The 55557-nt window shown below is 62.1% G+C and carries 57 protein-coding genes (2 of these 57 cut by a window edge); 26 read left to right on the forward strand and 31 right to left on the reverse strand.

Going from position 1 to position 55557, the window contains the following annotated elements:
* The 7 genes from mmsB to ATY29_RS13780 all read right to left on the reverse strand — a co-directional run.
* Positions 1–401, reverse strand: the beginning of a protein-coding gene (mmsB, locus tag ATY29_RS13750) for a 3-hydroxyisobutyrate dehydrogenase (protein ID WP_003563999.1). 481 nt of this gene lie to the left of the window's left edge; the window shows 401 of its 882 coding nt (coding positions 1–401); the start codon lies at positions 399–401; the stop codon falls past the left edge of the window.
* Between the two features lie 9 nt (positions 402–410).
* Entirely contained in the window at positions 411–2006 is a 1596-nt protein-coding gene (locus ATY29_RS13755; RefSeq protein ID WP_097536669.1) for a GMC family oxidoreductase, read from the reverse strand.
* A gap of 75 nt (positions 2007–2081) precedes the next feature.
* Positions 2082–3071, reverse strand: coding sequence for a branched-chain amino acid ABC transporter permease (locus tag ATY29_RS13760; RefSeq protein WP_097536670.1), 990 nt, complete (start codon positions 3069–3071; stop codon positions 2082–2084).
* Position 3072: 1 nt separating this feature from the next.
* Positions 3073–3960: a branched-chain amino acid ABC transporter permease gene (locus tag ATY29_RS13765; protein WP_097536671.1), complete on the reverse strand. Its 888-nt coding sequence runs from the start codon at positions 3958–3960 to the stop codon at positions 3073–3075.
* A 4-nt stretch (positions 3961–3964) separates the two neighbouring features.
* Positions 3965–4666 (reverse strand): ABC transporter ATP-binding protein, encoded by a 702-nt coding sequence (locus ATY29_RS13770; RefSeq protein ID WP_003564003.1) that lies wholly within the window; start codon positions 4664–4666, stop codon positions 3965–3967.
* A complete protein-coding gene (locus ATY29_RS13775; protein ID WP_003564004.1) occupies positions 4666–5448 on the reverse strand; it encodes an ABC transporter ATP-binding protein in 783 nt (260 codons plus the stop codon). Before ATY29_RS13775 ends, ATY29_RS13770 begins: the two co-directional genes overlap by 1 nt.
* 5 nt (positions 5449–5453) lie before the next feature.
* On the reverse strand, positions 5454–6659 hold the full coding sequence (locus ATY29_RS13780; protein ID WP_097536672.1) for an ABC transporter substrate-binding protein: 1206 nt from the start codon (positions 6657–6659) through the stop codon (positions 5454–5456).
* 174 nt (positions 6660–6833) lie between these two features.
* Here ATY29_RS13780 and ATY29_RS13785 point away from each other — a divergent pair, with 174 nt between their 5' ends.
* Positions 6834–7796, forward strand: coding sequence for a LysR family transcriptional regulator (locus tag ATY29_RS13785; protein WP_003564006.1), 963 nt, complete (start codon positions 6834–6836; stop codon positions 7794–7796).
* Here the strand turns inward: ATY29_RS13785 and ATY29_RS13790 are convergent.
* The gene (locus ATY29_RS13790) at positions 7789–8127 is read right to left on the reverse strand and encodes a cupin domain-containing protein (RefSeq protein WP_003564008.1); all 339 of its coding nucleotides are present in this window, start codon (positions 8125–8127) and stop codon (positions 7789–7791) included. The genes ATY29_RS13785 and ATY29_RS13790 overlap by 8 nt on opposite strands.
* Before the next feature lie 175 nt (positions 8128–8302).
* Between ATY29_RS13790 and ATY29_RS13795 the strand changes: the two genes are divergently transcribed.
* The 4 genes from ATY29_RS13795 to ATY29_RS13810 all read left to right on the forward strand — a co-directional run bounded on the left by ATY29_RS13795 (position 8303) and on the right by ATY29_RS13810 (position 12109).
* On the forward strand, positions 8303–9490 hold the full coding sequence (locus ATY29_RS13795; protein ID WP_097536673.1) for an acyl-CoA dehydrogenase: 1188 nt from the start codon (positions 8303–8305) through the stop codon (positions 9488–9490).
* A gap of 185 nt (positions 9491–9675) precedes the next feature.
* Positions 9676–10137, forward strand: coding sequence for a membrane protein (locus ATY29_RS13800; RefSeq protein WP_025418933.1), 462 nt, complete (start codon positions 9676–9678; stop codon positions 10135–10137).
* Positions 10134–11495 carry an FAD-containing oxidoreductase gene (locus ATY29_RS13805; RefSeq protein ID WP_097536674.1) on the forward strand — a complete coding sequence of 454 codons (1362 nt, stop codon included), beginning with the start codon at positions 10134–10136 and terminating at the stop codon, positions 11493–11495. The genes ATY29_RS13800 and ATY29_RS13805 overlap by 4 nt, the downstream gene beginning before the upstream one ends.
* A gap of 41 nt (positions 11496–11536) precedes the next feature.
* Positions 11537–12109 carry a DedA family protein gene (locus ATY29_RS13810; protein ID WP_097536675.1) on the forward strand — a complete coding sequence of 191 codons (573 nt, stop codon included), beginning with the start codon at positions 11537–11539 and terminating at the stop codon, positions 12107–12109.
* A gap of 15 nt (positions 12110–12124) precedes the next feature.
* On the opposite strand, the gene ATY29_RS13815 is transcribed toward ATY29_RS13810, so the two are convergent.
* Positions 12125–13168, reverse strand: a complete 1044-nt coding sequence (locus tag ATY29_RS13815; protein WP_003564018.1) for an NAD(P)-dependent alcohol dehydrogenase — start codon at positions 13166–13168, stop codon at positions 12125–12127.
* Positions 13169–13765: 597 nt separating this feature from the next.
* On the opposite strand from ATY29_RS13815, the gene ATY29_RS13825 reads away from it, so the two are divergent.
* The 8 genes from ATY29_RS13825 (at position 13766) to ATY29_RS13865 (ending at position 23112) form a co-directional block, all read left to right on the forward strand.
* Complete coding sequence (locus ATY29_RS13825) at positions 13766–14128, forward strand: copper resistance CopC family protein (protein WP_003564020.1); 363 nt, start codon at positions 13766–13768, stop codon at positions 14126–14128.
* 306 nt (positions 14129–14434) lie between these two features.
* On the forward strand, positions 14435–14524 hold the full coding sequence (locus tag ATY29_RS13835; RefSeq protein ID WP_003547774.1) for a K(+)-transporting ATPase subunit F: 90 nt from the start codon (positions 14435–14437) through the stop codon (positions 14522–14524).
* Between the two features lie 68 nt (positions 14525–14592).
* Positions 14593–16296 (forward strand): potassium-transporting ATPase subunit KdpA, encoded by a 1704-nt coding sequence (gene kdpA, locus ATY29_RS13840; RefSeq protein WP_025418936.1) that lies wholly within the window; start codon positions 14593–14595, stop codon positions 16294–16296.
* Between the two features lie 65 nt (positions 16297–16361).
* Complete coding sequence (gene kdpB / locus ATY29_RS13845) at positions 16362–18422, forward strand: potassium-transporting ATPase subunit KdpB (protein ID WP_097536676.1); 2061 nt, start codon at positions 16362–16364, stop codon at positions 18420–18422.
* Between the two features lie 20 nt (positions 18423–18442).
* On the forward strand, positions 18443–19012 hold the full coding sequence (kdpC, locus tag ATY29_RS13850) for a potassium-transporting ATPase subunit KdpC (RefSeq protein ID WP_097536677.1): 570 nt from the start codon (positions 18443–18445) through the stop codon (positions 19010–19012).
* Between the two features lie 176 nt (positions 19013–19188).
* The gene (locus tag ATY29_RS13855) at positions 19189–21891 is read left to right on the forward strand and encodes a DUF4118 domain-containing protein (protein WP_097536678.1); all 2703 of its coding nucleotides are present in this window, start codon (positions 19189–19191) and stop codon (positions 21889–21891) included.
* A gap of 1 nt (position 21892) precedes the next feature.
* Positions 21893–22585 carry a response regulator transcription factor gene (locus tag ATY29_RS13860; RefSeq protein WP_097536679.1) on the forward strand — a complete coding sequence of 231 codons (693 nt, stop codon included), beginning with the start codon at positions 21893–21895 and terminating at the stop codon, positions 22583–22585.
* Between the two features lie 71 nt (positions 22586–22656).
* Positions 22657–23112 carry a PTS sugar transporter subunit IIA gene (locus tag ATY29_RS13865; protein ID WP_003564034.1) on the forward strand — a complete coding sequence of 152 codons (456 nt, stop codon included), beginning with the start codon at positions 22657–22659 and terminating at the stop codon, positions 23110–23112.
* A gap of 59 nt (positions 23113–23171) precedes the next feature.
* Here ATY29_RS13865 and ATY29_RS13870 read toward each other — a convergent pair whose 3' ends face one another.
* Positions 23172–24188, reverse strand: a complete 1017-nt coding sequence (locus ATY29_RS13870) for a porin (RefSeq protein ID WP_025418942.1) — start codon at positions 24186–24188, stop codon at positions 23172–23174.
* A gap of 360 nt (positions 24189–24548) precedes the next feature.
* Between ATY29_RS13870 and ATY29_RS13875 the strand changes: the two genes are divergently transcribed.
* The 5 genes from ATY29_RS13875 (at position 24549) to ATY29_RS13895 (ending at position 29366) form a co-directional block, all read left to right on the forward strand.
* Positions 24549–25574 (forward strand): sulfate ABC transporter substrate-binding protein, encoded by a 1026-nt coding sequence (locus ATY29_RS13875; RefSeq protein ID WP_097536680.1) that lies wholly within the window; start codon positions 24549–24551, stop codon positions 25572–25574.
* Between the two features lie 8 nt (positions 25575–25582).
* Positions 25583–26440: a sulfate ABC transporter permease subunit CysT gene (gene cysT, locus ATY29_RS13880; protein ID WP_003564041.1), complete on the forward strand. Its 858-nt coding sequence runs from the start codon at positions 25583–25585 to the stop codon at positions 26438–26440.
* Positions 26430–27302 carry a sulfate ABC transporter permease subunit CysW gene (cysW, locus tag ATY29_RS13885; RefSeq protein WP_003564043.1) on the forward strand — a complete coding sequence of 291 codons (873 nt, stop codon included), beginning with the start codon at positions 26430–26432 and terminating at the stop codon, positions 27300–27302. The genes cysT and cysW overlap by 11 nt, the downstream gene beginning before the upstream one ends.
* Before the next feature lie 10 nt (positions 27303–27312).
* Positions 27313–28353 (forward strand): sulfate/molybdate ABC transporter ATP-binding protein, encoded by a 1041-nt coding sequence (locus tag ATY29_RS13890; RefSeq protein ID WP_003564044.1) that lies wholly within the window; start codon positions 27313–27315, stop codon positions 28351–28353.
* Positions 28354–28511: 158 nt separating this feature from the next.
* Positions 28512–29366 carry a cell wall hydrolase gene (locus ATY29_RS13895; protein WP_003564046.1) on the forward strand — a complete coding sequence of 285 codons (855 nt, stop codon included), beginning with the start codon at positions 28512–28514 and terminating at the stop codon, positions 29364–29366.
* Between the two features lie 33 nt (positions 29367–29399).
* On the opposite strand, the gene pepT is transcribed toward ATY29_RS13895, so the two are convergent.
* The 7 genes from pepT to ATY29_RS13930 form a co-directional block, all read right to left on the reverse strand.
* Positions 29400–30632, reverse strand: coding sequence for a peptidase T (gene pepT / locus ATY29_RS13900; RefSeq protein ID WP_025418944.1), 1233 nt, complete (start codon positions 30630–30632; stop codon positions 29400–29402).
* Between the two features lie 106 nt (positions 30633–30738).
* Positions 30739–31797 (reverse strand): ABC transporter ATP-binding protein, encoded by a 1059-nt coding sequence (locus tag ATY29_RS13905; RefSeq protein ID WP_097536681.1) that lies wholly within the window; start codon positions 31795–31797, stop codon positions 30739–30741.
* Positions 31798–31802: 5 nt separating this feature from the next.
* Positions 31803–32633: a carbohydrate ABC transporter permease gene (locus ATY29_RS13910; RefSeq protein ID WP_003564051.1), complete on the reverse strand. Its 831-nt coding sequence runs from the start codon at positions 32631–32633 to the stop codon at positions 31803–31805.
* Positions 32634–32637: 4 nt separating this feature from the next.
* Entirely contained in the window at positions 32638–33573 is a 936-nt protein-coding gene (locus ATY29_RS13915; RefSeq protein ID WP_003564053.1) for a carbohydrate ABC transporter permease, read from the reverse strand.
* Positions 33574–33805: 232 nt separating this feature from the next.
* Positions 33806–35065 (reverse strand): ABC transporter substrate-binding protein, encoded by a 1260-nt coding sequence (locus ATY29_RS13920; protein ID WP_003564055.1) that lies wholly within the window; start codon positions 35063–35065, stop codon positions 33806–33808.
* A 35-nt stretch (positions 35066–35100) separates the two neighbouring features.
* Positions 35101–36273 carry a PLP-dependent transferase gene (locus ATY29_RS13925; protein WP_097536682.1) on the reverse strand — a complete coding sequence of 391 codons (1173 nt, stop codon included), beginning with the start codon at positions 36271–36273 and terminating at the stop codon, positions 35101–35103.
* Entirely contained in the window at positions 36270–36992 is a 723-nt protein-coding gene (locus ATY29_RS13930) for a FadR/GntR family transcriptional regulator (protein ID WP_003564057.1), read from the reverse strand. Before ATY29_RS13930 ends, ATY29_RS13925 begins: the two co-directional genes overlap by 4 nt.
* A gap of 269 nt (positions 36993–37261) precedes the next feature.
* Here ATY29_RS13930 and ATY29_RS13935 point away from each other — a divergent pair, with 269 nt between their 5' ends.
* A complete protein-coding gene (locus ATY29_RS13935; RefSeq protein ID WP_097536683.1) occupies positions 37262–37837 on the forward strand; it encodes a hypothetical protein in 576 nt (191 codons plus the stop codon).
* A 4-nt stretch (positions 37838–37841) separates the two neighbouring features.
* Here ATY29_RS13935 and ATY29_RS13940 read toward each other — a convergent pair whose 3' ends face one another.
* Together ATY29_RS13940 and ATY29_RS13945 are read right to left on the reverse strand one after the other, a co-directional pair.
* Positions 37842–38657 (reverse strand): endonuclease/exonuclease/phosphatase family protein, encoded by an 816-nt coding sequence (locus ATY29_RS13940; protein WP_003564059.1) that lies wholly within the window; start codon positions 38655–38657, stop codon positions 37842–37844.
* A 96-nt stretch (positions 38658–38753) separates the two neighbouring features.
* The gene (locus ATY29_RS13945; RefSeq protein WP_025418947.1) at positions 38754–40217 is read right to left on the reverse strand and encodes a phospholipase D-like domain-containing protein; all 1464 of its coding nucleotides are present in this window, start codon (positions 40215–40217) and stop codon (positions 38754–38756) included.
* 155 nt (positions 40218–40372) lie between these two features.
* Between ATY29_RS13945 and ATY29_RS13950 the strand changes: the two genes are divergently transcribed.
* The 7 genes from ATY29_RS13950 (at position 40373) to ATY29_RS13980 (ending at position 43570) form a co-directional block, all read left to right on the forward strand.
* Complete coding sequence (locus tag ATY29_RS13950) at positions 40373–41014, forward strand: UdgX family uracil-DNA binding protein (protein WP_097536704.1); 642 nt, start codon at positions 40373–40375, stop codon at positions 41012–41014.
* 144 nt (positions 41015–41158) lie between these two features.
* Entirely contained in the window at positions 41159–41413 is a 255-nt protein-coding gene (locus ATY29_RS13955; RefSeq protein WP_003564062.1) for a DUF2934 domain-containing protein, read from the forward strand.
* A gap of 138 nt (positions 41414–41551) precedes the next feature.
* Entirely contained in the window at positions 41552–41734 is a 183-nt protein-coding gene (locus ATY29_RS13960) for a hypothetical protein (protein ID WP_003564063.1), read from the forward strand.
* A gap of 9 nt (positions 41735–41743) precedes the next feature.
* Positions 41744–41917: a hypothetical protein gene (locus ATY29_RS36880; protein ID WP_165779432.1), complete on the forward strand. Its 174-nt coding sequence runs from the start codon at positions 41744–41746 to the stop codon at positions 41915–41917.
* A gap of 256 nt (positions 41918–42173) precedes the next feature.
* Positions 42174–42488 (forward strand): hypothetical protein, encoded by a 315-nt coding sequence (locus ATY29_RS13970; RefSeq protein ID WP_003564065.1) that lies wholly within the window; start codon positions 42174–42176, stop codon positions 42486–42488.
* A 59-nt stretch (positions 42489–42547) separates the two neighbouring features.
* Complete coding sequence (locus tag ATY29_RS13975; protein WP_097536705.1) at positions 42548–42838, forward strand: DUF3175 domain-containing protein; 291 nt, start codon at positions 42548–42550, stop codon at positions 42836–42838.
* A gap of 6 nt (positions 42839–42844) precedes the next feature.
* Entirely contained in the window at positions 42845–43570 is a 726-nt protein-coding gene (locus tag ATY29_RS13980) for a glutathione S-transferase (RefSeq protein ID WP_003564067.1), read from the forward strand.
* Between the two features lie 10 nt (positions 43571–43580).
* Here ATY29_RS13980 and ligD read toward each other — a convergent pair whose 3' ends face one another.
* The 12 genes from ligD to ATY29_RS14040 all read right to left on the reverse strand — a co-directional run.
* Positions 43581–44459: a non-homologous end-joining DNA ligase gene (ligD, locus tag ATY29_RS13985; protein ID WP_025418952.1), complete on the reverse strand. Its 879-nt coding sequence runs from the start codon at positions 44457–44459 to the stop codon at positions 43581–43583.
* Positions 44456–45463, reverse strand: a complete 1008-nt coding sequence (locus tag ATY29_RS13990) for a DNA topoisomerase IB (protein ID WP_025418953.1) — start codon at positions 45461–45463, stop codon at positions 44456–44458. Before ATY29_RS13990 ends, ligD begins: the two co-directional genes overlap by 4 nt.
* A gap of 15 nt (positions 45464–45478) precedes the next feature.
* Positions 45479–47635 carry a glycogen debranching protein GlgX gene (glgX, locus tag ATY29_RS13995; protein WP_003564070.1) on the reverse strand — a complete coding sequence of 719 codons (2157 nt, stop codon included), beginning with the start codon at positions 47633–47635 and terminating at the stop codon, positions 45479–45481.
* A 100-nt stretch (positions 47636–47735) separates the two neighbouring features.
* Positions 47736–48530, reverse strand: coding sequence for an SDR family NAD(P)-dependent oxidoreductase (locus tag ATY29_RS14000; RefSeq protein WP_003564072.1), 795 nt, complete (start codon positions 48528–48530; stop codon positions 47736–47738).
* Positions 48531–48749: 219 nt separating this feature from the next.
* Positions 48750–49082: a hypothetical protein gene (locus ATY29_RS14005; protein ID WP_097536685.1), complete on the reverse strand. Its 333-nt coding sequence runs from the start codon at positions 49080–49082 to the stop codon at positions 48750–48752.
* Complete coding sequence (locus ATY29_RS14010; RefSeq protein ID WP_097536686.1) at positions 49024–50181, reverse strand: hypothetical protein; 1158 nt, start codon at positions 50179–50181, stop codon at positions 49024–49026. The genes ATY29_RS14005 and ATY29_RS14010 overlap by 59 nt, the downstream gene beginning before the upstream one ends.
* A 103-nt stretch (positions 50182–50284) precedes the next feature.
* Positions 50285–51061 carry a hypothetical protein gene (locus ATY29_RS14015; RefSeq protein WP_097536687.1) on the reverse strand — a complete coding sequence of 259 codons (777 nt, stop codon included), beginning with the start codon at positions 51059–51061 and terminating at the stop codon, positions 50285–50287.
* 114 nt (positions 51062–51175) lie between these two features.
* A complete protein-coding gene (locus tag ATY29_RS14020) occupies positions 51176–52390 on the reverse strand; it encodes an MFS transporter (protein WP_097536688.1) in 1215 nt (404 codons plus the stop codon).
* 114 nt (positions 52391–52504) lie between these two features.
* Positions 52505–52987 (reverse strand): GNAT family N-acetyltransferase, encoded by a 483-nt coding sequence (locus tag ATY29_RS14025; protein ID WP_097536689.1) that lies wholly within the window; start codon positions 52985–52987, stop codon positions 52505–52507.
* A 49-nt stretch (positions 52988–53036) separates the two neighbouring features.
* Positions 53037–54242: a 3-oxoadipyl-CoA thiolase gene (pcaF, locus tag ATY29_RS14030; protein ID WP_097536690.1), complete on the reverse strand. Its 1206-nt coding sequence runs from the start codon at positions 54240–54242 to the stop codon at positions 53037–53039.
* Positions 54243–54251: 9 nt separating this feature from the next.
* Positions 54252–54941 carry a 3-oxoacid CoA-transferase subunit B gene (locus ATY29_RS14035; RefSeq protein WP_097536691.1) on the reverse strand — a complete coding sequence of 230 codons (690 nt, stop codon included), beginning with the start codon at positions 54939–54941 and terminating at the stop codon, positions 54252–54254.
* Positions 54938–55557: the 3' portion of a 3-oxoacid CoA-transferase subunit A gene (locus ATY29_RS14040; RefSeq protein ID WP_097536692.1), read on the reverse strand. The gene runs 88 nt beyond the window's last position; 620 of the gene's 708 nt are visible here — the last part of the coding sequence; its start codon lies beyond the right edge, outside the window; the stop codon is at positions 54938–54940. The genes ATY29_RS14035 and ATY29_RS14040 overlap by 4 nt, the downstream gene beginning before the upstream one ends.

Raw genomic sequence — 55557 nt, forward strand, 5'->3', positions numbered from 1 at the left:
GCCATGAAGGTCAGCGTGCCGGCGCTCGCCCCGCCGGTGCCGCCGGAGACGGGCGCGTCGAGCGAGAGGCAGCTTGCGGCCTTCGCCATCTCATGCGCCTTGCGGCTGCTCTCGACATCGATCGTCGAGCAATCGATAACCAGCGTGTCCTGTGCCGCGGTCTGCAGAATATCGGTCCAGGCCGTCAGCACATGCCTGCCCTGCGGCAGCATCGTGATGATGACCTCCGCGTCCTTGACCGCCTGACTGGCATGGCTTGCCGCTCTGACGCCGCTCGCCTCGGCCGCCTTCAGCACCGAGGCCGCGAGATCGAAGCCGAGGACCTCGTGACCCGATTTGACGAGATTGGCCGCCATCGGCCCGCCCATGTTGCCGAGGCCGATGAATGCGATCCTTGCCATGGTCTTCTCCTACCTGTTGTCTTCGAGGATCATCGCCGCTGCCTTTTCGGCGATCATGATCGTGGGCGAATTGGTGTTGCCCGAGGTGATCGACGGCATCACCGAGGCGTCGGCGATCCTAAGCTTGCCAAGCGCCCGGAGTTTCAGCCGGGGATCGACGACGCTGTCCCTGTCGGCGCCCATGCGGCAGGTTCCCACCGGATGGAAGATCGTCGTGCCTATCTCGCCCGCCGCCCGCTCCAGATCGGCCTCGGTCTGATAACTCGGCCCGGGCTTAAATTCCTCCGGCCGAAACCTCGCGAACGAAGGCTGCGCGACGATCTTGCGCGTCAAGCGTATTGAACGCACCGCTATGTCACGATCGCGCTGCGTCGAGAGGTATTTCGGACTGATCGTCGGCTGGGCGGCAAAATCCGGGCTCGACAGGTGCACTGAACCTCGGCTTTCCGGCCTCAGATTGCAGACACTCGCGGTGATCGCCGGGAAGGGATGGACAGGATCGCCGAATTTTTCCAGCGAGACCGGCTGCACGTGATATTGCAGGTCGGGCGTTTCCCGGTCCGGGCCGGAGCGGGTGAAGATGCCGAGTTGGCTCGGCGCCATCGCCATCGGCCCGGAGCGTCGGACGAGATATTCGAGCCCGATCGCCGCCTTGCCGATCAGTTTCGTCGCCTTCTCGTTCAGCGTCGGAACGCCCGTCACCTTATAGGCCAGCCGCAGTTGCAGATGGTCCTGCAGGTTCTCGCCGACACCCTTCACCTCCGCGACGACTTCGACGCCCGCTTGGCTGAGAACCTCGCCCCGGCCGATGCCCGACAGCTCCAAAATATGCGGCGAGCCGATCGAACCGGCCGAAAGGATGGTTTCCCTGGTCGCATAAGCGCGTTTCGCCACGCCATCGTGCTGGAATTCTACGCCGGCAACGGCGCCCTCCTCCACCAGCAGCCGCCGGACCTGCGCCTTGATGAGCACGGTCAGGTTGGAGCGCTTCCGTGCCGGGCGCAGGAAGGCCTTGGAGGTGTTCCAGCGAATGCCGGAGCGTTGGTTGACGTCGAAATAGCCGGAGCCCTCGTTGCTGCCGCGGTTGAAATCCCCGGTCTCCGGAATGCCGGCTTCCCTCGCCGCTTGCTGGAAGGCATCGAGCACGGCCCAGCGCACGCGCGCCTTCTCGATCCGCCACTCGCCGCCCGCCCCATGCAGGTCGTCGGCGCCGCGATAAAAATCCTCGGACTTGCGGAAGAAGGGCAGAATGTCGTCCCAGCCCCAGCCGGTGCAGCCCATCTGCCGCCAGAGGTCGTAATCGCGCGCCTGGCCGCGCATGTAGATCATGCCGTTGATCGACGAACAGCCGCCGAGCACCTTGCCGCGGGGATAACTCAGCGCCCGGCCGTTCAATCCCGCTTCCGGCGCTGTGGTAAAGCACCAGTCGGTACGCGGATTGTTGATGCAATAGAGATAGCCCACAGGAATGTGGATCCAGTGGTAATTGTCGCTGCCGCCGGCTTCGAGCAGCAGCACCCGGCTCCTGCCATCGGCCGATAGCCGGTTGGCAAGCACGCAGCCGGCGCTGCCTGCCCCGATGATGATGTAGTCATAACGATCCATGTGCGCCCCGCACGAAGCTCCAGATGCCTGCCGCTTCCCTCCGCCCGCGCTGCGGAAAGAGGAGAGTTCCGCCGTTCAGCGGCGATAGACGAAGCCTAGCTTCCGCCCCAGCCGCGAAGCGTAGAATTCGCCGATGATGCCGCGGCGGAAAATCAGCACGCAGACCATGAAGACGATGCCGGTGATGATCGTCACCGGGAATTCCGAGGTGGCGAGGTAGTTTTCCAGCGCCACGACCAGGCCGGCGCCGAAGAGCGGGCCAATCAGCGTGCCGATGCCGCCGAGCAGCGTCATCAGGATCACCTCGCCCGACATCTGCCAGGCGACGTCGGTGAGAGTCGCGAACTGGAAGACGATCGATTTCACCCCGCCCGCAAGCCCGGCAAGCGCCGCCGACATGACGAAGGCGCCGAGCTTGTAGCGCGCCACGGAATAACCGAGCGAGATCGCCCTCTGCTCGTTTTCGCGGATCGATTTCAGGATCATGCCGAAGGGCGAATTGATGAAACGCCAGATGATCAGCACGCCGATCAGGAAAACCGCCAGCACGAAATAATACATGTTGGTCGAGCTGTTCAGATCGATGAAACCGAAGAGATGGCCGCGCGGCACCGACTGGATGCCGTCCTCGCCTTCGGTAAACTTAGCCTGCAGGCAGAAGAAGAAGAACATTTGAGACAGCGCCAGCGTGATCATCGCGAAATAGATGCCCTGGCGGCGGATCGCAAAGAAACCCATGACGAGGCCGAGAAAGGCGGCCCCCGCCACGCCGATCAGGATGCCGAGTTCCGGCGGCAGGCCCCATGCCTTCACCGTATAGGCGGTGAAATAGGCAGCCCCGCCGAAGAAGGTGGCATGGCCGAAGGAAAGCAGGCCGGTATAGCCGAGCAGCAGATTGAAGGCACAGGCAAAGAGCGCGAAGCAGAGCAGCTTCATCAGAAAGATCGGATAGAAGAAAAACGGCGCCAGCAGCAGAAGCAGCAATCCCACGAGCAGGAAGCCCGCCTGCACCGAAAGGGCGGTGCGACTTCTTTCCGTTCGGATGGTGTCGGTGATGTCGGTCATATCAGGCATCCCGGCCGAAGAGGCCCGCGGGCCTGAGGAGAAGCACGATCGCCATGATGACGAAGATGACGATGTTGGAAGCCTCGGGGTAGAAGACCTTGGTCAGGCCCTCGGCAATGCCGAGCACATAACCGGTGATGATCGCGCCCATGATCGATCCCATGCCGCCGACAACGACCACGGCGAAGACGACGATGATCATGTTCGAGCCCATCAGCGGCGAGACCTGATAGATCGGCGCCGCCAGCACGCCGGCGAAAGCGGCAAGCCCGGCGCCGAGCGCGTAGGTGAGCGTCAGCAGCACCGGCACGTTGACGCCGAAGACTTGCACCAGCACGGCGTTTTCGGTGGCGGCCCTGAGATACGCCCCGAGCTTGGTCTTTTCGATCAGCAGCCAGGTGCCGAGGCAAACGACCAGCGAGACGACGACCACCCAGCCACGGTAGATCGGCAGGAACATGAAGCCGAGATTGGCGCCGCCGGCCAGCGCCGCCGGTGTCGCATAGGGCTGGCCGGAAGAGCCGTAGAGAAAACGGAAGGTGCCTTCGACCGCGAGCGCCATTCCGAAGGTGAAGAGCAGGCCGTAGAGCGGATCGAGATCATAGAGCCGGCGCAGGAACAACCGCTCGATGACGGCGCCGGCAAGGCCGACGATGACGGGCGCCAGGATCAGTGACGGCCAGTAGCCGATGCCGGCATAGGTGAGTAGCAGATAGGCGACGAAGGCGCCGAGCATATATTGCGCGCCATGGGCGAAGTTGATCACCCTGAGCAGGCCGAAAATGATGGCAAGGCCGAGGCTGAGCAGCGCATAGAACGAGCCGTTGATCAGGCCGATCAGCAACTGGCCAAGCAGCGCCTGCAGGGGAATGCCGAAGATCATCGTCATCTGGTCACACTCCCAGAACCTTATGCAGCGTATCCATGCGCTGCGGCAGTTCGCCGACCGGGAATTCCGATACCATCTGCCCATGATCCATCAGATAGAAGCGATCGGCAATACGACTGGCGAAACGGAAATTCTGTTCGACGAGCAGGATCGTCATCCCGCGTCCTTTCAGCGTCTGCAGCACCTCGCCGATGCGCTGGACGATGACGGGCGCGAGCCCCTCGGTCGGTTCGTCGAGAATGAGCAGCCTGACCCCGGTGCGCAGGATCCGGGCGATCGCCAGCATCTGCTGCTCGCCGCCTGATAGTTTGGTGCCCGGACTGCCGCGGCGCTCGTAGAGATTGGGGAAAAGCTCGTAGATCTCGTCGAGCGTCATGCCGCCCTTCGCGACCACAGGCGGCAGCAGCAGGTTTTCCGAAACGGTGAGCGTCGAGAAGATGCCGCGCTCCTCCGGCACGAAGCCGATGCCGCGGTGCGCCGTCTTGTGCAGCGGCACCTGCATCATGTCGCTGCCGGCAAAGCTGATCCTGCCCTTGCGAGCTCGAACGATGCCGGTGATGGTGCGCAGCGTCGTCGTCTTGCCGACGCCGTTGCGGCCGAGAATGGTGATCGTCTCGCCTTCTCCAACCCGCATATCGACGCCGTGCAGCACATGGCTTTCGCCATACCAGGCATTGAGATCCTGGATTTCGAGGAGAGCGGCCATCAATGCTCCTCCGTGCCCATATAAGCCACGCGGACGCGCTCGTCCTGGCTGACGGTGGCGTAATCGCCTTCGGCGAGGATCTCGCCCCGCTGCAGCACGGTCACATGCTGGCAGATATTGGCGACGACGGAGAGATTGTGCTCGACCATCAGCACCGCCCGGTCGCGGGCGACATCGCGGATGATCGCCGAGACGACGCCGACATCCTCCAGCCCCATGCCGGCCATCGGCTCGTCGAGCAGCAGCACCTTCGGGTCCAGCGCCAGCGTCGTGGCGATCTCCAGCACCCGCTTGCGGCCGTAGGAAAGATCGGCGGCGACATGATCGCGCTCCTTGGAAAGCCCGACGCTCGCAAGCAGCTGCTCGGCGCGTTCATTCAGCCGGTCGAGCGCCGACAGCGGCCGCCAGAATTGCGTGGAAAGATTGTTCGGCCGCTGCAGCGCCACGCGCACATTGTCGAGAACGCTCAAATGCGGGAACACCGCCGAGATCTGGAAGGAGCGCACCAGCCCCATGCGCGCCACCCTGTCGGGCGGCGTTCCGGTGATATCGGTGCCCATCAGCGTGATCGAGCCCGATGTCGGCTGCAGGAACTTCGTCAACAAGTTGAAGACCGTCGTCTTGCCGGCGCCGTTCGGGCCGATCAGCGCATGCACGCTGGCATCATGCACGTCGAGATCGACATTCTTGACGGCCGTGAAGCCGCCGAAATCGCGGCGCAGGCCGCGGGCGGATAATACCACCCGCGGCTTTGCCTGAGTTTCAATCGCGGAAACCGCCATCGTGCTTACTTCACCAGATCGCAGCCGCTCTTGGCGGGATCGATATAGGCTTCCTTGCCGGGAATGGTGGCGAGAACGTTGAAGTAATCCCACGGCTCCTTGCTGTCGGCCGGCTTCTTGACCTGCAGCAGGTACATGTCGTGGATCATGCGGCCATTGGCGCCGACCGTGCCGCCGCGGCCGAAGACGTCATCGACCGGCATTTCATGCAGCACCTTGGCGACGGCTTCGGTCTCGTCGGTGCCGGCCTTCTGCACCGCCTTCAGATATTGCGTCACCGCCGAATAGGTGCCGGTATGGATCATATTCGGCATCTTGTTGGTGCGGGCGAAAAACTTCTTGGCGAAGGCGCGGCTTTCGTCGTCGCGGTTCCAGTAGAAACCTTCCGTCAGTGTCAGCCCCTGCGCCGCCTCGAGGCCGAGACCATGGACTTCGGCGAGCGTGAAGAGCAGCGCCGCCAGATGCTGGCCGCCCTGGGTGATGCCGAATTCGGCCGCCTGTTTGATGGCGTTCGAGGTGTCGAGGCCGGCATTGGCAAGGCCGATCACCTTGGCGCCGGACGATTGCGCCTGCAGCAGGAAGGAGGAGAAATCCTGGCTCGACAAGGGATGGCGGACGGCGCCGACGACCGTGCCGCCGCTTGCCTTGACGTAGTCGGTGGTCTGCTGCTCCAGCGAATAGCCGAAGGCATAATCGGCGGTCAGGAAGAACCAGCTGTCGCCACCCTGCTTGACGAGCGCGCCGCCGGTGCCGACCGCCAGCGCATGGGTATCGTAAGCCCAGTGGAAGCCGTAGGGCGAACAGGCCTTGCCGGTCAGATCGGTTGTCGCCGCACCGGTGACGATGTCGATCTTCTTCTTTTCCTTGGCGATCGCCTGCACCGCGAGCGCCACCGAGGAGGTCGTCAATTCCATGATCGCGTCGACCTGCTCGGTGTCATACCACTGGCGGGCGATGTTGGAGGCGATATCGGGCTTGTTCTGGTGGTCGGCATCGACGATCTCCACCGGAACACCCAGCACCTTGCCGCCGAAATCCTCGACTGCCATCTTGGCGGCCTCGACGGAAGATTTGCCGCCAAAATCGGCATAGACGCCCGACTGGTCGTTCAGGATACCGATCTTGACCTTGCCGTCAGCCGCGCTCTGCGCGAGCACCGCTGTGCTGCTCGCAAGCAGAAATGCTACCGATGCAACGAGATTCTTACGCATATTCTCTCCTCCCAGAGATGAGCCAAATTGCGGATCTGTTCAGATTTGGCCAGCCGCACTCCTCAGAACGGCGGACCCTCGCCTTACGATCACGGAAATTCCGCGTCGAAGCAACGGGTGGTTTACAACTAATTCCAAACAGTATCTGTTCGTTTTTGAACAGAGGGGCTCACCATGAGCAATCCACCGCAGTTTACTTGGGACGATCTTCAGTTTTTTCTAGCCGTCGCCCGCACCGGACAGCTGTCGACGGCGGCCCGCCAGCTGCGTTCCAGCCATGCCACGGTTTCGCGGCGCATCGACCGACTGGAATTCACCCTCAAGGTCAAGCTGTTCGAGCGCAATCCGCGCGGCTATGTGCTGACATCAATGGGCACGCGCTTCGTCGAAACGGCCGAGCGGATGGAGCAGGAGACCGAGCGGCTGCGCGCCGACCTTGCCGACGGCTCGATGGCGCAGCGCGGCCTGGTGCGCCTCAGCGCCCCGGAGGGTTTTGCCAATTTCTTCTTCGCCACCGTGCTGCCGCGATTTGCCGCCCAACACCCGCATCTCTCGCTCGAGCTGGTGACGATCCAGCAGATCATGTCGCTGTCGCGCAAGGAGGCAGATCTTTCCGTCGTGCTCGACGAGCCGAAGGGCGGGCCCTATTTCGCTGAGAAGCTGACCGACTATCATTTGCAGATCTACGGCTCGCGCGACTATCTGGCGAAAGCGCCCGGCATTACCTGCCGCGAGGACCTGCTCGAGCATCCCTTCGTCAGCTATATCGAGGAGATGATTTTCGCGCCGGGCCTGGATTACCTCAGCGATGTGCACCCCCGCATCAAGCCGCAGTTCCAGAGTTCCAGCATCTTCGCGCAGCTCACTGCGACCCGAAACGGCCTCGGCCTCTGCATCCTGCCCTATTTCTTCGCCAGCCGTTATCCCGAGCTCGTGCGTGTGCTGCCCCAGGAGATCGACCTCAAGCGCCACTACTGGATCACTTGCCATCGCGACCTGAAACAGGCCCCGCGTGTGCGCGCCGTCATCGACTTTCTGCGCCAGGCCGTGCGCGGCGAGGACGCGCGCTTCGTGCCGCCCTATGTCACGGCCGCCGGCTTGCCGCGCCGGCCGGAAGCCGAGACCTCACCTATTTGAGAAACTCGGCCCGGTGCGGCGTGAAGCTATCGATCAGTCGGCCCTTTTCCAGCGCCTTGACACCATGGACGAGATTGGGAGGCACGATGAAACTGCCGCCTTGGCGGAGCACCTCGGTGCGGCCGTCGATCGTCACTTCGAAACTGCCCTCGGCGACATAACTTGCCTGGATATGCGGATGTGAATGGGCAGCACCGACGGCGCCGCTTTCGAAGGCCACTTCCACCATCATCATCTCGGGCAGATAGGTCATGATCCGCCTGACGACGCCGGGCTCGGGATTGACCCACTCGGCGCCTTCGGCCGATACGAACAGATCGCTTGACGACATTTCCGTCTCCTCGTTCCAGAATCGATCGCGGGCAAAGTGGATCATGCCGACGCATTTGAAAAGATCGCGGTCCCTGTCTTTTCGAGAGGGGCGCCTTTAGTTGACGCGCTCGGCTGGCGGGTCTATGCGACCTTTGATGAGGCAAGCCTGAATGCAAGGGTGAGGAGACGCCGCCATGCAGCATACGCGCGAGGTTTTCGACTGGGCCGACCCGTTCCGCCTGGCGGAACAGCTGACCGACGAAGAGCGCATGGTGCAGGAGACGGCCCATGCCTATGCGCAGGAAAAGCTTGCACCGCGGGTTCTCGACGCCTTCCGCAATGAAAAGACCGATCCCGAAATCTTTCGCGAAATGGGCGCACTCGGCCTTCTCGGCCCGACGATCTCCCCCGATTACGGCGGCGCCGGCCTCGGCTACACCGCCTACGGCCTGATCGCCCGCGAGGTCGAAAGGGTCGACAGCGGTTATCGTTCGATGATGAGCGTGCAGTCCTCGCTGGTCATGGTGCCGATCGAAACCTTCGGCTCCGAAGAGCAGAAGCTCAAATATTTGCCGAGGCTTGCATCCGGCGAATGGATCGGCTGCTTCGGACTGACCGAACCCGACCACGGCTCCGACCCGGGCTCGATGGCGACGCGCGCCAAAAGGGTCGACGGCGGCTATACCCTGACCGGTTCGAAGACCTGGATCTCCAACGCGCCGATCGCCGACGTCTTCGTCGTCTGGGCAAAGACCGAGGATGGCCTGATCCGCGGCTTCATCCTCGAAAAGGGCTGGAAGGGGCTTTCGGCCCCCGCTATCCACGGCAAGGTGGGCTTGCGCGCCTCGATCACCGGCGAAGTGGTGATGGACTCGGTCTTCGTGCCCGAGGAAAATCTTCTGCCTGATGTGACCGGTCTCAAGGGCCCGTTCACCTGCCTCAACTCGGCCCGCTTCGGCATCGCCTGGGGCGCGCTTGGCGCTGCCGAGGATTGTTATGCCAGAGCCCGACAATACACGCTGGAGCGCAAACAGTTCGGCCGGCCGCTTGCCGCCAACCAGCTGATCCAGAGGAAGCTCGCCGACATGGCGGCGGAGATTTCGCTCGGCCTGCAGGGCTGCCTGCGGCTCGGCCGCATGAAAGAGGAAGGCCATCCGCCAGTGGAGCTGACCTCGATCCTCAAGCGCAACAGCTGCGGCAAGGCGCTTGATATCGCGCGCGCTTCCCGCGACATGCTCGGCGGCAACGGCATCTCCGACGAATTCGGCATCGCTCGTCATCTCGTCAACCTCGAAGTGGTCAACACCTATGAGGGCACGCACGACATCCACGCGCTGATCATCGGCCGGGCAATCACCGGCATCGCGGCCTTTGCGAACTAGAGTATGCGTGAAGACCGTGCAGCGGTTTTACGATCAAGAGATTGAAAAAACAAAGACCTAAAGCGTGAGGAGCGAATGCGAAAGGTCGCGACGCGTTTTGGGCCAGCGAAACACGCCGAATTGCCACGCGCCTGACAATGTGCAACCTTCCCTCTGCGGCGCGAGGCCGGCAAAGAGGGGATCGCATGTTTCTGCTTCTTGCATTGCTGATCGGTGTCATTTCAGGCCTTCGCACCATGACCGCGCCGGCCGCCGTCGCCTGGGGCGCAGCACTCGGTTGGTTCGACGTCTCGCAGACGCCGCTTGCCTTCATGGGCTATCGCTGGACACCGTGGATCTTCACGATCCTTGCCGTCATCGAGCTGATCGCCGACCAGCTGCCGTCGACGCCGTCGCGCAAGGTGCCGATGCAATTCGGCGCCCGCATCGTCTCGGGCGCACTCTCGGGTGCCGCGATCGGCGCAGCCAGCAGCCTGCTCTTCGGCGGGCTGATCGCCGGCGTGATCGGCGCCGTCATCGGCACCTATGGTGGCGCCGCCCTTCGCGCCAGGCTTGCCGGCTCATTCGGCAGGGATCTGCCGGCCGCTCTCATCGAGGATGCCGTCGCCGTCATCGGCGCGCTGCTGATCGTGGGAGCCGTGTCATGAAGAGCTTCGACGCCATCGTCATCGGCGCCGGCCAGGCCGGCCCGTCGCTTGCCGCGCGCATGGTCGAAAAGGGCATGAACGTGGCGCTGATCGAGCGCAAATTCCTCGGCGGCACCTGCGTCAATGCCGGCTGCATGCCGACGAAGACGCTGGTGGCCAGCGCCCGCGCCGCCCATGTCGCGAGAAGCGGCGCAGCTTACGGCGTCAATATCCCCGGCGAGATCACCATCGACATGAAGGTGGTGAGAGCCCGGGCCGAAACGGTGACGATGAATGCCCGCAATGGCCTGATCGGCTGGCTCGGCGGCATGGACGGCATGAGCGTGATCTATGGCCATGCCCGTTTCGAGGGCCCGAAGACCGTCAGCGTCAACGGCGAGATGCTAAGCGCGCCGCGCATCTTCCTCAATGTCGGCGCGCGACCCGTCATCCCGGAACTGCCTGGTATCGATGATATCGACTACCTCACCAGCACCTCGATCATCCATCTCGACACGCTGCCGCGGCATCTGGCGGTGATCGGCGGCAGCTACATCGGACTAGAATTCGCGCAGATGTATCGCCGCTTCGGCGCCGACGTCAGCGTCGTCGAGCACGGCCCGAAGCTCGCATCGCGCGAAGACGAGGATATATCCGATGCGATCGCCGACATCCTGCGCGCCGAAGGCATCAACGTCCACACCGATGCCGGCAACATCGCCTTTGCGCACAATGGCCGCGGGGTCAGCGTCGCTGCCGGCTCGGCGACGATCGATGCGAGCCACGTGCTGATCGCCACCGGCCGCAAGCCGAATACCGACGATCTCGGCCTCGATGCCGCCGGCGTCGCCACCGATAAACGCGGTTTCATCACCGTTGACGACAGGCTCGCCACCAATGTCGAGGGCATCTGGGCGCTCGGCGACTGCAATGGCCACGGCGCCTTCACCCACACCTCCTATAATGATTTCGAGATCGCCGCCGCCAACCTCATCGACGGCGAAGACCGCAAACTCTCGAGCCGCATCCCCGCCTATGCGCTCTACATTGATCCGCCGCTCGGCCGCGTCGGGATGACGGAGAAGCAGGCGCGTGCCTCAGGCCGCAGGATCATGGTCTCGACCCGACCGATGAGCCGCGTCGGCCGGGCCAACGAACGCGGCGAGACCAAGGGCTTCATGAAGGTGATTGCCGATGCCGAGACCCAGGAAATCCTTGGCGCGGCGATATTGGGCATCGAGGGCGACGAGGTGATCCACGGTCTTATCGATGCGATGAATGCGGGAACGACCTACCCCGCGCTCAAATGGTCGGTGCCAATCCATCCGACGGTATCGGAGCTGATCCCGACGCTGCTTGGGGATTTGAAGCCAGTTTAGTTGCGCATTGACGCTCCAAGAGTCGAGGCCGGAGACCGCTGGTGTCTATCGAACTGCTGATCGAGAATTACGGCCTGCTGGCGATCTTTCTGGGCGCCGCCTTCGAAGGCGAAACGGCCGCCTTCCTGGGCGGCGTGATTGCCCATCGGGGGCTGCTCACCTATTGGTCGGCCGCGCTTGCGGCCACCGCAGGCTCCTTTGCCGGCGACCAGATGTGGTTTTTCGCCGGCCGGTATGCCGCGCAATGGGGCTTTGTCCGCCGGCTGATGGAAAAGCCGGCGTTGGCACGCGTAACCCACCTTCTGGAAACCTATCCCACAGGCTTCATCCTGGCCTTTCGGTTTCTGGTGGGGCTGCGGACGATCAGCCCTGTTGTCATCGGGACGACGCGCATACCGACCGGAAAATTCGTCGTCTTGAACGCCGTTGCCGCGCTGATCTGGGGGCAATTGTTCACGGCGCTCGGTTACCTCTTCGGACACGGCATCCAGCAGACATTGGGCCACCTTCCCCTTCACCGCCATCTGCTGATCGCCGTCGGAGCCGCAGCGGTCGTCGCAGCCGCGGCTCTTGCCTTTCGCAAAATGATGAAACCGAGCACCGGGCCCTCCTAGAGCCAAGCGGCTCGCCTATTCCATCACGATCTGCAGCTTCACATCGCTCGGCCGCGCTTCGACCGCGCGATCGAATGCTTGGATCGATTCCTCGAATTTGAAGGTCTCCGATATTAGCGGCTTCAGATCGACGCGACCCGATGCCAAAAGCGCGATCGAGCGTTCATACTGGTGCGCGTAGCGGAACACCGTCTCGATGCGGATCTCCTTGGTGGACGCCGTCGAGACGTCGAAGCCGATCGGGTTGACCGGCAGGCCGACGACCACGATGACACCGCCCGGGCGCGGCAGCGCCATGATCGTTTCCCAGGCTTTCGGCGAACCGGAGCATTCGAAGACGACATCGGCGCCCCAACCGTCGGTCAACCTGCCCACTTCTTCGACCAGGTTCGTCTCGCGGATATTGACCGGAATGACGCCCTGGTACTGCGCTGATATATCGAGCTTCGGCTGGGCGAGATCGGCAACGATCGCGCGGGCGCAGCCGCCGGCAAGGGCGGCGATCGCCACCATCGTGCCGATCGGCCCGGCGCCGAGGACGACGGCGGTATCACCGGGCGTTATCTTCGCCTTGCTCGCCGCCTGCATGCCGACGGCGAAAGGTTCGACCATGGCGCCTTCGGCAAAGCTGACATTGTCGGGCAGCTTGAACGTATAATTGGCGGGATGCACCACCTCCGGCGTCAGCACGCCGTGGATCGGCGGCGTCGCCCAAAAGGTGACCGCTGGATCGATATTGTAGAGGCCGAGCCGGCTTGCCTTAGAATTCGGATCGGGAATGCCGGGTTCCATGCAGACGCGGTCGCCGACGTTCAAATGGGTGACGCCGGCCCCGATCTCGACCACCGTGCCGGCCGCCTCATGGCCGAGCACCATCGGCGCGTTGACGACGAAGGGGCCGATCTTGCCGTGCGTATAATAATGCACATCGGAGCCGCAGACGCCGACTGTGTGAATCCTGATCTTCACCTCGCCGGGGCCGGTTTCAAGCGGCAGATCGATATCGCGAAGGGTTAGCTCATGCTGGCGTTCCAGCACCAGTGCACGGACTTTGGTCATGATCGGTTTCCTCCCTATGGCCCCGGCAATTCATCGAGCGCCGTTGAAGCGACTATAAGACCGTCAGGGGTGGCAGTTCAATTGCATCATGCAGGCTTTTGCTCGACATATGATGAAATGCCCATTTTCCATAACCCGAAAGATTTTCATTCCTAGACCTCTGTATGATTTCAGCCGAAGTCGTCGGGGAGTACATTCTTATTGCGAGTTCCCTGGCAATGAGGACAGGCAAAGAGATGAAGAACGATCGTGACGATGTTGGCGGAAATCGGTCTTACGGTCCGACGATAGCAAGGTTATTCCGGGACTTCTGGCACCGGCTCGTGAAGCCGATCGCCGCGCTCCCGAGAGACAGTCAGCCAACGCCGGTACGCGTAACCATAAAGACAAGGGATCGAAATCACCCTCGGCAGCGTTATTAGAGCGGTTCAGGTTTTCACGGAAGCGCTGAACCGCTCTAAGTTTTGTTTTTACGCAATTCCGGACGGAAAACCGCTTCACACTTTTCCTGGAATTGCTCTGGATGCGCCGGCATGGCGTTACGGAAGCATGACGGCACCGGGTACCATGCGGATCGGCGAGATAAGGAAGACCATCATGAAGTCGATCGTGTCGTTCTGCCTGTTCGCATCCCTTCTCTTCGCGGCAAACGAGGCGTCTGCGGCCCTCGAACTGGCATCGCTCCCGCCGCAGCAGCAGGCAGAAAAGCTGGTGCCGGCCAATCTCGAACTCACCTTCCCCGGGCCTGTCGATCTTGCCCGCTCGACGGCCATCCTGCTGGATGCTGAAGGGACGGCGCTTCCCACAGGCAAGCCATTTCTCTCCGGCGATGAAGGATCCGTGTTCAAGATCCCACTCGATCCCTCAATGCCGCCAGGCCTCTATACGCTCGACTGGCGCGTGCACTCGATGGACGGCCGTAGCGCCGAAGGTCAGTACCAGTTCCGGGTCGATCCCTAGCCTTCGCGCTTCGGCGGCATAAAAGCATTTATAAGATTTTTATATTGATGCGGTTCCGGCCGTCTCGAACCTTTATGCGCTTCGGCTCCATATTGACCTCCGAGAGATCGACAAGATCATCTCCACGCCAGAAAGCATGAATGACGACACCCAGGCAGGGTGCGCGCCCTTTGTCTTGTCTGACTCCCAGAAAACAACCGGAGTCGATCATGATGGATATCATCCTACTCGGCACGGCGATCATATTCTTCGCGCTGTGCTTTGCCTACACCCGCGTCTGCGACAGGCTTTGACAAGGAAACGACGATGACCCTCGACTATGTCCTGAGCGGTGCCGTGACCGTGTTTCTCACCGTCTACCTCACCTACGCTCTGCTGCGTCCAGAACGCTTCTGAAAAGAACTGGCGCTTCCGAGGTCGCGCAGGCGCGACCCGGAAGCAGCCGGCTATTGAAAGTTACCCCAATGACCCTCAACGGATGGCTTCAGATCCTGCTTTACTGCGGGATCGTCCTCGCGCTCGTCAAGCCGCTCGGCGGTTACATGACGCGTGTCTATAGCGGCGAGCGCACTTTCCTCTCACCGGTCCTCGTTCCGATCGAACGCGGACTTTATGCCATTGCCGGCACTAGCGAAGGCGAGGATCAGCATTGGACCTCCTATGCCTTCGCCATGTTGATGTTCAACCTGCTCGGCGTTCTCGTCCTCTACGCGCTCCTTCGGCTGCAGGATATCCTGCCCTATAATCCGGCCGGCATGGCCGCCGTCCCGCCGGAGCTTGCCTTTAATACCGCCGTCAGCTTTCCCACAAATACCAACTGGCAGAATTACGGCGGCGAAAGCACCATGTCGTATCTCTCCCAGATGGCCGGCTTCACGGTGCAGAACTTCCTCTCGGCCGCCACCGGCATGGCCATCGCCGTCGCCTTCATCCGTGCCTTCGCGCGCGCATCCGGCAAGGCGATCGGCAATTTCTGGGTCGATATGATCCGCGGCACACTCTACATCCTGCTGCCGATCTGCATCGTGCTGACGCTGGTCTTCGTCTATCTCGGCGTACCGCAGACGCTCGGACCCTATGTCGATGCCACGACGCTGGAAGGCGCCAAGCAGACGATTGCGGTCGGCCCCGTCGCCTCGCAGCTGGCGATCAAGATGCTCGGCACCAATGGCGGCGGCTTCTTCAACGCCAATTCCGCCCATCCGTTCGAAAACCCCGATGCGATCTCCAATCTCATCCAGATGGTCTCGATCTTCGCGATCGGCGCGGCTTTGACCAACGTCTTCGGCCGCATGGTCGGCAACCAGCGCCAGGGCTGGGCGATCCTCGCGACGATGGGCGTCCTGTTTCTTGCCGGTGTCATCGTCACCTACTGGGCGGAGGCCGCCGGCAGCCCGCTGATGCATGCCTTCGGCCTTGGCGGCGGCAATATGGAAGGCAAGGAAGTCCGCTTCGGCGTCGCCCTGTCCTCGCTGTTTGCGGTCATCACCACGGCGGCCTCCTGCGGCGCGGTCAACGCGATGCACGGCTCGTTCACCGCGCTTGGCGGCCTGATCCCGCTGATCAACATGCAGCTCGGCGAAATCATCGTCGGCGGTGTCGGCGCGGGTTTCTACGGCATCCTGCTGTTCATCATCGTCGCCGTCTTCGTTGCCGGTCTGATGGTCGGCCGCACCCCGGAATATCTCGGCAAGAAGATCGAGGCGAAAGAGATGAAGATGGCCGTTCTCGCCATCCTCTGCCTGCCGCTCGCCATGCTGGTCTTTACCGCAATCGCAAGCGTCCTTCCGCGCGCCGTCGCTTCGGTCAGCACCGCCGGCCCGCACGGCTTCTCCGAAATCCTCTATGCCTATACCTCGGCTGCGGCCAATAACGGCTCGGCTTTCGGCGGCCTGACCGGCAATACGCCCTGGTACAACGTGACGCTCGGCATCGGCATGCTGATGGGCCGCTTCCTGGTGATCATCCCTGCCCTTGCCATCGCCGGCTCGCTGATTGCCAAGAAAGCGGTTCCGGCCTCGGCGGGCACCTTCCCGACCGACGGGCCGCTCTTCGTCGGCCTGCTCGTCGGCACGATCCTGATCGTCGGCGGCCTGACCTTCTTTCCGGCCCTGGCGCTCGGCCCCATCGTCGAGCACCTGGTCATGATCGCCGGCCAGACCTTCTGAGGCGACGCCTTGACGCTCCGTCACAAGTTTCCTCCGCCATCCTCGTTTCAAAGCTGGAGTCTCTTATGAGCCAGGCAAAATCCGCGAGTATCATCGATAGTCGCATCCTCCTTCCGGCCGTCGGCGCCGCCTTCAAGAAGCTCGATCCGCGCGCCCTTGCCAGAAACCCGGTCATGTTCGTGGTCGCTACGGTCTCGGTGCTGACCACCGTGCTCTTCCTGCGCGATCTCGTGGTCGGCAACGGCGATCTCGGCTTTTCCTTCCAGATCAATCTCTGGCTCTGGTTCACCGTGCTCTTTGCCAATTTCGCCGAAGCCGTCGCCGAAGGCCGCGGCAAGGCGCAGGCCGATTCGCTGCGCAGGGCGCGCACCGAAACTCAGGCCAAACTGCTGACCGCCCACAATGGCCGCGACTACCGCATGGTGCCGGGCACCAGCCTCAAGGTCGGTGACATCGTGTTCGTCGAGGCCGGCGATATCATTCCCTCGGACGGCGAGGTCATCGAAGGGGTGGCCTCGGTCAACGAAGCGGCAATCACCGGTGAATCCGCCCCGGTCATCCGCGAATCCGGCGGCGACCGCTCGGCGGTCACCGGCGGTACGCAGGTGCTGTCCGACTGGATCCGGGTGCGCATCACGGCGGCGGCCGGTTCCACCTTCCTCGACCGGATGATCTCGCTCGTCGAAGGCGCCGAACGCCAGAAGACGCCGAACGAGATCGCGCTCAACATCCTGCTCGCCGGCATGACGCTGATCTTCGTGCTCGCCACCGCGACGATCCCGAGTTTTGCCAGTTATGCCGGCGGTTCGATCCCGATCATCGTGCTGGTTGCCCTCTTCGTCACGCTGATCCCGACGACGATCGGTGCGCTGCTGTCGGCGATCGGCATTGCCGGCATGGACCGCCTCGTTCGCTTCAACGTGCTCGCCATGTCCGGCCGCGCCGTCGAAGCCGCCGGCGACGTCGACACGCTGCTGCTCGACAAGACGGGCACGATCACCCTCGGCAATCGCCAGGCGACGAGTTTCCGGCCGGTGCGCGGCATTTCCGAACAAGACCTCGCCGATGCCGCCCAGCTCGCCTCGCTTGCCGACGAAACGCCTGAGGGACGCTCCATCGTCGTGCTCGCCAAGGAGAAATATGCCATCCGCGGCCGCGACATGGCGAGCCTCAAGGCCACCTTCGTGCCCTTCGCCGCCCAAACCCGCATGAGCGGCGTCGATCTCGAAGGCGCCTCGATCCGCAAGGGTGCGGTCGATGCGGTGCTCGCCTATGTCAACGGCGACGCATCCTCGAAGAACGGCAGCGAGGTCGTGCGCGAGTTGCAGTCGATATCGGACGAGGTCGCCAAATCAGGCGGCACACCGCTGGCGGTCGCCCGCGACGGCAGGCTGCTCGGCGTCATCCAGCTGAAGGATATCGTCAAGGGCGGCATCCGCGAGCGCTTCACCGAGCTTCGCCGCATGGGCATCCGCACGGTGATGATCACCGGCGACAATCCGCTGACGGCAGCCGCCATCGCCGCCGAAGCCGGCGTCGACGATTTCCTCGCCCAGGCGACGCCGGAGATGAAGCTGGCGCTGATGCGCGAGGAACAGTCCAAGGGCAAGCTCGTCGCCATGTGCGGCGATGGCACCAACGATGCGCCGGCGCTGGCCCAGGCCGATGTCGGCGTCGCCATGAATACCGGCACGGTCGCCGCCCGCGAGGCCGGCAACATGGTCGACCTCGATAGCGACCCGACGAAGCTGATCGAGATCGTCGAGATCGGCAAGCAGTTGTTGATGACACGTGGCGCGCTGACGACCTTTTCGATCGCCAACGACATCGCCAAATATTTCGCCATCATCCCGGCGATGTTCCTGACCTTTTACCCGCAGCTCGGCGTGCTCAACGTCATGGGGCTGTCGACGCCGCAAAGCGCCATTCTCTCGGCGATCATCTTCAACGCGCTGATCATCATCGCGCTGATCCCGCTGTCGCTGAAGGGCGTGCGCTACCGGCCGATCGGCGCCGGCGCGCTTCTGTCGCGCAACCTGCTGATTTACGGCCTCGGCGGCATCATCGTCCCCTTCATCGGCATCAAGGCGATCGACATGACCGTCGCAGCCCTCGGCCTCGCCTGAATACGCAAGGAGCAAGAGCAATGTTTAGAGAATTTCGCCCGGCGATCGTCATGATCGTCGCCACCACTGCAATCACCGGCCTTCTTTATCCGCTCGCCATGACGGGTGCTGCCCAGGCGCTCTTTCCCAACCAGGCGAGTGGCAGCCTGATCGAGAAGAATGGCCAGGTGATCGGCTCGACGCTGATCGGCCAGGCCTTCACCACAGACAAATATTTCCACGGCCGCCCCTCGGCTGCCGGCGACGGCTACAATGCCGCCGCCTCCAGCGGCTCCAACCTCGGCCCGACCAGCCAGAAGCTGATCGACCGCGTCAAGGCCGACTATGAAGCCGCCAAGGCGACGAACCCGAATGCCGAGGTGCCCGCCGACCTCGTCACCGCGTCTGGCAGCGGCCTCGATCCCGATATTTCGCCGGAGGCCGCCTATTTCCAGGTGCCCCGCGTCGCCAAGGCACGAGGTGTGGAGGAGGCCAAGGTCAAGGCGCTGGTCGACGGCGCGGTTCACGACCGCGAACTCGGCATATTGGGCGAGCCGACCGTCAATGTTCTGGCGTTGAACCAGAGCCTTGATGCTTCTATGACTGAGTGAATTTGGCGGGTTCAATGTGGGTTTGGCGACAAGGCCAACCCCTCGGGCGCGACCCGAGGATCCATGCCACAGCTACCGGTGGGTGCCGTGGGGATGCTCGGCTCAAGGCCGAGCATGACGGAGGGTGGGGCGGACGTAACGCATTCTCAGTAGCCATTCGCAGAAAGACCACACGCATGCCAGACGACAACCGCGACCAGGCCGGCAGGCCATCGCCCGATGCGCTTCTCGAAAAAGCCCGGGCGGAAACGCGGGGCCGTCTGAAGATCTTTCTCGGCGCCGCCCCCGGGGTCGGCAAGACATACGAGATGCTGATCTCCGGCCGCGCCAAGATCGCCGATGGTGTCGATGTCGTCATTGGCGTCGTCGAGACCCATGGCCGCAAGGAGACCGAGGCGCTGCTTGCCGGCTTCGAGATCATTCCCCGCGTCGAAATCGACTACAAGGGCCGGCCGCTCGAGGAAATGGACCTCGACGGCATCCTCGCCCGCCGGCCTGACCTGGTGCTGGTCGACGAACTCGCCCACACTAATGCCGTGGGCAGCCGCCATCCGAAGCGCTATCTCGACGTCAAGGAATTGCTCGATCGCGGCATCGACGTCTATTCGACGCTGAACATCCAGCATGTCGAGAGCCTCAACGACGTCGTCTCGCAGATTACCCGCATCCGGGTGCGCGAGACGGTACCGGACTCGATCATCGACCTTGCCGACGACGTCGAGATCATCGACCTGACGCCGGACGATCTGATCAAGCGCCTGCATGACGGCAAGGTCTACATGCCGCGCACCGCCGAGCGGGCGCTGACCAACTATTTCACGCCGGGCAACCTGACGGCGCTCAGGGAGCTGGCGCTGCGCAAGACCGCCCAGCGCGTCGACGACCAGTTGCTCACCCATATGCAGGCCCATGCCATCTCGGGTCCCTGGGCGGCGGGCGAACGCGTCCTCGTCTCGGTCGACCATCACCCGCGCTCGGCGTCGCTGGTGCGCTATGCCGCCCGCATGGCCTCGCGCCTGCGCGCGCCCTGGGCCGCCGTCTATATCGAGACCAACCGTTCGATCAATCTGACGGAAACCGAACGCGATACCATTGCCGCCACGCTGCGGCTTGCCGAGCAGCTCGGCGGTGAGGCGCTGACCATTCCCGGCCGCGAGGTGGCCGAAGAGCTCGTCCGCCATGCCAGCGCCAATAACGTCACCCATATCGTCATCGGCGCCCCGAAAAAGCCGAGCTGGCGCGACTGGTGGAGCCGCTCGATTACCGACGAGCTGATCCGCAAGACCGGCGAGATCAGCGTCCATGTCATCTCCGGTACGGAGAAGGACGGCACCACCGCGCGCGGCATCAAGGCGGCCGCCACGCCGCCGCAGCTGGATTTCAGAGCCTATCTGCTGGCAACCGGTTATGTCGCCATCGCGCTCGGCGTCAGTATCGTGCTCGACCAGGTGCTCGACGTGCGCAACCTCGCCCTCGTCTTCCTGATGGCGGTGCTGACCTCCGCCGTCCTGCACGGCCTGCGGCCGGCGCTTTACAGCTGCATCCTCGGCGCGCTGTCCTTCAACTTCTTCTTCCTGCCGCCGCGCTACACGCTGACGATCAGCGATCCGGAAAGCGTGCTTGCCTTTTTCTTCTTCCTCGGTGTCGCCATCATCGCCAGCAATCTGACCGCGACCGTGCAGCGCCAGGCCGCCGCGGCCCGGCAGCGGGCGCGCACGACCGAGGATCTCTATCTCTTCTCCAAGAAACTCGCCGGCACCGGCACGCTCGACGACGTGCTCTGGGCAACCGCCTTCCAGCTCGCCTCGATGCTGAAGGTCCGCGTCGTTCTACTGCTGCCGGAAGACGGCAGCATCGCCGTCAAGGCCGGCTATCCGCCCGACGACACGCTCGACGATGCCGATATCGCCGCTGCCCGCTGGGCCTGGGAGCACAATCACGCCGCCGGCCGCGGCGCCGATACGCTGCCCGGCGCCAAGCGCCTCTACGTGCCGCTCAGAACCGGACGCACCGCCGTCGGCGTCATCGGCCTCGACAGTGATCGCCGCGACGGGCCGCTGCTGACGCCCGAACAGCAGCGGCTGCTCGATGCGCTGGCCGACCAGGCGGCCCTTGCCATCGAACGCATCCAGCTCGTCGCCGATGTCGACCGGGCAAGGCTTGCGGCCGAAGCCGACCGGCTGCGTTCGGCCCTGCTGACGTCGATCTCGCACGACCTGAAGACGCCGCTTGCCGCCATCCTCGGCGCCGCCGGCACGCTACGCGACTATTTCGCCGCCATGCCGGAGGAGGATCGCATCGACCTGCTTTCAACCGTCGTCGACGAATCCGAGCGCCTCAACCGCTTCATCGCCAACCTGCTCGACATGACCAAGATCGAATCCGGCGCGATGGAGCCGAATTCTGCGCTGCATTATGCCGGCGACATCGTCGGCAGCGCACTGCGCCGCGCCGCCAAGATCCTCGAACACCACAGGACGGAGATGCGCATTCCCGCCGACCTGCCGATGGTGCGCGTCGATCCGGTGCTGTTCGAGCAGGTGATCTTCAACCTCTTCGACAATGCCGCGAAATACGCGCCCGAGGGCTCGGTGGTCCACATCGAGGCCTGGGCCGATGCCGACCACATCGTCCTGCAGGTCTTGGACGAAGGCCCGGGCATCCCGCCGGCCGACCTTACCTGCGTCTTCGACACCTTCTACCGGGTGCGCAAGGGCGATCAGGTGCGCGCCGGCACCGGCCTCGGCCTTTCCATCTGCCGCGGCTTCATCGAGGCAATGGGCGGCACGATCGCGGCCGGCAACCGCACGGGCCGCCCCGGCGCCGTCTTCACCATCCGCCTGCCGAAACCCAACGACATTCCGAAACTGGATGATTGAGATGACCGGTTCAGCCGTCAAAATCCTCGTCGTCGACGACGAACCGCCGATCCGCAAGCTGCTCCGCGTCGGCCTGAGCGCGCAGGGCTACGAGGTGCAGGAGGCGCCGAACGCCGCCGGCGCCCGCCAGTCGGTCACTGAGGCCATGCCCGATCTCATCGTGCTCGATCTCGGCCTGCCCGATACCTCAGGCCATGACTTGCTTGAGGAGTGGCGCGACCAAGGGCTTTCCCTGCCCATCGTCATCCTGTCCAGCCGTACCGACGAGGCCGGCATCGTCAAGGCGCTGGAAGGCGGCGCCGACGACTATGTCACCAAACCCTTCGGCGTCAACGAACTCGGCGCCCGCATCCGCGTGGCGCTTCGCCACCGCCTGCAGCAGCAGGGCGAAAAGGCGATCTTCCAGACCGGCGGACTGTCGATCGATCTCGTCAAGCGCATCGTCAAGGTCGACGGTCGAGACATTAAATTATCGCCGAAGGAATACGACATCCTGCGTGTGCTCGCCCAGCACGCCGGCAAGGTGCTGACACACCAGTTTCTTTTGAAGCAGGTTTGGGGGCCGGCAGCGGATGTGCAGTATCTGCGCGTCTACGTCAGGCAGCTGCGGCAAAAGGTCGAGCAGATTCCCGACCAGCCGCACTATATCACCACAGAGACCGGCGTCGGCTACCGGCTCAGGGAAGCGGACTGACCGCCCTTCCCTCCCGCTGCCCGTACAGTATCGAGCCCAACAGCATTGAGCCCAACAGCATTGAGAATGACATGAACCTTCCCAACATCATCCGGCCGGAACACACTTTCATCGGCGTGTCGGCGCCGACGAAATGGCGCGCGCTGCAGGGTATAGCGGACAAGGCCGCCAAAGCTTTCTCCGCCGACGGCCAGACCATTCTGAAAGCGCTTGAAGAGCGTGAGAAGCTCGGCTCCACCGGCATCGGCAACGGCATTGCCATTCCACACGCGGCGATCGACGGCATGACCAGCCCCCGCGGCCTACTCCTGCGCTTCGCCCAGCCGCTGGATTTCGAGGCGATCGACGATATACCGACCGACATCGCTTTCGTGCTGCTCTTCGGGGAAAACAATCGCGGCGAATATCTCAACGTGCTGTCGGCAATCGCCCGGCGGCTGCAATCGGACGGCACGCTTGCCGCCATGCGCAAGGCAAAAACGGTCGACGAATTCTATTCCGATTTCATCGCCGATTCACGGGTGTAAAGAACATTATAAAGGGCGCGGCCCGAAGGCCGCGCCCTCCCGTCTTGGTTCAGAGGATCTTAGAAATCGCGCTGGAAGCGCAGGAAGCCGAACACTTCGTCGTCGCCTTCGTCCTCATCGTGATATTGCACGCTGAGCTTCGAACGCAGGTCTTCGACGATCTGATAGTCGATCGTGACGCCAGTCGTGTAAGCGCTGCCGCCGGTGAAACCATTGCCGTCAGCTTCGAGAGCGATGTTTTCGAAGTACTGGAAGCCGGGGGTGATCTTCCACTTTTCGTTGATCTTCAAGGCGTACTCTGCTGCGATCGTCCATTCGGACTCTTCGTAGTAATAGTTGGCGCCGCTTGCCCAAACGCCGGCAATGCCGAGCGTGCCCGGACCGATATCGGCATAGACGATGCCGCGGACAGCGACTTCGCTGGTGTCGGTGTCATAACCGGCAAGCAGGTAAGCGCTGACGGCGCCGGCCTTGTAGGAGACCTGGCCTGCGACACCGAAGTTGTTCGGGCCTTCGCCCGGCTTGGTGGCGTAGTCTTCTTCCAGTTCGTCGACCGAGATGCCGGCCGCGAAAGCGCCGTTCTCGTACTGATACCGGATCGAGTTATGCGTCGTTTCGTTGCTGGCGAGCGTATCGGTCTCGCCGCTCATGTCGTCATCCCACCAGCTGTAAAGCTTACCGACGCGGAAGCCGGCAATGTCGATATAGCCTTCATCAAGCAGAGCTTCCTGATCGGAGGCATTGTCGGCATTGTAACGCAGCGTGATGACGCCGGTGAGCGTGCCGTACTCGGTGTCGTTCTTGGTCTGGAAGGTGACCTGACCGCGAGTCCAGAAGTTTACGTCGGAATCGCCGGAGATCTGGTCACCGAAGCGCACTTCGGTACGGATATAGCCGCCGATGGAAAGGCATGTTTCCGTCCCCGGAATATAAAAATAGCCGGTCCCGTAGGCGTCGCAAACGCGAACATATTCCACGGGCTCGGGTTCCGCCGCCACGATGGCGTCGGCAGCGCGGGCTCCGGATGCCGCGGCAAGGGCGGCAACGGAGGCAAAAAGGATCGTTCTGATATTCATTTTGAATGGCCCTAACAGGTTTGGAATGCGAGGCACATTTCAAGGGATGCCCCCGCGTAGCGGTCGGAGAAGACGACCGCACGGTGGCGATATAGGAATCCGCAAGTGTCATCGCGGCAAAATCTTGGCAGAAATCAGCATGGTCATGGCGCTTTCGTGGAAGAACTGTGGCCGAAAAAACACGGTCCTGCGGCACAGCCGGCGGCTGGACCAATTGGCCGCGGCCAACTTCGGCACGTCCATTTCCAAATTGCCCGTTAAATGGAATGACATTCTAACGGCAGTCCCGAAACCGGAAGAACCTTTGTTTCATTATACGACTGACTTGATAGAGTTTAGACACACACGGAGGGTTCCCCAATGCAGATACAAAGACTCACCCGGCTCATCGCAGCCGCGGTCATGGCAGGCAGCTTCGCCATCGGGAGCATCGCTCCCGCATACGCGGATCAGACGCTTCTGAACGTTTCCTACGATCCGACCCGCGAATTGTATAAGGATTTCAACGCCGCTTTTGCCGCCAAGTGGCAGAAGGATACCGGTGAAGCCGTGACGATCCAGGCATCGCATGGCGGCTCCGGCGCCCAGGCCCGCTCCGTTATCGACGGCCTCGACGCCGACGTGGTCACCCTGGCGCTCGAAGGCGATATCGACGCCATCGCCAAGAAGACCGCCAAGATCCCGGCGGACTGGAAGAGCAAATTGCCCAACAATTCGACGCCCTATACGTCGACGATCGTCTTCCTGGTCCGCAAAGGCAACCCGAAGGGCATCAAGGACTGGGGCGATCTGGTCAAGGACGACGTCCAGGTCATCACCCCGAACCCGAAGACCTCGGGCGGTGCCCGCTGGAACTTCCTGGCCGCCTGGGCATGGGCCAAAAAAGCCAATGGCGGCGACGACGCCAAAGCGCAGGAATATGTGACGAAACTGCTGCAGCACGTTCCGGTTCTCGATACCGGCGCGCGCGGCGCGACGACGACCTTCGTTCAGCGCGGCCTCGGCGACGTACTGCTGGCCTGGGAAAACGAAGCCTATCTTTCGCTTGAGGAACTCGGTCCCGACCAGTTCGAGATCGTAACGCCGACCCTCTCCATCCGCGCCGACCCGCCGGTCGCCGTCGTCGACGGCAATGTCGACAAGAAGGGCACGCGCAAGGTCGCCGAAGCCTATCTCAACTATCTCTATTCGGACGAGGGCCAGAAGATCGCCGCCAAGCACTTCTATCGCCCGATCAAGCCTGAGGCCGCCGATCCGGCCGACATCGCCCGCTTCCCGAAGCTGACGCTCGCCACCATCGACGACTTCGGCGGATGGAAAGAAGCGCAGCCGAAATTCTTCGGCGACGGCGGGGTATTTGACCAGATCTACAAGCCGGCCCAATAATAGACTTCATGAAAGCACATAGCCCCACGCGGTGGCGGTTCAGACGGCCGAGCGTCATTCCGGGTTTCGGAATGGCGCTCGGCCTTACCTTGACCTGGCTCACCCTTCTGATCCTCATCCCGCTCTCCGGTCTTGCCGTCCGGTCGAGCGCGCTCGGCTGGGAGAAATTCTGGTCGATCGCGTTCGATCCGCGCACCTTGAATGCATTGCGCATCAGCTTCGGCACCGCCTTCATTGCCGCCATCGTCAATGCCGTCTTCGGCATCATCCTCGCCTGGGTGCTGGTACGCTACCGTTTCCCCGGCAAGCGCATCATCGATGCCATGGTCGACCTGCCCTTCGCGCTGCCGACGGCCGTCGCCGGCATCGCGCTGACGACGCTTTATGCGCCGAACGGCTGGATCGGCCAGTTCCTGACGCCGCTCGGCATCAAGATCGCTTTCACCCCGGCCGGTATCGTCGTGGCACTGATCTTCGTCGGCCTGCCCTTCGTGGTGCGAACCGTGCAGCCGGTCATGGAGGAAATCGACAAGGAAGTGGAGGAGGCGGCGGCAACGCTCGGCGCCAACCGCTTCCAGACGATTTTCCGCGTGCTGCTGCCGGGGCTGGCGCCCGCCGTGCTCACCGGTTTTGCGCTCGCCTTTGCCCGCGGCGTCGGCGAATACGGTTCGGTCATCTTCATCGCCGGCAACCTGCCGTTCAAATCGGAGATCGCACCGCTGCTGATCGTCATCAAACTCGAAGAGTATAATTACGCGGCAGCGACGGGCATTGCGGCGATCATGCTGATCATCTCGTTTGCCCTGCTGCTCGTCATCAACCTCATCCAGAGCTGGAGCAGGCGGAGGTACGGTTATGGCGCTTGATACAACCGTTCAACCCGTCAAGCTGCGTTCGGTGACCACCGAACACCGGATCGCCCGCTTCAGCCTGATCGCCCTCTCGCTGGTCTTCCTGCTGCTCATCCTGCTTTTGCCGCTGGCCGCCGTCTTCGTCGAGGCCTTCCGCAAGGGACCTGGCCCCTTCATCCAGGCCCTCGGTGATCTCGAAACCTTCTCGGCGATCCGGCTGACGCTGATCGTTGCCGGTGTCAGCGTGCCGCTCAATCTCGCCTTCGGGGTTGCCGCCGCCTGGGCGATCGCCAAGTTCGAGTTCAAGGGCAAAGCCTTCTTGACGACGCTGATCGACCTGCCCTTCTCGGTCTCGCCTGTTATATCCGGCCTGGTCTTCGTGCTGCTCTTCGGCGCCAATACCTGGCTCGGTCAATGGCTGAGCGCCCACGACATCAAGATCCTGTTTGCCGTGCCGGGGCTGATCCTGGCGACGATGTTCGTCACCTTCCCCTTCGTCGCCCGCGAGCTGATCCCGCTGATGCAGGAACAGGGAACGGCCGATGAAGAGGCAGCCCTTTCGCTCGGCGCCAGCGGCTGGCAGACTTTCTGGCACGTGACGCTGCCGAATATCAAATGGGGCCTGCTCTACGGTGTGCTGCTCTGCAATGCCCGCGCCATGGGCGAATTCGGCGCCGTCTCGGTGGTCTCCGGCCATATTCGCGGCCAGACGAACACAATGCCGCTGCAGGTGGAGATCCTCTATAACGAGTATAATTTCACCGGCGCGTTTGCCGTCGCCACGCTTTTGGCCTTGCTGGCGCTCGTCACTCTTGTTTTGAAGACGCTGCTGGAAATGCGCTATAGCGCTGAGATCTCCGCCAGCCGGCGGCACTGAAGGATTTGGAATGGAAGTACGCGTTCAAAACATCCGCAAGGAATTCGATCGTTTTCCGGCGCTGCACGACGTCTCGCTCGGTATCCGCTCCGGCGAGCTGATCGCACTGCTCGGCCCTTCGGGCTCGGGCAAGACGACATTACTGCGACTGATCGCCGGCTTGGAAAGCCCGACGGAGGGGCAGATCTTCTTCGGTGACGAGGATGCCTCGAAGAAATCAGTGCAGCAGCGCAATATCGGCTTCGTCTTCCAGCATTATGCTCTGTTCCGCTACATGACGGTGCTCGATAACGTCTCCTTCGGCCTGAGGGTCAGAAAGGGTGCGCGGCGTCCTGCAAAAGCCGACATTCGTAAGCGGGCGCTGGAACTGCTCGAGCTCGTCCAACTCTCCGGCCTGGAAAAACGCTACCCGGCGCAGCTTTCCGGCGGCCAGCGCCAGCGTGTGGCGCTCGCTCGCGCCATGGCCGTCGAGCCGAACGTGCTGCTGCTCGACGAACCCTTCGGCGCGCTCGACGCCCAGGTACGCAAGGACCTGCGCAAATGGCTGCGCGAGATCCACGACCGCACCGGGCACACAACCGTCTTCGTCACCCACGACCAGGACGAGGCGCTGGAGCTGGCCGATCGAGTCGTCGTCATGAGCCAGGGTGCGATCGAGCAGGTCGGCACGCCGGATGAGGTCTACGACAATCCGAATTCGCCCTTCGTCTACGGCTTCATCGGCCAGTCGAATTGCCTGCAGGTCGACATCTCAGATGGCGACATCCGGTTCGAAGGGCGCTCGCTCGGCCTCAATGCCGAGGGCGAGCCGGACGGCCCGGCGCAGCTCTACTTCCGCCCGCACGACGTCAGGCTCTGCGAATCAGCTGAAAACTGCATCGCCGGCCAGCCGGTCTCCAGCCGCCGCGTCGCCGGCACCCGTCACATCGAACTGGATATCGGCAACGACCGTCCGCATATCGAGATCGAGCTGCCCCCGAGCGAGGCCGACAGGCTCGACCGCAACCGCGTGGCCTTCAAACCAACCCGCTGGAAGCTGTTCCGCAGCTGATGGAGATCGCTCGTTCCGAACGACGATTGACCGGAATCGCATATGGCGAGAGTTCATCATGCTTTTTGTTATCTAAGGTTGTTTGTAATTCAGTCATATGACGAGTAAAAGATTTTCACGGTAATAAGTAGGACTAATCCCACAGGAGGCACCTTGCGTTGAGGGCGGAGATTTCCTTTGGAAAATCCCTGATCGGGATTTTGTTCGTAGGGCTGGCGGCCACAGGCTGCACGACGACACCGAAACCGGCGGCAACGGCGGCGAAGACAAAGCAGGTTCAACCGGCGAAAGTTACCTTCAACTATACGAAAAAGGACCGAGACTGCCTGCAGCGCGCGATGTATTTCGAATCGCAGCACTCGGATGAGGATGGTTATCTCGCCGTCGGCACCGTCGTCATGAACAGGCTCACGTCAGGCGCCTATCCTCCATCGATCTGCGGCGTCGTCGCCCAGGAGAAGCAGTTTGCGCCGGGCGTGATGACGCGCGAAGTCAAGCCGCAGGCCGAGACCGAGCTTGCGACCGCTGCCGATGCGATTCTGCTGAAGGGCGCACGCCATCCTGCGGTCAAGGATGCGATGTTCTTCCACACCGACGGGCTGAAATTCCCTTATAACAACATGCATTATGTCACGGTTGCCGGCGGCAACGCCTTCTACGAGAAGCGCGACGCCAATGGCATGCTCCAAACACCGCCGCCGCTGCCCGCTTATGAAGTGGCAATGAACTATGTGCCAGGCGAAAGCATGCTGCCGCCGCAATTCGAGGCGCTGATTCCCTCGGCGGTTCCCGTTCCTCTACCGGCTCCCGACCCGATGGCGACGGCGAGCACGGCGCAGATGCAGATCACAGCGCCAGTGACCGCGCCAGTGATTACGCCAGCGACAGCGCCGGTGGCCTCGCCGGCCACCTCGATCGAGCCCGAACCGGGAATGCCGATCGCGATCCCCATTCCCCGCCCCGCCTATGACAGCGTGATGCTGCGCGGGAGCGTCGCAGCGACCGGGGGTTAAGCCGTTACGGTTTGCATGAGGTAAAAGCGCGCCTTAAGCGCGCTCTTCCCAGACCCTTGCAAGCTCCACGATCGTCTGGGCGGCCTTTTCCATATCCTGGCGGCTGACCCATTCGAGCGGCGAGTGGAAGGCATGGCCGCCGGCGAAGATGTTCGGGCATGGCAGGCCCATGAAGGAAAGGCGAGAGCCATCCGTACCGCCGCGGATGCTGCCGCGCACCGGCGTCATGCCGGCCCGCCGCACGGCTTCGATGGCGTTGTCGACGATCTCCGGGTGCCGATCGAGCACCACCTTCATGTTGCGGTACTGTTCCCTGACCTGGAAATGGTAGGTCGAGCCGGGATAGCCAGCCATGACGTCCTTGACGATGGCCTCGAGCAAGGTCTCCTTTTCCACCAGCCCCTCGTCGGTGAAGTCGCGGATGATGAGGCTCAGCGACGCCTTCTCCATCGAGCCGGTCACCCCTACCGGATGGATGAAGCCCTGCTTGCCCTCGGTGGTCTCCGGCGCAATCTCTTTCGGCAGCCGGTCGATGATGGCGCCGGCGATCTTGATGGCGTTTTCCATGCGGTCCTTGGCAAAACCCGGATGGATCGCCACGCCTGAGATGGCGATCTCGACGCCATCGGCCGAAAAGGTCTCATCCTCGATGTGGCCTGATGTTTCGCCGTCCATCGTATAGGCGAAGTCGGCGCCGAGTTTTTTCAGGTCGACCTTGTTGACCCCGCGCCCGACCTCCTCGTCGGGGGTGAACAGGATCTTGATCGTCCCGTGCTTGATCTCGGGATTGGCGACGAGGATCTGGGCCGCGGTCATGATCTCCGCCAGCCCCGCCTTGTCGTCGGCGCCGAGCAATGTCGTTCCGTCGGTGGTGACGATGTCGTTGCCGATCTGGTTGTTCAGCTCGGGATGTTCGGAAACACGGATCACCCGGCTGGGATCGCCGACAAGCGTGATATCCCCGCCGGCGTAATTGCGGATGATCTGCGGCTTGACGCCGGTGCCGCTGAAATCGGGCGCCGTATCCATGTGCGAGCAGAAGCAGATGACCGGCACGACCTTGTCGCTATTTCCGGGAACGGTCGCATAGACATAACCGTGCTCATCGAGATGCGCATCCGCAAGGCCGATCTTGAGCAGCTCATCGACGAGAACTCGTCCGAGATCCTTCTGCTTCTCGGTGGTCGGCTGCGTCGACGAGGAGGGATCGGATTGAGTGTCGATAACGACATAGCGGAGAAAGCGGTCGAGAACAGCGTCGGTCATGGCATCCACTCCAGCAAGATCACGGGCAAGATCACGCAGGGGATATAACCCTTGCGGGCGATGCGGCAAAAGTTTTTTCCGCTCGCGACGCGCGAGGATCGGCCGTTCAATCCAAGCGTTTTCCCTCGCCGTCGAACACATGCAGATATTGCGCGGGGAAGGCCACATTGACCTTCGGACCCGCCTTCAGCGCCTCGCGGTCCAGCGTGAAGATCTTGAACGGCAGGCCGTGCAGAGCAAGATGCAGGATGATACCGAAGCCTGTCGGCTCGACCAGTTCCACATCGGTGGGAAGGCCTGCGCCGTCAGTCGTCATCACCACATGCTCCGGCCGAATGCCGAGCGTCACCTTTGCGCCGTCTTCGAGAGGCAGCGGCTTTGCCAGCGGCACGATCGTGCCGTCCTTCAGCTTGAGGCCGCCTGTGACATAGCTCGCCTCGAGGAAATTCATTCCAGGCGAGCCGATGAAGCCGGCGACAAAGAGATTGGCGGGACGGTCATAGAGTTCCAGCGGGCTGCCGACCTGCTGCACCACGCCGCCATGCATGGCGACGATACGGTCCGCCAGCGTCATCGCCTCGATCTGGTCATGGGTGACATAGATCGAGGTCGCCTTCAGCTCGCCGTGCAGCTTCTTGATCTCGGCGCGCATCTGTTCGCGCAGGCGCGCATCGAGGTTGGAGAGCGGTTCGTCGAACAGGAAGGCCTTCGGCTGGCGCACGATGGCGCGGCCCATGGCGACACGCTGGCGCTGGCCGCCGGAAAGCGCCTTCGGCCGCCGTTCGAGCAGCGGATCGAGGCCGAGCTTGGCCGCGGCAGCGGAGACGGCGCTGGTGATCTTTTCCTTGGCCGTCTTCCTGAGTTTCAGGCTGTAGCTCATATTGCCGGCGACGTTCATATGGGGGTAGAGCGCATAGGACTGGAATACCATGGCGATGTCGCGATCCTTGGGATGCAACTCGTTCACTCTGGCGCCTGCAATGCGGATCTCGCCTGATGTGACGTCCTCCAGCCCGGCAATCATCCGCAGCAGCGTGGACTTGCCGCAGCCGGACGGGCCGACGAGCACGACGAATTCGCCGTCCTGGATTTCGAGGTCGACGCCGTGCAGCACCTGCACATGGCCATAGGCTTTGCGGATATTCTGGATATCGATCGATGCCATTCTGTTTAACCCTTGACCGCGCCGGCCGTCAGGCCCTGGACGAGATAACGCTGGATGAGCAGGAAGAAGAGGCCGGCCGGGATGAGCGCCATGACGCCCGCCGCCATCATCTGCCCGAAATCCACCGAGAATTTCGAAACGAAGGTGAGAAGCCCGACCGGGAAGGTCGCCGCGTCATTACCGTTGATCAGCATCAGCGCGAAGAGCAACTCGCTCCAGGCGGCGGTGAAGACGAAGCCGAGCGTCGCGGCAATACCCGGCAGCGTCAGCGGCAGGATGATCTGGCGAAACGCGGTGAACTGTGTCGCCCCGTCGATCATCGCCGCCTCTTCCAAATCCTTGGGAATGCCGTCGAAGAAGGACTGCATCAGGAAGGTGGCGAAAGGCACGTTGAAGGCGGTGTAGACGACGACGAGCCCGGTCAGGCTGTTGGTCAGATGCAAGGGCGACAGCATCTTGAAGATCGGCGCCACCAGCATGACCAGCGGGAACATCTGGGTCAGCAGCATCAGCGCGACGATCCAGTATTTTGCCCTGAATTTGAAGCGTGACAGCGCGTAGCCGGAGAGCGAGGCGCAGATCGTCACGGTCACCGCCGTCGAGGCCGAGACGATCAGGCTGTTCTTGAAGAAAGTCGGGAAGGCGCTGTGCTGCAGCACGAAGGCATAGTGATCCCAGGTCGTGCGCGACGGCCACATGCGCACGCCTTCGCTATAGAGCAGGTCGTTCGGCGTCACCGAGACCTTGAGCAGCCAGAACAGCGGGAAAAGCGCGAAGGCGATATAGCAGAGGATCGCCAGGCGGTGCACGATCGTGGGAATGACGGATCGTCTCATGGGCTCAATCCTTGTTCAGCAGCGTCTGCCGCAGCAGGATGATCAGCATCGAATAGGCAAGCAGCAGCACCAGCAGCACCAGCGCGATCGCCGAGGCATAACCGAAATCGAGCCGCTTGAAGGCCGTGGTGAAGATGTAGCTCGCAACGATCTGCGTGCGATCGGCCGGCCCGCCATTTGTCATGACGACAATGAGATCGGCGAAATTGGAAATCCAGACGGTGCGCAGCAGCACAGTGATGGCGATCGTCGGCGCCAGAAACGGCAGGGTGATCGAGCGGAAGCGCTGGAACCAGCCGGCGCCGTCGATCGAGGCCGCCTCATAGAGATCGCGCGGGATGGCTTGGAGGGCGGCCAGCAGGGTGATCGCAAAGAAGGGAATGCCCCACCAGACATTGGCGGCGATCGGCCCCCACATCGCATAATTGGGATCGGAAAGAATATTGCCCGGCTCATGCATCAGCCCGAGCCCGAAGAGCCAATGCGGGATCGGCCCGATGACCGGATTGAACAGCCAGGCCCAGTTGAGGCCAGCGAGAAAGGACGGCACGGCCCAGGGCAGGAAAACCAGCGCCTGCGCGATCGCCCGCCCCGGGAACGGCTTGTCGAGCAGCAGCGCCAGAATGAGCCCGAATGCGAATTGAAGGACGACGGAGGCGCCGGTCCACCAGAGCGTATTGCGCAGCGCGCCATAGAAGGCGGCATCGCCTGCAAGCTCGCGGAAATGATCGAGCCCGATGAAGCCGCCGGAAAACGGATTGAGCAGTTGGATATCGCGGAAGGCATAGGACAGCCCGAGTGTCAGCGGCACCAGCATCACGGCGATGATCAGGATCAGCGACGGGGCGCTGTAGAGATAGGGCTCGGAAGCATCGGCAAGACGACGCAGCCATGGTCTGCGGTCGCGACGCATGTCGAGCGTATCGGCGGAAATGGTCATCGGATTGCGGTTTCCAAATGTGCGAGTCAAGGCTTCGAATGCGCGTGCAGCCCCCTCAACCGACCCTACGGGCTACCTCCTCCCCGCTAGGGAGAAGGGAACGGAGGCGTTGCAGCATTTTCCCTTCTCCCTAGCCGGGGGTCCGAAGGACGGGTCGAGACCAGTGGCTCGACCCAGGTGAAGGTGGCGGCAGGCGGATGAGGGGGCCTCCAGCTCGAAGCCCCCTTTTCCACTACTTCTTCGACAGAAACTTCTGCTGCGCCTTGGTCAGATAGTCCGCCCACTGATCGGCCAGATCCTTTGCCGAGATATCGCCGAGCAGTGCCTGCTGCGAGGTCTTGATCGCCAGCGAATCCTTGAAGAAGGCGAATTCCTCAAGGTAGGTCGGCATGACAGTCGGCACCGTGTTCGGGTCCGCCAGCTCCTCGAACCAGCCCTTGAACTGGTCACCGGCATAGAAGGGATCCTTTTCGGCCGCCGTATAGGCCGGCAGGGCGCCGATGCGCTTGTTCCACTCGATATTGCCTTCCGGCCCTTCGAGGGTGGCGATCAGCTTCCACGAGAGCTCCTTGTTGCCGCTGGTCGAAAACATCGACCAGCCGCCATAGCCGATGGTCGGGAAGGACTTGCCGTCCGGGCCCTTCGGCAGCGGCATGACACCGAAGTCTTCCTTCTTCATGCGTTCGGCAATGGCGATCAGCGCATCCGGATCCTGATCGAGGAAGGCGCAGGTGCCGGAATAGAAGCCGGCGACGACCTCGTTGAAGCCCCAGTTGACGCTGTCCTTCGGGGCATAGCCCTTCTTGTAGAGATCGACCATCCATTCGATGCCCTTGGCCCAGCCGGGGCTGTTCATCGTCGAGGTGCCGTCTTCCTTGAAGTACTTGTTGTCGCCGGCCATGGAGGCGGCGAAGATCATCCAGCCGTTGAGGCCGCCCGCGCCGCCGCGCATGCAGTAACCGTATTTGCCAGGCAGTTTGGAGACTTTTTCCGACGCGGCAGTGAATTCCTCCAGCGTCTTCGGTGGTGCTGAGACACCGGCTTCCGAAAGCAGTTTCTTGTTGTAGAACATCGCTCTCAAATAGAAGCCGTAGGGCAGCATATAGGCGGTGTTCTTGACGTCGCGGCCGAGTTCGAGCGCGCGCGGCGTCAGCTCCTTGGTATGCTCCCACTTTGCGAGATAGGGCTCGAGGCTTTCGAGCATGCCATTATTGGCATAGAGCGACAGCCAGGTATCGGGCATCTCCATCACGTCGGGCACGTCGCCGGCCGAGACCATGGTCGCGAACTTCTGGAAGGCTTCGTTCCAGGGCAGCGAGATGATGTCGACCTTGGTGCCGGGATTGGCGGCCTCGAATTTGCCGACGATCGATTTCAGCGTTTCGGTCCGCTCCGGGCTGGTGATGACTTCGACGAGCTTCAGCGTCGTATCGGCAAAGGCCGTGCCCGCCATCATTGAAGCAAAGAGTGTTGAGATTATTAGTTTTTTCATGGCTCAGTTCCCCCTTGATAGGTTTCTCTCAGGTTTCAGGATTGTGAGGCGGCGGCGAGCGCTTCCTCGATGTCTCTCCACAGGGCTTCGGTTCCTTCGAGGCCGACATGGAGGCGTACGGATCGCGCATGGATGCCGAAGGTTTGCGCGGAATTCGGCTGTGCCTTCTGCTGCAGCACCACCTCGCCCGGTACGATCAGGCTTTCATGTCCACCCCAGCTCACTCCCAGTTTGAAGAGCTTGAGGTGATCGGCGAAAGCGCGGATATCGACGCCTTCGCGGAAGATGAACGAAAACAGGCCCGAGGTGCCGTTAAGACCGGCGGGCAAACGGTTGGCAAGCCCGGGATGGCAGACCGTCTCCACCACGTCGAGCTTCTTCAGGCGCCTGGCGATTTCAAGTGCCGATGCCTCATGGGCTTTCATGCGCAGCGGCAGCGTGCGCAGGCCGCGGATCAACAGCCAGGCGTCGAAGGGCGAAAGCTTTCCACCGAGATAAGGATAGGCCTCGGCCTTGATGCGCGCAATCATCGCCTGCGAGCCGGCAACGACCCCCGCCACCACATCGCTGTGGCCGCCGAGATATTTCGAGGCCGAATGGATGACGAGATCGACGCCGAGCGTCAGCGGCCGCTGGAAGAACGGGCTCGCCCAGCTATTGTCGATCATCGAGACGACGCCGTGTTGCCTGGCGAGGGCTGCGAGCGCCCCGACATCATGGGCCTCCATCACCCAGCTCGTCGGGCTTTCCAGGTACAGAAGCTTGGCGCCGGGCAGCGCGCGCGCGACCGCCTCTTCGTCGCGCCCGTCGACATAGGTCACCTCGACCTTCATCCGCTTCAGGACGGTGCCGAACAGGCGGAAGGCATCGGGATAGACGTGCCGGACTGCGACGATGCGGTCGCCCGGCTCGACGAAACTCAGCACGGAAGACGAGATCGCCGCCATGCCGCTCGCAAAACCCAGCGCGTCCTCGGCACCTTCGAGCTTCGCCAGCATTTCCTCGAAGGCGCGCACCGTCGGGTTCAGCCCCCGCGTATAGGTCGGCCGCACCTTCTCGCCGCGATAGACGGTGATCATCTCGTCATAATCGGAAAAAGTGAAAAGCGAGGTCTGGAAGATCGGCGGCACGACCGCGTCAGCGAAGTTGCCGTCGTCGTGGGCGGTGATGATGGAAGCAAGATCGAACGGGTCGGCACCGTTGCTCATTTGGACATTTCCTTGATGTCTTCCTCGACGATGTCGAGAATTTTCAGCGTTTCCGCGCGCGCCGCCTCCGGGTCACGGGCGGCGATCGCATTGAAAAGCGTTCGGTGAAACGGAAAGGAGCGGCGGGCAAAATCCTGCCGTTCGAAGGGATGCTCCCAAAAACGCTCGAAGGTTTCGCGCATCTGCTCGAGAAGCTGACGAAACAGCGGATTGTGGGTGGCATCGTAGACGGCGAGATGGAAAGCCAGATCTTCTGGCCCAGAGGTGCCCTTCTCAAGATGCACCCGCTCCATCTCGTTGAGCTTCTCCTCGATGACGACGAGGTCTTTTGCCGTGCGCCGCCGGGCCGCCACCATGCCCGCCTCGCATTCGATGCCGCGGCGGACCTCCAGCGTCTGCAGCAGCACGTCGCGCAGATGGGCGGTATCGAACGACAGCGGCATATGGATCGTCGCCCTCGACACCGGCTTCAACAGATAAGTGCCGCTGCCCTTGCGCGTCTCGATCACCCCGAGCGCCTGAAAATGCCGGATCGCCTCGCGAATGGTCGAGCGGCCGACGGCAAGCGCCGCCATCAGCTCGCGCTCGGCCGGCAGCCGGTCCCCCGCCTGCAACCGCGCTTCTTCGACATAATCCGCCAGCGCATCGGTCACCTGACGCGCGCGGTCCATGACCGGAAGCGGCCGGATCATCGGCCTGTCGCTACGATTTGCCTTCATGGTTCCCCATTTTCTTATCAGGCAGTCAGGCTTTCAAATTGGTCTGACATCTTAGCATTTCTCAAAGATGGAAAGACGTCAAGCGGTCTTGGCAACAGGAGCGAAAATTGATTGGCGGAGATGGTACAAGGCTATACCGCAGTAGCTTCCCGAAACCTCCGTAGCCAGCGGTTCGCCCTGAGAACGCTTGCTATGACGCAAGCCTGCATTATACCTTCGAGTACCATGAGATGCTCTGGACATAAGACCCTGGGAACCGGCTCTGAAGCATGCGCGACTATGTGAAAAGCAAAGATTTCCATCGGCATATGCGTTCGCGGCTGGCTCCGCGATTTCAGGAGCTCGGATGGGAATCGCAAACGGCCGGCAAGTGCAGCTTTGCCCGGGGCGCGAGGGTCTTTTGGCTGCAGGTATCGCAATATTCGAACAGCGTCATGGGCGCCAGATTTACGATTAACATGTCCGAGGGCTCCGGCCCCACCAGCGATACGAGAATACTTTTTCGACTGAACGAGGCAGATCGTGCGATTGGCAAAGCTCTGGAAGAAAGCATCATCGCGCGCCTGCGCAGGCCGGATCCTGATCCTGAGATTGAAGTCGTCGGAGATAACGGCGGGACCGTATTGGTGAAGCTCGGCGATCTCCCGCGAGCAAATTCTCGGCAGTGGGTCGGTCCCGCCGACGTCTGGCTGCCTTACTTCAGCAAAAGCGATCTTGACGACTGGGCTGCTTTTCTCCTGCCTCGCCTCGAGCGGCTGACCGCACCTTCCTCATCTGAAACGATCGATCCGCAGCTGTGGGCGCAAGGGTTTCGCCGTCTCGTGAGCTTTTTGCGCTCGAGGTGAGGTTCTAACCGGCCACCGGCTCCAGATCGACAAGCGCCTTGATCGGCAGATGATCCGAGGCGACCCGCGCCAGCGGCGTATCATGCGCCTCCACCTCCGAGATGATCCCTTTACGGTTGGCGATGATGCGGTCGAGGGCCAGGAGCGGTAGGCCGGCGGGGAAGCTCGGGACGGCGGGCGGCAGTTCGCCGAAGGCGGATTGGAAGGTGTTGAGCGAGGAGCGGTCGCCGAGCCGCCATTCGTTGAGGTCGCCGAGCAGGATGGTCGGCATTTCCCGTCTGTCGTTGATGAGGTCGACCAGCATGCGGGCCTGCTGGGCTCGGTTGTGGCGCAGCAGGCCGAAATGCGCGGCGATGATGCGCAGCACCCCGCCCTGCTCAAGTTCGATCTCGGTGACGAGGGCGCCGCGCGGTTCCAGTCCCGGCAGCTTGACCTGATGCACGTCATGCACCAGCCCCTTCTTGAAGAGCACGACATTGCCATGCCAGCCATGCGCCTTGGCCATGCCGGCAACCGGCACCGGGATCAGTCCGGTTTCCCGCTCCAGCCGGCCGAGGTCGAGAATGCCGGTGCGCTCGCCGAAGCGCGTATCCGCCTCCTGCAGCGCAATGACGTCGGCGCCGATTTCATGGATCACCCGGCTGGTGCGCTCCGGATCGAAGCGGCGGTCGGTGCCGACGCATTTGTGCACGTTATAGGAAGCGATCAACGTTCCGGCGCTGCGCGGCCTCGTCTCCGTATAGGCTGGGTCGAGCCGCTTTTTCCTGCTCCTGATCGAGGCAAGGATGCTGGCGGGAAGATTGTGTTTTCTGGCGTGCATCGGAAGGTGCAGTTGTTCCGTTGATCAAAAAAAGGCTTCTCTCGGCAGTATAGGAGGGCAAGCCGAACTTGCCACGCCCAAACGCCAAAAAATCCTTCAGAGATAGGGCGAACCCAGCCACAGCACCTTTTCGAGCAGCCGCACCGGAAAGGGCCGGGCGCGTAAGCCGTCCAGCGTCACCGGCGATGCCGATTTCAGGGTTTCCTCGATATGTTCGTCGATCTCGCCGGCAAAGCCCTCGTTCAGAACTTCAAGATCGACTTCGAAATTCAGCCGCAGCGAACGCGGGTCGAGATTGGAGGATCCGACATAGGCCCAGGTGCCGTCGATCGTCAAAAGCTTCGAATGGCTGAAGCTGCCGGTCGAGCGCCAGATCCGACAGTAACCCTTGAGGATCTGGTCGAATTGGGCCGTCATCGCCCGGTCGACCAGCACCAGGTTGTTGACCGCGGGCACGACGATATCGACTTCGACGCCGCGCCGTGCGGCCGTCACCAGCGCACTGATCAGTTCGCGGTCCGGCAGGAAATAGGGCGACATGATGCGGATTGACTGGCGCGCCACGGAAAAGGCGCCCATCAGCATCTTGTGGTTGGTTTCGACGCTGCGATCCGGTCCGGAGGCGACGACGCGCATCAGGATGGGATCGCCGGGGCTGCGCTGTGGCGGTTCGATGCGCCAGGCCTCGCCGTTCAGCAGCTCCTGGGTGGAGAAGCGCCAATCCTCGGCGGCAAGGTCGAAGAGGTCGGCGACAACAGGGCCGGTGACGCTGAAATGCGTGTCATGGGCGAAGCTCTCGCCCGTCGCCTCCTCGCTGAAACCCGCGCGGATGTTCATTCCGCCCGTCAGCGCGATCTTCCCGTCAACGATCAGGATCTTGCGGTGGGTGCGCAGATTGGCATAGGGCAGCCGCAAGCCCATGATGACATTGCCGTTGAAGACGGAAACGGTGACGCCGCCATCCCGGAGATGGCCGAGAATGCTCGGCACCGAATAACGTGCGCCGACCGCATCGATCAGCACCCGGACCTCGACGCCGCGCTTGACCGCGGCAATCAGCGCGTCGGCGACGCGAAGGCCGATCGCGTCGCGGTCGAAAATATAGGTTTCGAGCAGAATGCTGCGCTCCGCCTCATCGATGATCGACTTCATCGCCGCATAGGCCTCGTCGCCGGTCTCCAGCACATCGATCGAATTGCCCGAGGTCAGCGGGTTGCGCGTCACCCGGTCGCCGAGCGTCTGCAGCGCCGCAAAGCGGCGGCCGAACTGGCTGATCACCGTCTCGGCCTCGGCGTCGAAGGTCTCCAACTCGTCGAATTCGGCAGAAGGCAGCAGCGCGTCGCGACGAATGCTCAGCGATTTCCGGCGGATGCGGTTGATGCCGGCAATCGCATAGAGCACCGCGCCGATGATCGGAGACAGGATGATGACGCCGACCCAGCCGATCGCGGCGCGCACCTCCTCCTTGGTCATGGCGGCATGGATCGCCGCCGCGGCCCCCATGGCGATCGAAACGACAAAGAGGATATGCGGCCAATAGGTCGACAGAAGATAGAACATCGCTGGCAAATATAGCCGGGAAACGGCGACGTTCAATCGCGCCACCGCTCTCCCATGACGCGAAATTTTTCGCCGTGATCATTTTGCCGCCTGCGCCGGCACCGGAACAATCGCCGCCCACATCGATTGAGCCCGAAGAGACGAGGATCGCGATCATGAACATCATCGCAAATGTCGGTCCCGCCCTGGCGCTTGACGTCGCGGAGGCGGAAAGCATGGCCGAACTGCGGCATCAGGCTGAAGGCTGCACCCGCTGCGATCTCTACAGGAATGCCACGCAAATCGTCTTCGGCGAAGGGCCTGGGAACGTCGAGATCGTCCTCGTCGGCGAACAACCTGGCGATCAGGAGGATGTGACCGGCAGGCCCTTTGTCGGCCCGGCAGGCCGGTTGCTCGATCACTGCCTTGATGAGGCCGGTCTCGATCGCCGGCGCTGCTATGTCACCAATGCGGTCAAGCACTTCAAGTTCACGGCGCGCGGCAAACGGCGGCTGCATGCAAAACCCAATGCCGGCGAGATCCGGCGTTGCGCCTGGTGGCTCGGCGCAGAGATCAATATCATCAAGCCGAAACTCGTCGTCACCCTCGGCGCAAGCGCGCTCTATGCGCTGCTCGGGCCAAAGTTGAAGCTGACGCCGGAGCGCGGCCATATCCTGTATCCGGCAAACCACCCGCCTGTCCTCGTCACCATCCACCCTTCCTACCTCCTGCGCATCCGCGACGAGGCGGAGCAGCAACGGCTGCGTCTGGATTTCGTGTCAGATCTGCACAAGGCGGCGGGGTTTCGGCCCGAATGAATGGCGATTCTCAACCCTGATATGCTGCAATGCGAAATATTTCCGGTTGCATGGGCGATTTCGCTTGAAAGAACTCCCCTCCTCTGGAACCATCCAGGCAGTATCGCGTTCGAACGACGGCATCATGTGACTGGAGATCAAGCGATGGCAGAAACTCGGGACGAGTGGATCAAAAAACGTGCATACGCCCTCTGGGAAGAAGAGGGTTATCCGACAGGGCGAGAATCCATCCATTGGGAACAGGCACGCCACGAGCGCGAAGCGCTCGACGGCTCTGCTGGTTCTTCCGGCGGCAAGGAAGTCAAACCCAAGGCGAAACGCAGCGTCGCCGGCAGCAAGACGAACGGCGTCGTGACACCGGCACCAAAACGGACGGCGAGCCGCAAGACGGCGCTCTGAAGCCCGAAATCACCCAACTGGATCAAAAAAGGGCGTCGTCGCGGCGCCCTTTGATGCTTTTTGTCATAAGCTTGAATTAGTTGTACGTTATCGAATTTCCGGAGGACGGGCTTCCATTCGGGGGTGACAGAGGCCGGAATGACGCTGCAAGCTTTGAGGCTTCTTAAAAAAGTTGAGCCTTCGCCCGGCAACCGGGAACAAGAATCTACGCTGGCTGTTTATGGCGAAACCGGGGAAGTTGCCATGAACGACGGCCGTCCGAACATCTTTTCCGTCTCGCTTGTCGCAGCCGGCGGCCGCGCTTCGATTACGGTCGTCTAGGGGATGGAGATGTTGCTGCTTGCCATCGCCGCCCTGATTTATCTCGGCCTCGCGCTCGGCGTTATCCTCGTCGTCGACAATCTCGTCGGGTTGGTTTTCCGTGACCCTCGCGCGCCGGTGCAGCCGTCATTTTTCGACATCGGCCGCGCCTTTGTTGCGTCGCAAAAGCTTTATCGGAAATAGCAGCGCGGCGCAGTCAAGAGCGCGGCTGTTGCCTATCCTTATCCCGCACCCGCGCACTGTCCAAATCGGGATATTTCCGCATCAGATACACCTCGCTGTTGCAGCTGCCGTCACTTGCCATCAGTTCAACCGTGGCTCAAGAAAGTTTGCGGCATCGAAAGCGGCTTTCGTTCCGAAATCCGGATCAGTGATCCCAAGGCCGGAACTTTCGACCCCGGCACCAGTTTGATCCCTTTGCACACCAGAGGAGGCGACGATGCCGAGAGGTGACAAATCCGACTATACCGACAAGCAGAAGCGCAAGGCCGAGCATATCGAGGAGGGTTACGAGGATCGCGGGGTCTCCGAGAAAGAGGCCGAACGGCGCGCCTGGGCGACGGTGAACAAGGAAAGCGGCGGCGGCAACAAATCCGGTTCCGGCCGCGGCAAGAAGGATACGCATGAATCCTCCGAAAAGGGCGGCCGTGCCGGCGGTGCCGCATCCGCCGCACGCTCGAAAGCGGAACGCTCCGCTTCGGCGAAGAAAGCGGCCGCAACGCGCAAACGCAATGAACATCACAGCCACCACTAGCAACAGGTCCGAATGGCGGTCATTTGCCGCCGGCCGCATCCGACAAAGGATTTTCAGAGATGGCCAAATCGAAGAAGAAATGGTCGCAAGATGTCACCGACCACAGCGATGCGATGGATCTGAAGGAAGGCGTGTTCAAATCGGACGATCCGAAAAAGATCGCCCGCTCGGTCAAGCACTCGGCCGAGGAGAGCGATCACCGCAAGTCGAGCCCGTTCCGGGCTGCCATGTCGATGCTGACCTTCTACATCAATCGCGCCGGCGACCAGCTGACAAAAAAGCGGCGCGGCACCCTTGAAAAGGCCAAGGACGAGCTGCGAAAAGACTTCGGTCGTCAACCGAAGGGTTAAGCAGATATGGCATACGAGCTCTATTATTGGGACGGCCTCCAAGGCCGCGGCGAATTCGTGCGGTTGGCGCTTGAGGAATCCGGCGCCGATTATGTCGACGTCACCCGTGAGCCCGGTCGCGGTACGGACGCCATGTTCGCCCTTATGAAGAGTGAAAGCGAACCGCACATTCCCTTTGCTCCGCCCTTCCTTAGGGATAATGAACTGATCATCCCGCATGTCGCCAACATTCTGTTTTATCTCGGTCCGAAGCTCGGCCTTGCGCCTGAAGATGAAGGCCTTCGCCATGTCGCCAACGGCCTGCAGCTGACCATCACCGATTTCGTCGCCGAGGTGCATGATACGCATCACCCGATCGACACATCGCTTTATTACGAGGACCAGAAGCCGGAAGCGAAAGCCCGCTCGGCTGCCTTCATCCGCGATCGCATTCCGAAATTCCTCGGTTATTTCGAGCGTGTGCTGCGGCAGAACCCGAGCGGCCCTCAGCACATCGTCGGCAATGGCCTCACCTATGTCGATCTCTCGCTCTTCCAGGTGATCGAAGGCCTCACCTACGCCTTTCCGAAAGCCATGGCGAAGCGCAAGGGGGAATATCCCACCCTGCTCGCCCTGCATGACCGGGTGGCGAAACGCCCGAACATTGCCCGTTATCTCGCCTCCCCACGCCGCCTTGCCTTCAACGAGGACGGGATTTTCCGGCATTATCCCGAACTCGACAGCGCGGAGTAACTAAAGCGGTTTATTGCAGCGGTACGGCCGCATCGAAGAAACCTCCCCATGGATCGCTCGGACGGGTTTTCAATCGCTGAGGCACGTTGGCGAGCGTGAAGGCGGCCGGGCCGCTGACCTCGTTCAATTCAGACCAATCGAGCGGCATCGAAACCGGCGCACCCGGCCGTGCCCGCGTCGAATAGGCGGCGACCGCGGTGTTGCCGCGGCCGTTGCGGAGATAATCGATATAGATATGGCCGCCGCGTTTGGCCTTGGTCGCGGTCGACAGATATTTGTCCGGCGCCTCCGTCGACATGCTTTCGGCAAGCGAATGGGCGAAATCCTTCACCTCGGCCCAGCCGGCCTTCGGCGCCAGCGGCGTCACCACATGCAGCCCCTTGCCGCCCGAGGTCTTGACGAAGGCGGCAAGGCCGCGGGTTTCCAGCCGCGCCTTGACGTCGAGCGCGGCCGAAATCACCGCACTCCAGGCCACGTCCTCGCCGGGATCGAGATCCATGGTGATCAGGTCCGGCTTCTCCCAATTGTCGGTGGTCGTGCCCCAGGGATGAATTTCGAGCACTGCCGATTGCACCAGCGCCGTAAGGCCGTTGAAATCGACGATGCGTAGCAACCTTTCGCCATCCGTTTCCTGCGGATCGGCGATCTCCTCGATATGGGGGTTCATGCCCTTCCAGGCATGTTTCTGGAAAAACCGCTGATGGCTTTTTATACCGTCCGGCAAACGCAGCAGCGCCAAGGGTCGATTGACAAGATAAGGCGCCATGAACGGCCAGACCGCGGCATAATAATCTGCCAGCCCCTGCTTGCTCACGCCCTCGTCCGGCCAGTAGAGACGGTCGGGATGGGTTAGCACGACCTCCGATGCGGGTGGATTTTTCGGGCTCATTCCTTGATCTCGCGTGTGAGGAAATCAAGTAGCCTGTTTTCCTCGGCCCGCAAGCCCCGCAGCGGTTCGGTGCCACTTTCGATCAACGGATGATCGTTGCCGGCAAGCGCGATGATCGCCGGATGGATGTAGCTCGAGCGTGAGATTGCCGGCGTGTTGTGCAGTGCTTCGGCTGCCGCCTCCGACATTTCCTTCACCGTCGGCCGGCCGCCACCAACGATCTTTTCGCGCGCCGCTCCGAAAGCCGCCAGTGATCCGGCCCAGGTGCGGAAGGTCTTCGCGGAAATGGGAATACCTGATATCTCGGCCAGATAGGCGTTCAACCGGCCGGAATCGACCGGTTTCAGCGTCCCGCTGTCATCTTTCCAGACGAAGAGCTGACGGCCGGGCAGGTCGGCGATTTCCTCCAGGATCTTCTGCAGCCTGGGATGTTTGAGACTGCGCTGGACGCGTTTACCGCCCTTGGCGCGGAATTTCAGCTCGATCTGCCCGTCGACAATCTTCAGGTGCCGCTTCAGCAGCGTCGTTGCGCCATAGGTGCCGTTCTCCCTGACATAGGCCTGGTTGCCAACGCGCAAGTGCGCCTCGTCGAGCAGAGTCGTCAGCGCCGCAAGCACGCCGTCGATATCCTCCGTACCGGTGTCGAGGTGGCGCAGCACGGTGCGGCGTATCCTCGGCAATGCCCGGCCGAATTCGATCAGCTGGTGGAATTTGCCGGCGCTGCGGAAGGATTGCCAATCCTTGTGATAGCGGTACTGCTTTCGCCCACGCGCGTCATAGCCCGTCGCCTGCAGGTGGCCGTTTTCATAGAGGCAGATCCAGACATTTTCATAGGCCGGCGGCAGTCCGAGCGCGCCGATGCGCGCCCGTTGCAATTCATCGGCAAGCGTCGTGCCGTCCGGCATGACATAGCTGAAGCCCTTGCCTTTCCTTCGCCTGCGGATGCCCGGGTCTGTATCGCTGACATAAACAAGACCAAGTTCGGTAATGGCTTCGGCATTCATGCTCTGGTTGACCTGCTACTTGCTGCGTCGGCCGAACTGGAACCAGCGGCGGCGCTGGGCCTTGGTCGCCCCCTCCGGCGGCTGCGTCTGGCCTGTCGGCGCAAAGACTGCGACACTTTGGGCATAGACGATGACCGGATTGTCCTGATCGTGCACCGCGAAGGCTTCCGTCTCCGTTCCGGTGTCGAGGATCCTCGACCATTGTTTCAGCCCGTTGACGACAGGCAGGTGGATCTGACAGTCGCCGCCAGCGTTGAGGACGAGGAAAAGGTCGTCCATCTTCTCGGTATCCGGCGCGTGCACGCTTTTCGAGATATAGACGCCGAGCACCTGCAATCCGTCGTCGTTCCAGGCGCCGTCATCCATGAAGCTACCGTCCGGCTTGTACCAGGCGATCTCGATACGCCCGTCCTCGCTGGTCTCGCCGGTCAGGAACCGCTCCTGCCTGAGGACGGGATGAGCCTTGCGGAAGGCGACGGCCTGCCGGCAGAAATCGAGGAAGGGATCGTCGAGCCCATCCCAATTCGTCCAGCCGATTTCGTTGTCCTGGCAATAGGCATTGTTGTTGCCGCCTTGGCTGTTGCCGAGCTCGTCGCCGGCCAGGATCATCGGCACGCCCTGGGAAAGCATCAGCGTCGCCATCATGTTGCGCCGGCGCCGGGCGCGGGCGGCATTGATATCGGCATTATCGGTGGCGCCCTCGGCGCCCATATTGTCGGAATGGTTATCCGAATGGCCGTCCCGGTTATCCTCGCCGTTCGCCTCGTTGTGCTTGCCGTCGAACGAGACCGTATCCATCAGGGTGAAACCGTCATGGGCGGACAGAAGATTGATAGAGGATGTGGCGCCCCGGTCTGAATGGTTGAATTGCAGTGCCGAGCCGGTGACGCGGGCCGCCACCTCCGACACCATGCCGCCGTCGCCCTTCCAGAAACGGCGCACGTCGTCGCGAAACTTGTCGTTCCACTCGCGGAAAGGGTGCGGGAAACCGCCGACCTGATAACCGCCCTCGCCTATATCCCAGGGTTCGGCGATCAGCTTGACGCCGGCAAGGATCGGATCCTGGCGGATCGCCCCGAAGAACAGGCCCTGACGGTCGAATTCCAGATCCTGCCTGCCGAGCGTGCTGGCGAGATCGAAGCGGAAGCCGTCGATATGCATGACGCCCACCCAGTAACGCAGGCTGTCCAGCACCATGCGCATCACCATCGGATGGGCGACATTCAGCGTATTGCCGGTCCCCGTCGTATCGAAGGTGTGGCGGGGATCGTCGGGCGAGAGGATGTAATAGCTTGCATTGTCGAGCCCGCGGAAGGAGAGCGTCGGGCCTTTCTCGCTGCCCTCAGCCGTGTGGTTATAGACCACATCCATAAAAACCTCGATGCCGGCGGCATGGAACTTCCGCACCATGGTCTTGATCTCGGTGATCTTGTCGCTCGACATGTAGCGCGATTGCGGCGCGAAGAAACCAAGCGTCTGGTAGCCCCAGTAGTTCCTCAGGTTGTTTTCCAGAAGATAACGATCGTCGAGAAAATATTGGATCGGCAGGAGCTCGATGGCCGAGATGCCAAGCTTGACGAGATGATCGATGATCGGATCACTGCACATGCCGAGGAAGGTGCCGCGCAGCCGGTCAGGCACCTTCGGATGGGTCATCGTCAGGCCGCGCACATGCGCCTCATAGATAATGGTGTCCGGCCAGGGGCGGCGGATCGCCTCTTCACCCGCCCAATCGAAATCCGGATCCTGAACCACGCCCTTGACCGTGAACGGCGCGCTGTCGCGTTCGTCGAAGGAAAGGTCGTCCTCGCCGATCCGATAGCCGAACAGTGCATCGTGCCATTTCAGCTCCCCCGTCACCTGTTTGGCATAGGGGTCGAGCAGCAGCTTGTTTGCGTTGAAGCGGTGGCCGGCGTTGGGGTCGTAGGGCCCATGGGCGCGATAACCGTAAACGGTGCCCGGCCCGATGCCGGCGATATACCCAGACCAGATGTCGCCCTCGCGTTTCGGCAGGGGCAGCCGGGCAATTTCATCTTTTCCGTCAGGTGAGAAGAGGCAGAGCTCTATCTGTTCCGCATGAGCCGAGAAGACAGCGAAATGCGTCCCGGAACCCGTATACTCCGCCCCCAGCTCAGGCTTGAGGAAGTCGAGTTCCGAAAATGAAAAGCTCATGATGCCCCGCTTGGTGAGATGGCCAAGCGGGAAACGTCACGGCGGTTCGAAAGTTCCGTCCTTGACGGGAAAAGCCAACGATGCGGGCTCGCCGAGGCCTCTACGGCATCAGTTGGCCGCCATTGACCTCGATGATCTGGCCGGTGATGTAGCCCGACAGTGTCGGCGAGGCGAGGAAGAGATAGGCGCCGACGCAATCCTCCGATGTGCCGACGAAACCCATCGGGATCGACTTGCGCTGCAGTTCCATCTGCTCGTCATTGGTATAACGCTCGTGGAAGGGCGTGGCGATGACACCGGGCGCCACCGCATTGACGCGGATCCTATCGGCGACGAATTCCTTGGCATGGCCGCGGGTGATCGTCGAGACGAAGCCTTTAGAGGCTGCATAGAGAATCGCGCCGTTGCCGCCGCCGTTGCGGGCAGCGATCGAGGTGGTGTTGATGATGAAACCGCCCTGCTTCTTCAGCCATGGATGGGCCGCCCGCGTCGCCGCCAGCACCGAGCGGGCGTTGAGGTCCATGACCGCGGCATAATGCGCGTCTGTGTATTCCGAGGTCGGCTTGCGGCCCAGCATGCCACCGGCATTGTTGATGAGCCCGTCGAGATGGCCGAACGTCTTCGCGGTCTCCTCGACGACCCGCTCCGTCTCGCCTTCCCGCGACACGTCGCCTTGGATCAGATGCACGGCGCCGCCGGCTGCCCGGATTTCCTCGGCGAGTGCTTCCGCCGGTTCGCGGCTGGCATTGTAATGCACGCCGACCTTGGCCCCTTGCGCCGCAAAAGCGCGGGCAAGCGCCGCCCCGATCCCGGTCGAGGCGCCGGTGATCAGCACAGCCTTGCCCGAGAGATCCGGCAGTTTGATGGATGCAAGCGATTGCGCAAGTTCTACCATGGCTAAGAAGCCTCCCGAAAAATTAAGGACATAGGTGATGAAACAGACGGGGGAAGTCTATCAGCCGAAATCGGCGAAGGGCAATGCACGAAAGGGCGATTTCGGAATAACGACATGCGTAAACACAAAAGGGCTAAAACGGGTGGCATGGAACAAAATTTGATGCGGCGCGCTTTGGCTGGCAACCCGCGCAAATGCACGGCCGCAGGTCGAAAAATTCTAGTCGCAGGTTTCCGCGATTTTCTTCAATTCGACAGCGGGCTCCAGAGTGACGTCGTCCTTCTTTCCGACGAAGCGGTAGGTCCCGCGCCACAAGCCGTCCGCAGGTTCCGAAATGCGCAGCCGATGATCGCCGTCCTTGCAGCTCGCCTCATAGGCCAAGTCACCCATGTCGGTGAAATCCAGTTTGCATTTGGCGGCCTGCGCTTTGGGTAGCACCGGGTTCACGTGGCTCTTCACGGCCGTCTTGTCGTAGCAGATCTGGAAGATCTGCTCATCGTTCTTCAGTTCGGGCGTGGGAACCGGCGTGAAGATCCTTGGAACCCACGACATGGCTGTCGTTGGCGGCATTCTGGATCATTGCAATGGCGATCGGCGGAAAGATGATGCTCCAGATCCCGAGCCAGACAATGGAAACCAACGGTCTTTGGTCTGCATTGCGTGAGCGATCGTTAAGGAGATCGCCGAGGGTCATCACCAGAACCGCCAATCCAAGCGGCACAAGGATAGCAATGAGCATGGCCGCAAGCGGCGTGACCAGACGCTGAGACTGCGCCGCACCCGCCAGCTCCCCGTGGATACGATAGACCCAGAAGGCAAAATAGATAAAGACGGCGACAGCAATACCGAGGACGAGAAGTGCTGGAAGCAAGGTGACGGAGGAAGAAATGACGTCGAAACCATTCGCCTGAAACAGATAGATGCCAAGACCCATTAGAAAGCCGAGGATCGGCGGGATGCTCAGGATGAGAGCGACCAGGAGAGGTGATCGCCGGCGTGGCGTAAGCGGCCGGTGTCGCGGACGCGGAGGTTCATCGAAGGTTAGGTGCCCGGCCGGCAGCAGCAATATGACAGCGAGGAGCAGGCAAGCCAGGAAACCCAAAACGACGGGCAGACCACCTGGATCGAATTCGGTCAACCACGAAGCGCCGATCGGCGCGACGGCCGAGATCAGGATCGTCGTTGACATGAGAGCGAGAGCGCAGCCGAAGTCGATTTTGCCCGGCCGCCCGCTTACCAGGAGGATGGCGATCGCGAGAGGAAAAACGGCCCGAACCGTGCCCAATGCCAAACCAAATAGAAACAGAAACGCCGGCGAGCCCCAAAGCGCGGGCGCGGGCAGAAAACTGAAGGCGACCACGGCGCAGATGACAAGCGGGTAAATTAAAGCCGACCGCGCACGCCGGCTCGCGACGACAAACGCCAGGAAGGCACCGACACCCCAGCCGAGAGTGGATCCGAAATAGAAGATCCCGATAGTCTGAGCGCTGCTGCCCATCATTCGTGAAATCATGGGAAGGACTGTACTAAGACCTTGCCCACCGATCGCCAAAAGAAGCGAGGACAAAAAGAGAGCCCAATAGCGATACGTGCTCAGAAAATCGGCCAGCGTCCAATCGGTATTGCTGGCGGAGGCAGACGTGTTTTCCATAAGTGAAACTTGCTCTCATTCAGTTTTGACACTGCATCCGGACCACCCAACAGGTTGTGCCGATAGACAAGGGACGGCCCAAAGCTGCAGCATCCCTTGATCGCTACTGCCCTTCCACGGCGCACAGTCCTGTACACTCTTTGCGCTCGAACGCTGATTTGAACGCAAGCGCATTCTCCCGCTCTGGCCCCGCCAGGATAGGCAACACCGCCTCGATTTGCGCGATCATAGCTACCCTGTCCGCCGGCGGCGTCGACGCCGACATGGTTACGGCGATGTCAGCGAGGCTATTCAAGAGAATATTGCGATTGGCCGTATACAGGCCCGGCGAACGCAACATCAAGACGGCACCAGTGACCATCTCATTAATGCCAAGCCGCATCTGCTGCAGTCCCGCCCGGCGCGGCTCCGTCATTTCGGCGGCCGGAAGCGTTTTAACGAAATCTGCGATGGCCTCGAACTCGGCGGCCTGCACACGCAGCAGATAGGCGGCAGCTCGCGCGATTTCATCCTGATATTTGGAGGTATTGGCGGACATATCAGGCACCGCTCCGGATTGCGGCGCGAACAAAACATAGGTCTTGTAAAGGGCGCCTGCCCGATCGGCGGTTGCAAGAAGTGCCGGCAGATCGGCCGAGATATAGGGCGGCGTGCCGAGCGTCGCCTTTGCGTCCCAAAACCGTGCGAGAATTTCGGCGTGATCGGGATTTGACCAGCGCGGCAAATCCCCTTGCGCACGGGTCTGGCGCGCAAGGTCATCCACCGCTTCAAACCTTATTGCCGCTTCACTCTGGTTTGAAGGTGAGACACCTGCCTCGCCGAGCGACGCCGAAAGCACAAAGGAACCTGCGAACAAGAGCTTCAGGAGCGCGCGTCTCAATGGATTCTCCATCAGCCGGACATAGCGATCCTGACCACTCTGAAACACATTTATGCAAGTAGCAACCGTACGGTGTGTGTCCGTACGGCAAATGAGGCCGTTAAGGTCACCTCATCACGACGTCGCTCCGAAGATCGGCTGCGGCTTCTGGCGCACGAGTGGCGGAAATGCCAGCGCGATCGCCGCCGCGCCGAGGCCAATCATCGCCGAGCCGATGAAAAGCCAGGAATAATTGGCGAAGGTGTCGAATATCCAGCCGCCGATCAGAGGGCCGAAGGCCATGCCGAGGCTGGAGAGCATCGTCGCCGCGCCCAAGACGGTGCCGATGATGCGCTGGCCGAAATACTCCCGCGCCAGCACCGCATAGAGCGGCATGACGCCGCCATAGGCGCTGCCGAAGACGATGGCGAGCGCATAGAACTCGCCGAGTTGGCTGACGAAGAGATAAGTCGCGAGAGCGCCCGCCTGCACCAAGAGGCCGGCGACCAGCACCGGCTTTACGCCGATCCGGTCGGCAAGGGTGCCATAGAGCAGCCGGCCGCCGAGGCCGGCAAGACCCTCGACGCTGTAGATGCTGACGGCCGCCATCGGCGCGACGCCGCAGATCGGTGCATAGTTGACCATATGGAAGATCGGCCCGGAATGGGCCGCACAGCAGGCAAAAAAAGTCAGGCCGAGCACGATGAACTGCGGCGACCGGAAGACTTTCGACAGCTGTGGCCGGGCGCCGCCAGCCGCGAAATCGGTGCCGATATCGTCGGCTTCGGCCGGCCGGCGCCGGACGAGAAAGGCCGCCGGCACCAGCAGCACCCAGGTGGCAATGCCGATGATCAACATCGCCGGCCGCCATTCATAGGCCGAGATCAGCCAGCGCGCGAAAGGCGAGATCGTCATCGGCGCCACACCCATGCCGGCCGAAACGAGCGACACGGCAAGTCCGCGGTTTTCGTCGAACCAGGCGGTCGTTGCCGCAATCATCGGCGCGAAGAAGGCGCTGGCGGCGAGGCCGACGAGGATGCCGTAGGTCAGTTGGAACTGCGTGAGCGTTTCGGCGCGGCTTGCGAGCACCAGCGCCAGTCCGAGCAGCACGGAGCCGATCAGCACCACGATGCGCGGGCCGAAGCGGTCGCTGGCCGCACCCCAGAGAAAGCCGCCGAAGCCCATGACGATGAAATTCAGTGTCATCGCGCTGGCGATGCCGACATGCGACCATCCGGTCGCGGTGGCGATCGGTTCCTGGAAAATCGCCAGCGAGAACATCGCGCCGATGGCAACGCACGACATCAATGCGCCCACAGCGACGATGACCCAACGATAGGAAACACCCATGGCTTCATACCTCCATGCCGATAGAGTGATCGCGACGCCTGCGCCCCGCAATCTCAAGACGTTTGAGCCGCTGCGATTTCGACAGCGCCCTCCCATCTTTTTCGCCTGGAAGCCCTACAGAGTGCGAAACATCACCAATGCGTCGACATAACCCTCGCTGGGATGGAGGAAAACGCCGGGAAGCCGGCCGACGATTTCGAAGCCGAGGGACTGCCACAGCTGAACGGCGCGCCGGTTGCTGCTGACGACGAAATTGAACTGCATGGCGTGAAAGCCGCTGGCGCGGGCATGCTCCAGCGAATGTTCATGCATAAGGCGGGCAACGCCGCGGCCGGCCGCGGCGGGATCGGTCATGTAACCGCAATTGCAGACATGCCGCCCGCCGCCGGCCTGATTGGCCTTGATGTAGTAGGTGCCGAGGATGACCCCATCCTCCGCGGCGACGAATGTCTCGCGATCCGGCCCCATCCAGTAGGCAAGTGCATCGGCTTCGGAGAGATCGCGGTCGAGCGCATAGGTCTCGCCGGCGCGGATCGTCGGGCCGATGATCCTCCAGATGGCGTTTCGGTCGTCATTGTCTGCGGGGCGGATCAGCATGCCCGATTTCTACAGAAGCCGGGCACGGCGCGCAACGGCTCGAGCGTGCTCAGACCCTTTCGAGCGCGACCGCAATCCCCTGCCCGACGCCGATGCACATGGTCGACAGCGAATATCTGCCGCCGGTCTCGGCAAGCTCCAGCGCCGCCGTGCCGGTGATGCGGGCGCCCGACATCCCAAGCGGATGGCCGAGCGCGATCGCGCCGCCGTTGCGGTTCACCCGCTGATCGTCATCGGCAATGCCCAGCGCCCGCAGCACCGCCAGCCCCTGGCTGGCGAAGGCCTCGTTGAGTTCGATCACGTCGAACTGCTCCTGGGTCATGCCGAGCCGGGCCATCAGCTTGCGCGAGGCCGGGATAGGCCCCACCCCCATCACCCGCGGCGGAACCGCGGCCGCAGCGCCACCGAGGATGCGGGCGATCGGCGTCAGGCCATATTTCCGTGCGGCGGCTTCGGAAGCGATGATCAGCGCCGCAGCGCCGTCATTGACGCCGGAGGCATTGCCCGCCGTCACCGTCCCGCCCTCCTTCTTGAAGGGCGTGCCGAGTTTCGCCAGCGTCTCGATCGTCGTTGCGCGCGGATGTTCATCCTTGTCGACGATGACGGGATCGCCTTTGCGCTGCGGAATGGTCACAGGGGTAATTTCCTTCGCCAGCCGCCCGCTCGTCTGGGCAGCGGCGGCCTTCGCTTGGCTGTGCACCGCAAAGGCATCCTGGTCTTCGCGGCTGACGTGATATTCCTCGGCGACGTTCTCGCCGGTCTCCGGCATGGAATCGACGCCGTACTGTTTCTTCATCAGCGGATTGACGAAGCGCCAGCCGATCGTCGTGTCGTGAATTTCCGCCGCCCGCGAAAAGGCCGTCTCGGCCTTCGGCATGACGAAGGGCGCCCGCGACATGCTTTCGACGCCGCCAGCAATCATCAGTTCCGCCTCGCCGGCGCGGATGGCGCGGGCCGCAGTGATCACCGCATCCATGCCGGAGCCGCAGAGCCGGTTGATCGTCGTGCCCGGCACCGCGATCGGCAGGCCGGCCAAGAGCGCCGACATGCGCGCGACATTGCGGTTGTCCTCGCCCGCCTGGTTGGCGCAGCCGAAGATCACGTCGTCGACGGCTTCCCAATCGACGCCGCCGTTGCGCTCCATCAGCGCCTTCAGCGGGATGGCGCCGAGATCGTCGGCGCGCACCGAGGAGAGCGAGCCGGCGAAGCGGCCGATCGGCGTCCTGATATAGTCGCAGATAAAGGCTTCGGTCATGACTTTTCCTCAGAGTTTCGGGACGACGAGGTCGGCGACCGGACCCTCGACATGGAGGGCCGCGCCGGTCATCGCCTGCAACTCCTCGAGCGACATGGCGGCCAGCTTTTCGCGCAGGACGAAGTGCCCGTCGACGATGTCGATGACGGCATGGCTGGTATAGATGCGGGTGATGCAGGCGACGCCGGTCAGCGGGAAGGTGCATTTCTCCACCAGCTTCGGCTCGCCGGTCTTGGTGACGTGCTCGGTGATGACGCAGACCTGCTTGGCGCCATGCACCAGATCCATGGCGCCGCCGACGGCCGGCACGCCCCTGCTGCCGACCCGCCAATTGGCGAGATCGCCGCTCTGGGCGACCTGATAGGCGCCGAGGATCGCGACGTCGAGATGGCCGCCACGCACCATGGCGAAACTGTCGGCATGGTGGAAGAAGGCAGCCCCCGGCTTCAGCGTCACTGCCTTCTTGCCGGCATTGATCAGGTCCCAGTCCTCCTCGCCGGCGGCCGGCGGCTCGCCGAAATTCAGGATACCGTTCTCGGTATGGAAGATCGCCTGACGGCCGGGCGGCTGGTAGCGGGCGACCATTTCGGGAAAGCCGATGCCGAGGTTCACATAGGCGCCGTCGGCGATGTCCTGGGCGGCGCGCCAGGCGATCTGCGCATTGGAAAGTTTGATGTCATCCCTGATATCGATGGTCATATGTAGGCCACTCCGGCTCGGATGAGCTCTTCTTCCTGCTGGGGATTGGGAACGGTGACGACGCGGTCGACGAAGATGCCGGGGGTCACCACATGCTCGGGATCGATGCCGCCGGCCGGTACGATGGAGGAGACCTGGGCGATAGTCTTGGCCGCCGCCATGCACATCAGCGGATTGAAGTTGCGGCCGGCCTTGTTGTAGGTGAGGTTGCCCTGGATATCGCCGATCTGCGCTTTGACGATGGCGAAATCGGCCTTCAGCCAGCGCTCCTGCACATAATGGCGGCCGTCGAATTCGGCGATGACCTTGCCTTCGGCCAGTTCGGTGCCATAGCCGGTCGGCGTGTAGAACGCCGGAATGCCGGCGCCGCCGGCGCGGATGCGTTCGGCCAGCGTTCCCTGCGGCACCAGCTCGAGTTCGATCTCGCCGGCCAGGTATTTGTCGGTGAAGGCGCGTGGATCGGACGAGCGCGGGAAGGAGCAGATCATTTTCCGGACCAAGCCGGCGTCAATCATTGCGGCGATGCCGATGCGGCCGTTGCCGGCATTGTTGTTGATCACAGTCAAGTTTTTTGGAGCCTTGTCGATCAAGGCATGGATCAGCTCGATCGGCGCGC

Source organism: Rhizobium hidalgonense (genome assembly GCF_002914525.1).
GTDB lineage: Bacteria > Pseudomonadota > Alphaproteobacteria > Rhizobiales > Rhizobiaceae > Rhizobium > Rhizobium hidalgonense.

Bases quoted from the DNA above. Each gene is read 5' to 3' on its own strand.
- ATY29_RS14020 (WP_097536688.1), bottom strand. From the start codon at position 52,390: ATGGGTGTTTCCTATCGTTGGGTCATCGTCGCTGTGGGCGCATTGATG.
- ATY29_RS14005 (WP_097536685.1), bottom strand. From the start codon at position 49,082: ATGTCGTGGGTTCCAAGGATCTTCACGCCGGTTCCCACGCCCGAACTG.
- ATY29_RS13790 (WP_003564008.1), bottom strand. From the start codon at position 8,127: ATGTCGTCAAGCGATCTGTTCGTATCGGCCGAAGGCGCCGAGTGGGTC.
- kdpC (WP_097536677.1), top strand. From the start codon at position 18,443: ATGTTTAGAGAATTTCGCCCGGCGATCGTCATGATCGTCGCCACCACT.
- ATY29_RS13930 (WP_003564057.1), bottom strand. From the start codon at position 36,992: ATGAAGGCAAATCGTAGCGACAGGCCGATGATCCGGCCGCTTCCGGTC.
- ATY29_RS13945 (WP_025418947.1), bottom strand. From the start codon at position 40,217: ATGTTCTATCTTCTGTCGACCTATTGGCCGCATATCCTCTTTGTCGTT.
- ATY29_RS13935 (WP_097536683.1), top strand. From the start codon at position 37,262: ATGCGCGACTATGTGAAAAGCAAAGATTTCCATCGGCATATGCGTTCG.
- ATY29_RS13990 (WP_025418953.1), bottom strand. From the start codon at position 45,463: ATGAATGCCGAAGCCATTACCGAACTTGGTCTTGTTTATGTCAGCGAT.
- ATY29_RS13955 (WP_003564062.1), top strand. From the start codon at position 41,159: ATGGCAGAAACTCGGGACGAGTGGATCAAAAAACGTGCATACGCCCTC.
- pcaF (WP_097536690.1), bottom strand. From the start codon at position 54,242: ATGACCGAAGCCTTTATCTGCGACTATATCAGGACGCCGATCGGCCGC.
- cysT (WP_003564041.1), top strand. From the start codon at position 25,583: ATGAAAGCACATAGCCCCACGCGGTGGCGGTTCAGACGGCCGAGCGTC.
- ATY29_RS13975 (WP_097536705.1), top strand. From the start codon at position 42,548: ATGGCCAAATCGAAGAAGAAATGGTCGCAAGATGTCACCGACCACAGC.
- ATY29_RS13765 (WP_097536671.1), bottom strand. From the start codon at position 3,960: ATGACGATGATCTTCGGCATTCCCCTGCAGGCGCTGCTTGGCCAGTTG.
- ATY29_RS14000 (WP_003564072.1), bottom strand. From the start codon at position 48,530: ATGGTAGAACTTGCGCAATCGCTTGCATCCATCAAACTGCCGGATCTC.
- pepT (WP_025418944.1), bottom strand. From the start codon at position 30,632: ATGACCGACGCTGTTCTCGACCGCTTTCTCCGCTATGTCGTTATCGAC.
- ATY29_RS13910 (WP_003564051.1), bottom strand. From the start codon at position 32,633: ATGAGACGATCCGTCATTCCCACGATCGTGCACCGCCTGGCGATCCTC.
- ATY29_RS14010 (WP_097536686.1), bottom strand. From the start codon at position 50,181: ATGGAAAACACGTCTGCCTCCGCCAGCAATACCGATTGGACGCTGGCC.
- kdpB (WP_097536676.1), top strand. From the start codon at position 16,362: ATGAGCCAGGCAAAATCCGCGAGTATCATCGATAGTCGCATCCTCCTT.
- cysW (WP_003564043.1), top strand. From the start codon at position 26,430: ATGGCGCTTGATACAACCGTTCAACCCGTCAAGCTGCGTTCGGTGACC.
- ATY29_RS13890 (WP_003564044.1), top strand. From the start codon at position 27,313: ATGGAAGTACGCGTTCAAAACATCCGCAAGGAATTCGATCGTTTTCCG.
- ATY29_RS13795 (WP_097536673.1), top strand. From the start codon at position 8,303: ATGCAGCATACGCGCGAGGTTTTCGACTGGGCCGACCCGTTCCGCCTG.
- ATY29_RS13770 (WP_003564003.1), bottom strand. From the start codon at position 4,666: ATGGCCGCTCTCCTCGAAATCCAGGATCTCAATGCCTGGTATGGCGAA.
- ATY29_RS13915 (WP_003564053.1), bottom strand. From the start codon at position 33,573: ATGACCATTTCCGCCGATACGCTCGACATGCGTCGCGACCGCAGACCA.
- ATY29_RS13875 (WP_097536680.1), top strand. From the start codon at position 24,549: ATGCAGATACAAAGACTCACCCGGCTCATCGCAGCCGCGGTCATGGCA.
- ATY29_RS13905 (WP_097536681.1), bottom strand. From the start codon at position 31,797: ATGGCATCGATCGATATCCAGAATATCCGCAAAGCCTATGGCCATGTG.
- ATY29_RS13825 (WP_003564020.1), top strand. From the start codon at position 13,766: ATGAAGTCGATCGTGTCGTTCTGCCTGTTCGCATCCCTTCTCTTCGCG.
- ATY29_RS13980 (WP_003564067.1), top strand. From the start codon at position 42,845: ATGGCATACGAGCTCTATTATTGGGACGGCCTCCAAGGCCGCGGCGAA.
- ATY29_RS13835 (WP_003547774.1), top strand. From the start codon at position 14,435: ATGACCCTCGACTATGTCCTGAGCGGTGCCGTGACCGTGTTTCTCACC.
- ATY29_RS36880 (WP_165779432.1), top strand. From the start codon at position 41,744: ATGTTGCTGCTTGCCATCGCCGCCCTGATTTATCTCGGCCTCGCGCTC.
- ATY29_RS13785 (WP_003564006.1), top strand. From the start codon at position 6,834: ATGAGCAATCCACCGCAGTTTACTTGGGACGATCTTCAGTTTTTTCTA.
- ATY29_RS13755 (WP_097536669.1), bottom strand. From the start codon at position 2,006: ATGGATCGTTATGACTACATCATCATCGGGGCAGGCAGCGCCGGCTGC.
- ATY29_RS13960 (WP_003564063.1), top strand. From the start codon at position 41,552: ATGACGCTGCAAGCTTTGAGGCTTCTTAAAAAAGTTGAGCCTTCGCCC.
- ATY29_RS13950 (WP_097536704.1), top strand. From the start codon at position 40,373: ATGAACATCATCGCAAATGTCGGTCCCGCCCTGGCGCTTGACGTCGCG.
- ATY29_RS13925 (WP_097536682.1), bottom strand. From the start codon at position 36,273: ATGAGCAACGGTGCCGACCCGTTCGATCTTGCTTCCATCATCACCGCC.
- ATY29_RS13800 (WP_025418933.1), top strand. From the start codon at position 9,676: ATGTTTCTGCTTCTTGCATTGCTGATCGGTGTCATTTCAGGCCTTCGC.
- ATY29_RS13940 (WP_003564059.1), bottom strand. From the start codon at position 38,657: ATGCACGCCAGAAAACACAATCTTCCCGCCAGCATCCTTGCCTCGATC.
- ATY29_RS14025 (WP_097536689.1), bottom strand. From the start codon at position 52,987: ATGCTGATCCGCCCCGCAGACAATGACGACCGAAACGCCATCTGGAGG.
- ATY29_RS13920 (WP_003564055.1), bottom strand. From the start codon at position 35,065: ATGAAAAAACTAATAATCTCAACACTCTTTGCTTCAATGATGGCGGGC.
- ATY29_RS14035 (WP_097536691.1), bottom strand. From the start codon at position 54,941: ATGACCATCGATATCAGGGATGACATCAAACTTTCCAATGCGCAGATC.
- ATY29_RS13870 (WP_025418942.1), bottom strand. From the start codon at position 24,188: ATGAATATCAGAACGATCCTTTTTGCCTCCGTTGCCGCCCTTGCCGCG.
- ATY29_RS13860 (WP_097536679.1), top strand. From the start codon at position 21,893: ATGACCGGTTCAGCCGTCAAAATCCTCGTCGTCGACGACGAACCGCCG.
- ATY29_RS13815 (WP_003564018.1), bottom strand. From the start codon at position 13,168: ATGACCAAAGTCCGTGCACTGGTGCTGGAACGCCAGCATGAGCTAACC.
- ATY29_RS13855 (WP_097536678.1), top strand. From the start codon at position 19,189: ATGCCAGACGACAACCGCGACCAGGCCGGCAGGCCATCGCCCGATGCG.
- ATY29_RS13775 (WP_003564004.1), bottom strand. From the start codon at position 5,448: ATGGCGGTTTCCGCGATTGAAACTCAGGCAAAGCCGCGGGTGGTATTA.
- ligD (WP_025418952.1), bottom strand. From the start codon at position 44,459: ATGAGCCCGAAAAATCCACCCGCATCGGAGGTCGTGCTAACCCATCCC.
- ATY29_RS13805 (WP_097536674.1), top strand. From the start codon at position 10,134: ATGAAGAGCTTCGACGCCATCGTCATCGGCGCCGGCCAGGCCGGCCCG.
- glgX (WP_003564070.1), bottom strand. From the start codon at position 47,635: ATGAGCTTTTCATTTTCGGAACTCGACTTCCTCAAGCCTGAGCTGGGG.
- ATY29_RS13760 (WP_097536670.1), bottom strand. From the start codon at position 3,071: ATGACCGACATCACCGACACCATCCGAACGGAAAGAAGTCGCACCGCC.
- kdpA (WP_025418936.1), top strand. From the start codon at position 14,593: ATGACCCTCAACGGATGGCTTCAGATCCTGCTTTACTGCGGGATCGTC.
- ATY29_RS13865 (WP_003564034.1), top strand. From the start codon at position 22,657: ATGAACCTTCCCAACATCATCCGGCCGGAACACACTTTCATCGGCGTG.
- ATY29_RS13970 (WP_003564065.1), top strand. From the start codon at position 42,174: ATGCCGAGAGGTGACAAATCCGACTATACCGACAAGCAGAAGCGCAAG.
- ATY29_RS13780 (WP_097536672.1), bottom strand. From the start codon at position 6,659: ATGCGTAAGAATCTCGTTGCATCGGTAGCATTTCTGCTTGCGAGCAGC.